This window comes from Pseudomonas sp. BF-RE-21, assembly GCF_019947305.1.
Taxonomy (GTDB): domain Bacteria; phylum Pseudomonadota; class Gammaproteobacteria; order Pseudomonadales; family Pseudomonadaceae; genus Aquipseudomonas; species Aquipseudomonas migulae.
The window spans coordinates 1-56,341 of record NZ_JAGYGF010000041.1; the positions used below are offsets into that span (position 1 = coordinate 1).

The window sequence follows — 56,341 nt, forward strand, 5'->3', positions numbered from 1 at the left end:
GTCGCCCCCTCGAGAGGCCGAGTGGAGGTTCTGCGCAGTGGGCAACCCGGCATGGATGCCGGGTTAGCCGCGCACGGCCAAGGATGGCCGATCGCGGCGGGCCCACGGAGCAGGACCGGAGCGAGGGCATGGCGAGCATTAGCGAGCCACCGAACGAAAGGGGCAAAAGCGCTTTGGTTACTTTGGGGCTTTTCCAAAGTGACTCGCCGTAAGGGCGAAACCAATAGCAGCCGTTACCCCAAGAATGGATATGCACCCAAACAAAAGCACACCAGCCCCCCTAAAAAACGAATCTTTTTATTGCCCGATATTTCCCTTTTCGCAGTCCCCGCGTAAGCACTAACCGATATAACGGTTATAACTGTCCGCCAGAAATATTTTAAAAACAGACCTTTACAGCGCGAATATGACACTACACTTCAACTCAAGCGGCTTGAACCGCTTACGGCGAGCCTGAGTCGATCCACCCGCTGCCAACGCTAAGTTCAGGACTCGCCGACCACTTCTTGTTCGAGGGTTTTATGGGTATCGCTGCCAGCGAACTGTGCCGTTATGTGATCCGTCCGACACTGATCTACCTGGGACGCCATAGCGCGACCGCCGAATCCCTGCTGCTGGGCATCGCCGCCAGTCAGTCAGCCCTTGGTTCCGCCCTGCATGACCGCCGTGGACACGGCTTGTACCGAATCGCCGAACCCCGCCACCAGGCACTCTGGGACCATTACCTGGCACTTGATCCGGAACGCGCGAGCCTGGTGCGCGGACTGGCCAGCCAGCATGCGTTCCTCAGCGGCCCACACCTCGAATTGACCGTAAACCTGCGTTACGCCACAGCCATCGCCTGGCTGCTGGTCGAAGAACAGAACACCCCCCTCCCCGAAGCAGACGACTTGCTGGGAATGGCCCGAATCTGGCGCCAGACCTTCCAGCCCCAAGGACGCCTGAGAGATTTCACCTACGCCTGGCAAACCTGTGTATCACCGTTGAATCAAGTCGCCTGCTGACCCCCTCGCTTAACAAGATCGCCCAACAGGTCGCGATTTTGGTCGGATTGTCCTACAAAACCGCTCTAAATCAAGCAATACAGCCTATAGCGCTGGGACGAAAATGTTGGTAATTTTCGCCCCGGTGATCACCAGGAGTTCTAATAATGAAAAAAGTAATGCTCAAAACCACCCTTAGCCTCGCCGTTGCCTTGGCATCCACCCAAATCTTCGCAAGTGGTTTTGCCCTCAACGAACAAAGCATCAGTGGGATGGGCACTGGTTTTGCCGGGCGATCTTCTGCTGCCGACGACGCATCCACCGTTTTTGGCAACCCTGCCGGTATGTCTCGCCTCAAGCGCGAACAAGTGACCGGTGGGGTTGCATTTATCGACGCGCACGCTGACATCAGCGATGCAAGCTCCCGCCCGAATAGTGGTACCAACAAAGGTGACATGGTCCCTTTCATGGGCGTACCCATGGGCTACTACGTAAAGCCAATCGATGACCAGTGGGCTGTCGGTTTCGGCGTCTACGCACCATTCGGCCTGGTGACCGACTACGAGAACGGCTTCGCCGGCAAATACTTCGGCAGCAAGAGCGAAGTCACGATCGTCACCCTGCAGCCAACTGTCAGCTACGCCTTCAACGACAAGGTGTCCATCGGTTTCGGTCCGACCATCAACCGCATCGACGGCAAGCTGGAATCGAACCTGTCGCTGAACCCGCAGGCAGCGGACGGTACCGTCAAGATCAAGGGTGACGACACCGCTATCGGCTACAACATCGGCATCATGGTTCAAGCCCTCGAAAGCACTCGCCTCGGCCTGACCTATCACTCGAAAGTGAAGTACAAGCTGGACGGTGACACCAAGGTCAACTACGGCGTACTCGCGGCGCTGGGCCAGAACCCGAACCAGAAGTTCGACGCTTCGCTGGACATCACCACGCCTGAGTCCGTGGACTTCTCGGTCACTCATCAGCTGGACGATAAGTGGACCCTCTACGCAGGCAGCACCTGGACTCGCTGGAGCCGCCTGAAAGAAATCACCGTCGAGAACGAAGGCGTTCCTGCCGCTCTGGCAGCGCGCGGCCTTCGCACGATCACTGAAGAGCAGAACTGGCACGACACCTGGGCTCACGCCATCGGTGCTTCCTATCAGCTGAACAAGCAATGGGTGCTGCGTACCGGTCTGTCCGTCGACCAGGCGCCGACCAACAACGAAAACCGTTCCCCGCGCATTCCGACTGGCGATCGCAAGATCTTCAGCCTGGGCGCTGGCTGGAGCCCGACCGACGACCTGACCATCGACGTAGCGTATTCGTACCTGCGCGAAGAGTCGGTCAAGGTCAACAACAGCAACGGTGCTCCTCGCAACCAGACCTACAACGCCAAGTATGAAAACTGGGCGAACGGTTTCGGCATTGGTGCGACCTACCGCTTCTGATGTGATTCACGGCGAGCCTGAACCCCTCGCCGCCTGAATCAAAAAAGCCCCGCGCTCTTTACAGAGGCGGGGCTTTTTAGTGGATGTCGATCAGGGTTGTGAAGCCAGGGCTTTTTCCACGGCGGCGATGAATTCTGGATCGTCAGGCGTGGTGAGGCTGGAGAAGTTGGCGATCACCTTGCCTTTGCGATCGACCACATACTTGTAGAAATTCCACTTCGGCGCATCGCTTTGGGCGGCAAGCACCTGGAACAGATGAATCGCATCATCACCGCGAACCTTCTGCGTCTCGGTCATAGTGAAGGTCACGCCGTAATTCACGTAGCAAACCTTGGCGGTTTCCGCACCATCCTTGGATTCCTGCTTGAAGTCATTGGAAGGCACACCGATCACCTCCAGCCCCTGCCCCTTGTAACGCTGATTCAGCGCCTCCAGGCTTTTGAACTGAGGGGCGAAACCGCAAAAGCTCGCGGTGTTGACCACCACCAGCGGTTTGCCGGCGAAGCGCTGGCACAGGTCGATCGTTTCCTTGGCCCGCAGCTTGGGCAACGAGCCTTGCAAAAGCTCAGGGCACTCGTCGGCCGCTTGAGCCAATCCGGTAAACGCCATGAGTAACGCGGGAACGGCAAACCAGCGCATCAGCATGTCCATGCATCCTTGAAAAGTCGTCTGCATTGAACTTACTCGCCCTCACATCGTGCTAGCAAGCGCCCATGCCCAATTGCATCAACGCCAGCCCGCCCTGATGCCAGCCCCACCACGCCAGGGCCAGCAGCAACAGGCCGCCCGCTGCCACGGCGATTCGTGGCCAGAGGCTGTTCATGTCGCGCTCATCCGGGTTTGCAGGCGCGCCACCGGCCGCTCACGCACTGGCCAATTCAAGGCAGCCGCCAACAGGCTCAAAAGAATCGCTACTTGCCAGATCAAGTCATAACTCCCGGTTCGGTCATACACCACCCCGCCCAACCAGCCCCCCAGGAACGATCCGAGCTGGTGGAACAGGAAAACGATCCCACCGAGCATGGACAGATTTCTTACGCCGAACAAGGTCGCCACAGTGCCGTTGGTCAACGGCACCGTCGACAGCCACAGGAAGCCCATGGCCATGCCAAACAGATACGCCGTGGTTGTCGTCACCGGCGCCCACAGAAACAGGACAATCACCACAGCCCGCAGCACATACAGACCGGTGAGCAAACGCGGCTTGGACATCCGCCCGCCGAGCCAGCCCGCTGTGTAAGTACCGAAGATGTTGAACAACCCGATCAGCGCCAGCACCGTCGTACCGACCGTGGCGGGCAAATGCTGATCCACCAGATACGCCGGCAAGTGCACGCCGATGAACACCACCTGGAAACCGCAGACAAAAAAGCCGAACGACAGCAGCCAGAATCCCGAATGGGAACAGGCTTCGCGCAAGGCTTCGGACAGGGTCTGCTCGTGACCGAGAACCGGCAACGGCTTGTCCTTGAGCATGCTCACCAGCGGCACGATCAGCGCGACCAACAGGCCCAGCGCCAGCAATGCCGCCGACCAGCCGAGCCAACCGATCAAACCCAGCGTGCCCGGTACCATCGCGAACTGGCCAAAAGAGCCGGCAGCGCTGGCGATGCCCATGCCCATGCTACGTTTCTCCGGGGGTACCACGCGGCCAACCACGCCCAGGATCACCGAAAATGAGGTGCCCGACAGCCCGATACCGATCAATAGTCCCGCGCTCAGCGACAGGGTTACCGCCGAATCGGACAAGCCCATGAACAGCAGGCCCATCGCGTAGAGCACGCCGCCGATCAGCACCACTTTCGCCGCGCCGAAGCGGTCGGCCAACGCGCCGGTAAAGGGCTGCGCCAAGCCCCAGATCAGGTTCTGCAAGGCGATGGCAAAGGCAAACGTCTCACGCCCCCAACCGAACTCGGCACTCATCGGCGCCAGAAACAGCCCGAAGCCGTGTCGCACGCCCAGAGACAACGCAAGGATCAGCGCACTCCCCACTAAAACCCAACCGCAAGTACGCCACATCGATGTCATTCTTATTCTCCGGTAGCGGGTATATACCCGCTTAAGATCGGAAAAACTGGCGTCAGGCCAGTTCGTCCAGCAGCTTCAGCAAAATTTCGCGTTTTTCGGCGCCCAGACGATCAACCAGTCGCTGCTGCGCCGCCTCCCAGGCCGGCAAGGCCGCTTTCAGGCGTTCAGCGCCGGCCTCGGTCAACCGGACGATGCGATTACGCATGTCTTCGCCCTCGACCAGCATGACCAGGCCGTCACCTTCCAATACCCGCAGATTGCGCCCGAGGGTGCTGCGGTCCAGGCCCATGGCTTCCGCCAGGGTGGAAATACTCGGTTCATTCAGACGCTGCAGATTGCACAACAAAGAATACTGGGCAACGTTGATTCCGAAGCCGTCGAGAGCGCCGTCGTAGTGCCTGCTGACGCCACGGGCGGCGCGACGCAGGTTGATGCATAAACATTGAGAGTCGAGCATGGTGCGTGTATATACCCGCGGTTGAATGAATGCAAATTTTTGATACAAAACCCTGTAGGAGCGAGGCTTGCCCGCGAAGAACGATAACTCGGTTTTTCTGTTAGACCGCGGGGCACTCTTCGCGGGCAAGTCGGATCGCCGCACCGCTCGCTCCTACAGGAACAGTGCAAGGCCAATCAGTAAAACCATCTCCAGCAATTCCAGCAACGCCCCCGCCGTATCGCCCGTGGTCCCGCCCAATCGCCGCAGCATCACCTGCCGCAACCAGACAAACACCAGCGCCGCCAACACCAACGCCACGACACCGCCGAGCCCTGCCATCAGCACACAAGCCAATGCACTGAGCGCCAGCACCTGCTTGCCAGCCAGACGCGGCAGATGATCGGCCAGCGCCTGCCCCAAGCCACCTGCCCGCACATACGGCGTAGTCAGGAACAGCCCGAGCAACGCAGCACGGCCAATCAACGGAACGATGATCAGGAAAACGCTTTGCTGCTGCTCAATCAATGCCAGCAACGCCGCGAACTTCAGCAGCAACACCAATACCAGCGTGACCACCGCTATCGGACCGCTGCGCGGGTCCTTCATGATCGTCAGCGTTCGCTCGCGATCGCCGAAACCACCGAGCCACGCATCAGCGCTATCAGCCAGGCCGTCGAGGTGCAACGCACCGCTGAGCAACACCCAAGCCGTCAACAGCAACGCCGCGTGCAGCAACAACGGCGCGCCCGACAACGCCCAGTTCAACGCCCACAAGATCCCGCCGAACAACAGCCCCACCAGCGGATAAAACAGCAGCGAGCGCCCCAGTTCCTGCGGCGCCGGCATGCCCGGCAGACGAATCGGCAGGCTGCTCAGAAATTGCAGGGCGATCCAGAACGGCAACATGATCAGATCGCTTCCTTGAGAATGACGCCGGGTTCGACGTTCAACGAAAACAGCGAACCATGGCCCACTTCAACGTTGAGCAACTGCTCGCGCGGCAATCCCCGCGCCTGCGCCAGCAACAAACGCATGACGCCGCCATGACTGATCAGCAACACACGCTCGCCCGCGCAGGCAACCTGCAAACGCCCGACCGCGGTCAGCACTCGCGTTGAAAAATCCTCGACCCGCTCACCCTGCGGCGGCGTAAACGAATAGGGATCGGCCCAGAACAAACCCAACGCCTCGGCATCCGTTTCCATCAGCGCCGCTGCGCTCTGCCCTTCCCAGGCACCGAAATGCAGTTCTTGCAGATCTTTTTCCAGCTGCACTGGCAAACCCAGTTGCGCCCCGAGTTCTTCGGCGAACCGCGCACAGCGTTGCAATGGCGAACTGACCAGACGATCCCATGGCCCCTGCGCGACCACCGCTGCGCGCATCTGCGCCCAGCCTGTGGCGGTCAGTGCATCGTCGAGGCTGCCGCGCAAACCGCCGCCCAGTTCGGTTTCGCCGTGACGCAACAGGTCCAGGCGCAAGGTCATGCCGGACGGTCCGCCACGGCGGCTTCGGCGAAGGTCGCCATTTGCCCGTGGAGGTCACACGCCAGGCGCAGCAACGGCACGGCCAACGCCGCGCCGCTGCCCTCGCCCAAGCGCAGACCGAGGTCCAGCAAGGGTTCGGCGTTCAGGGTTTCCAGCACATGGCGATGACCCGGCTCGGCACCGCGATGCCCGAACAACAGCCACTCGCGGCATTGCGGATTCAAGCGCACCGCCACCAATGCGGCGACGCTGCAAATGAACCCGTCCACCAGCACCGCGACGCCTTCCTGGGCACAGGCCAGATATGCGCCGACCAGTGCGGCGATTTCAAAACCACCGAGGTTGAACAGGGTTTGCAGTGCATCGCCACGCTGAGCGCTGTGCAAGGCCAAAGCGCGCTCGATGACCTGAGCCTTATGGCTGACACCCGCCGCGTTGAGGCCGGTGCCCGGCCCGGTCAAGTGCACCACCGGACAATCCAGCAAGGCGCAGGCCAATGCACTGGCCGCCGTGGTGTTGCCGATGCCCATCTCCCCGCCGATGAACAACTGCGCGCCCGCCGCAATGGCGCGCTGCACGCTGTCGCGACCGGCCTGCAAGGCGAGTTCACCCTGGGCTTGAGTCATGGCCGGGCCGTCGACAAAATTCGCGGTGCCGGCACCGATGTTCAAGTGGCGCACACCCGGCAGATTCAGCGACGGCGTGACCGTGCCGAGGTCGACCACTTCGAGCGACGCGCCGAGTTGGCGCGCCAACACACTGATCGCCGCCCCACCGTTGACGAAGTTGTGCAGCATCTGCCCGGTGACTTCCTGGGGAAACGCCGACACACCTTCGGCGACCACGCCATGGTCGCCGGCAAAAATCGCGATCCACAGCTGATCCAGGCTCGGCTTGACCTGCCCCTGCAATCCCGCCAACTGCACCGCCACCGACTCCAGCCGCCCAAGGGAACCGGCCGGTTTGGTCAGTTGCTGTTGCCGGGCTTCAGCCTGCTCGACGGCTTGGGCATCGATCGGCTTGCAGGGGTTCAGCCACCAGGATTGAGTCATAACGCAGTTCCTTTCAGAGTCAGGGGCAGGCCGGCGACGGTCAGGACGACTCGCTGACAGCGCTCGGCCAAAGCTTGATGCAGCCAACCGGCTTCATCGACGTAGCGGCGAGTCAATTCGCCCAGCGGTACGACACCCATTCCGGTCTCGTTGCTGACAAAAATGATTTCACCCGGCAGTTCGGCCAGGCAGTCCAGCAGGGCTTCGCGTTCGGCTGTCAGGCGCTCGGCGTCGTCGAGCATCAGCAGATTGGTCATCCACAGGGTCAGGCAATCCACCAACAGGCAACGCTTGGCACAGGCGGTTTCACGCAGGACGCGGGCCAGCTCAACCGGTTCTTCGATCAGCGCCCATTCGGCTGGACGACGGGCGCGGTGGTGGGCGACCCGCTCGCTCATTTCACCGTCCAGGGGTTGGCTGGTGGCGATGTAGGTCACCGGGAGCTGGCTGTCTGCTGCCAGTTTTTCGGCCAGGCGACTTTTGCCGGAACGGGCGCCGCCGAGGATCAGTTGCAGCATGGTTCATTCCTTCAAATAGGCGGTGCGGTCAATGGCCTCTTCGCGGGCAAGCCTCGCTCCTACGGGTTTGCGCGACTCTCGATCTTGTAGGAGCGAGGCTTGCCCGCGAAGGGGCCAGAACAGCCACCTCAAATCCCGCAGAGCTCACGCAACAGTCGGGTATCCAGATGCTTCTCCACCAAATCCGCCAACCGCTCGATATCTCGCTCACGCAACCCGTGGTAATCCACTTCCTGCACATCCTGCAAACCCGCCCAGCGCAACAGCGCACTGCACGCCGCCGGCGATTCAAACAGGCCATGCAGGTAGGTGCCGAAAATCTGCCCGTCGCCACTTTGCGCGCCATCGCAACGGCCATCGTCCAGCTGCACGGCGGCATTTTCCAATGCCGGGCCGGTGGTGACGCCGGCATGAATTTCGTAGCCGCTGACCGGCGCATCTTCCAGCGCCAGACGCCCGCGCACATTGCGCAACTGCTTTTCTTCTTCCAGTTGCGTTTCGAACGCCAACAACCCCAAACCGGCGCTGGAGCCCGGCGCACCTTCAAGGCCCAACGGATCGTGCACCTGCTCGCCGAGCATTTGCAGGCCGCCGCAAATACCCAGGACTTTTCCGCCGTAGCGCAGATGGCGGGCGATGGCGGTTTCCCAGCCGTTGGCGCGCAGATACGCAAGGTCGCTGCGCACGCTTTTCGAGCCAGGAAGAATGATCAGGTCGGCGGGCGGAATCGCCTGGCCGGGGCCGATGAATTGCAGGTCGACTTGCGGGTGCAGGCGCAGCGGATCGAAGTCGGTGTGGTTGCTGATGCGCGGTAACACCGGCACCACCACTTTGAGCACTTGATCGGCCTTGTCGGTCTGGCGCTGATCGATGCCGTCCTCGGCTTCCAGGTGCAGGTCCATCACGTACGGCAGAACGCCAATCACCGGTTTGCCGGTGCGTGCTTCCAGCCAGTCGAGGCCCGGCTGCAGCAGCGCAATGTCGCCGCGAAAACGGTTGATGATGAAGCCTTTGACCCGTGCCTGCTCGCTTGGCGACAGCAGTTCCAGGGTGCCTACCAGATGCGCGAACACCCCGCCGCGATTGATGTCGGCGATCAATACAACTGGGCAATCCACTGCCTCGGCGAACCCCATGTTGGCGATGTCGCCGGCGCGCAGATTGATCTCGGCCGGTGAGCCTGCTCCTTCGACCATGACCACTGGATACGCCGCGCTCAGTCGCGCATGGGAGGCCAGCACCGCTTGCATGGCGATGGCTTTGTAGTCGTGATAGGCGACCGCGTTCATGGTCGTGACGGCGCGCCCATGGATGATCACCTGAGCACCGGTGTCGCTGTTGGGTTTGAGCAATACCGGGTTCATGTCGGTATGCGGTTCGAGGTTGGCGGCTTGAGCCTGCACGGCTTGCGCGCGGCCGATCTCGCCACCGTCAGCAGTCACGGCGCTGTTGAGCGCCATGTTCTGCGGCTTGAACGGCACCACGCGCACGCCCTGCCGCGTGACCCAGCGACACAACGCCGTCACCAGCGTGCTTTTACCGGCGTCCGATGTAGTGCCTTGCACCATCAGCGTAGTCATCGGCTTTCCTTGGCGTAATCTGTAAACGCTTGCGCGAGACGGGTCCAGTCGGCTTCTTCGCCGGGCAGGCCGAAACGCAGGCTGCTGTTGTGGGTGAACAACCGCAGCAGAATGCCGCGCCGGGCCATGAACTCATGCAGCTCTTCGGCGCACTCGGTCACCAGCCATTGAAACAACGCGCAACCGCCCTGAGGTTTGAAGCCGTGTTCTTCAAGCAACAGCGCCAGCCGTTTGCTGGCTTCTTCGGTACGCAGACGTTGTCTGGCGTGGCCTTCGGCATCCTTCAGGCAGGCTTGCCCCAACACACGGGTCGGTCCGCTGACGGCCCAGGGGCCGACTTGTTCGGCGAGCAACTTGAGCAACTTGCGCTCCGCCAGTACGAAGCCCAAGCGCACCCCGGCCAGACCAAAAAACTTGCCGAAGGAACGCAGCACGATCAAGCCCACCATATGGGCACATGGCGCCAGACTCAGTTGCGGCGTGTTGTCCATGAACGCTTCGTCGACCACCAGCCAGCCGCCGCGCTGCGCCAGCCTGGAATGCCAGTCGAGCAGACGACTCGGGGTCAGGCTCAAGCCCGTCGGATTGTTCGGATTGACCACCACCAGCACATCGAGACTGTCGATGAAGAAGTCGACTTCCTGCTCCAGCACTTCTCGCACTATATAACCGTTGCGACGCCAAGCTTCGGCGTGCTCGGCGTAACACGGCGACAGCACGCCAACCTTGCCGTCCCGCCGCAAACGCGGCAGCAACTGGATCGCCATTTGCGAACCGGCCACCGGCAACACCTGCGCGGTGCCGTAATAATCACAGGCGGCCTGCTCCAGACCGTCATCGTTTTCCGGTAACCGCGCCCAGGCGCGCAACGGAATGTCCGGGACAGGAAACGGCCAGGGCGCGAGGCCGCTGGACAGGTCAAGCCAATCAGCTTCGGCGATACCGTATTCGAGCGCAGCCTTGCGTAACCGTCCACCGTGTTCAAGCATAGAATTCAGCTCCCACGCAGAGAATCAGCAGCCATAACCATACCCCGCGCTGGACCAATTGCCAGCCACGGTCAATGGAGTCGGCGTCCGCCGGCACGCCTTCGCCCAGCTGCGGACGCTGATGCAACTCGCCGTGATAAATCGCCGCCCCGCCCAACTCGACACCCAGCGCACCGGCTCCCGCAGCCATCACCGGCCCGGCGTTCGGGCTGTCCCAGGTCGGGCCCTGGGTGCGCCAGCATTTCAGTGCGAGTCGGGTTTTGCCCAGCAGCGCGTAGGTCAATGCCGCCAGCCGCGCCGGAATGTAGTTGAGCACGTCGTCGATTTTCGCCGCCGCCCAGCCAAACCGTTCGAAGCGTTCGTTGCGATAGCCCCACATCGCGTCCAGCGTATTGCTCAATCGGTAGAGCACCACGCCCGGCGCACCGGCCACGGCAAACCAGAACAGCGCAGCAAACACCGCGTCGCTGCCGTTCTCCAACACCGATTCGGTAGCGGCGCGGGCCACTTCGGTTTGATCCAGTTCGCTGGTCTGGCGACTGACCAGATAGCCAACGCGTGTGCGCGCCTCCTCCAGATCATCACTGCGCAGCGCCTTGGCGACCGGCTCGACGTGTTCACCGAGACTGCGCAGGCCGAGGGCGCAATAGAGCGCGAGAATTTCAACGATCCAGCCAACGTAAGGCGCCCAGGAAAGCGCCGTGGCCAGCAAGGTCAGCGGCAACACCGCAATCACCCATGCCGTGACGCCGTGACTGCGCCAGCCGCGCCCGCCACCATTGAAACGTTGCTCGATGCGGTCGGCAAAACGGCCGAACGCCACCAGCGGATGCCAGCGCTTGGGTTCACCCAGCAGCGCATCCAGCGCAACCGCGGCGACACTCAACAACGCCACACTCATTGACTCACTCCCCAATAATTTTCGTACAGCATTTCACTGAGCGGGCGCGCTTGCGCCCAGCCTTCGAGTACCAGCATCGGCGCCGGATAGAATTCCTTGACCGGGCCCAGGCAAAGAACAGCCATAGGCTTGGCCCCGGCGGGCAAACCCAGCAGGTCGGCCAGGGCTTGCGGCTCGAACAAAGAGACCCAGCCCATGCCGAGTCCTTCTGCACGGGACGCCAGCCACAGGTTCTGGATCGCGCAGGACAACGACGCCATGTCCATTTCCGGCAAGGTGCGACGGCCAAAGATGTGCCGCTCGCGATCGTCCATCAGCGCAGCGACCAGCACTTCGGCGCAGTCGTTGATGCCTTCGACTTTCAACTTCATGAATTCATCGGTGCGCTCGCCGAGGGCTTCGGCGGTGCGCATGCGCTCCTCTTCCACCAGCAACTGGATCTTGCCGCGCAAGGCCCGGTCACTGATGCGGATGAACCGCCAGGGCTGCATCAGGCCGACGCTTGGCGCCTGGTGCGCGGCGTCGAGCAGGCGCCGGAGCAACTCGGGTTCGACGGTGCCGCCGCTGAAGTGGCGCATGTCGCGGCGTTCGGCGATGGCTCGGTAGACCGCTTCGCGTTCGGCTTCCGAAAAGGCGTTGTCGGTCATGGCCTCATCGCTGGCAAGCCAGCTCCTACAGGGGTTAGGTGATCAACTGTAGGAGCTGGCTTGCCAGCGATGGCGGCCTCCCGGTCAGGCGCAAACAACGCGGCAATCGCGGTCGGATTCGACGGAAAATAAAAATGCACATAAGAAGCGGTCATCCGCCCCTCACGATAAACCGCCTCCGCCCCACGCCCGCCATTCGGACTCAGGCCACGAGCAATCGGCTCAAGCTCGGTGCTGGTCAGCGAGTGATGATAGGTATGCCCGCGCAGCGAACCTTCCGGCAAGTCAACCGCCTGCAACGCCAGCGCCGCCAATCGTTTCTGCATCACCGCATCACCGCTCAGCAAACCAACCAGCTCCGCCCGCGTGCCTTCGACATCGGTCAGCGAATCGAGCAAATACAACATGCCGCCACACTCGGCCAGCAAGGGTTTACCCGCCGCGTGATGAGCGCGGATGGCGTTGAGCATTTGAGTATTCCGAGACAGCGCCACATGGTGCAATTCCGGGTAGCCGCCCGGCAGATAGAGGCTGTCAGCCTCCGGCAATTGCGTGTCGCGGATCGGCGAGAAGAATGACAATTCGGCGCCCATGGCCCGGAGCAAATCCAGGCTCGCGCCGTAGGTGAAAGCGAACGCCTCATCACGGGCCACGGCGATTCGGACACCGGCCAGCAACGGCTCGGCGGCGATCACTTCTGGAGCGGCGAATTCCACAGGCGGCGGCAGCGTAACGTCGCAGCTGTTGGCCAGCGATTCGGCCGCCGCATCGAGGCGCAGGTCGAGGTCATTCAGCTCGCTGGCTTGCACCAGACCAAGATGCCGACTCGGCAGCTCGATCCCGGTTTCCCGGGACAACGCGCCGTACCAGCGCAAGCCTTCGGTCAGGCTGCCTTCGAGCAATTGCGCATGGCGCAAGGTGCCCACGCGGTTGGCCAGCACGCCGGCGAACGGCAAGTCCGGCTGATACTTCGCCAGCCCCAGCGCCAGCGCACCAAAGGTCTGCGCCATCGCCGTGCCGTCGATCACCCCGAGCACCGGCACACCAAAGTGCCGCGCCAGATCGGCGCTGGACGGCGTGCCGTCGAACAGGCCCATGACACCTTCGATCAGGATCAGATCCGCTTCACCGGCGGCTTCCCACAACAGTCGACGACTTTCCTGTTCGCCGACCATCCACATGTCCAGCTGATACACCGGCGCACCGCTGGCGCGCTCGAGAATCATCGGGTCGAGAAAGTCCGGGCCGCATTTGAACACGCGCACCTTGCGACCCTGATTGCGATGCAAACGGGCCAGCGCGGCGGTGACGGTGGTCTTGCCCTGACCGGAGGCCGGCGCGGCAATCAAGACCGCCGGGCAATGACGTGGTTGATTCACAGCTCGACGCCTTTTTGCGCTTTGATCCCGGCCTGAAAGGCGTGCTTGATGACACCCATTTCAGTGACCGTGTCAGCCAGCTCGATCATTTCCGGCTTGGCGCCGCGACCCGTGACGACAACGTGTTGCATCGGCGGACGCGCCTGCAAGTCGCTGAGCACCTGATCGAGGTCGAGGTAGCCGTGCTTGAGGGCGATGTTCAGTTCATCGAGCACCACCAGGCCGATCGACGGATCGCGCAACAGTTCGCGGGACACTTCCCACGCGGCTTCGGCGGCGGCGATGTCACGCTGGCGGTCCTGGGTTTCCCAGGTAAAGCCCTCGCCCATCACATGAAAACGCACCTGCTCCGGGAAGCGTCGGAAGAACAACTCTTCGCCCGTGCTGCTGCGCCCCTTGATGAACTGCACCACGCCGCACTGCATGCCGTGGCCCATCGAGCGGGCGAGCATGCCGAAGGCCGAGCTGCTTTTGCCCTTGCCATTGCCGGTCAGCACCAGCAGCAGGCCGCATTCATTCGGGGAATTGGCGATGCGTTCGTCGATCACGGCTTTTTTGCGCAGCATGCGCGCCAGATGGCGTTCGTCACGATCGGGAGTATCAGTCATGGGGGAGCTCTCCGTTGAGGCTGGATAACGGCGGGCAGGCACAAGAATAGACGGCAAGAAGCCTGGCATCGCCCACCGTGATGCCGCTGAATGGATCAGGCCGGTCTCCGGGCTCATGAGCGGCGTTTCGCCTGACTGCGCGCCTTCCCATATCGACATTCGACACAGTGGCTCAAGGCGCAGCCTTCACTCATTTACCGTTGCGGGGGCAGCGCCGGGATCGTGGTTGTTCATGAGTTGAACGAGCGCACACACCGGCTTCCCTGTTTCACTCTGTCGACCGACGCCACAGAGCACCTGAAACAAGCCGCGAAGGTTAGAGGGTTGGGGGTGGAGCGTCAATTAAAGCCGGGAGACCGCCGGGCGAATAACTGCCGTCGATCAATAAAATGACGCCAATCTTGTGCCACACTCCAAGCAGTGATATCAAAGCGCCACAACCTGACAACACAATAACAAGGGTGAGCCACATGCAAGGCATGACCATCAGCAATCCGAAGCTGGAATTCCTGCGCCCGGTGCTGGAGCGCTGGTTTGACTGTATCGACCGCTACAACGCGGTGCGCGGCGATAACGACACGCCTTACTGGTACGACGAAAAAGCCAACCTCGGCTTGCTCTCGGCTGCCGCGTGGATGGCGGAAATGGTCACGCTGCAGAACACACCCACCCGCAAACAAAACGAGGAAGGCGAACGCAACGCCCGCGCCGACCTGTTCATCGCCAGCAGCGAAGAACGCGCCTACCTCCAGGCCACGCAACGCTGGCCACGGGTCAACAGCTTGAACCTGACGCAGGCCCTGGCCGATATCACCAGCGACGCCAAGCGCATCAGCTACGCCAGCGACCTGAAACTCGGCTGCCTGTTCGTCGCCCCGCAAAAGGCCCAGCACGGCGCCACGCCGGAAGAACTCCAGGACATGGTCGACGACCTGCAAAAGGAACACAGCTGCGCGGTCGCCTGGTATTTCCCCTACGCCTACCGCAAGTTGCGCAACGAAGCGGGCAACTATCATCCCGGCATCGCCGTACTGTTCAAGGAAGCCCGCGGCTGACCGGTTGAACCATCGCGGGTTTGCACTTCTCTATTGATCAGGTCACTGCATTTATAGGGAAGATCAGCATGCACAAGCCCCTGCTCGTTCTCGTCATCGCCCTCACAGGAGGGCTCGCTGCCTGCAGCGAGACCTCCACCCTGCAAGTCTCCGACGGCACCGGCCCGTCCCCTCGACTGCCAGAACCGAACAAGACCCTGATCCCGACAGTCAACATCGCCCCGGCAATCGGCTGGCCGGACGGCGCGAAACCCACGGCAGCAGCGGGAACGCAAGTGGCGGCATTTGCTGAAAACCTCGATCACCCGCGCTGGCTGTACGTGCTGCCGAACGGTGACGTGCTCGTCGCCGAAACCAATGCGCCGCCCAAACCCGATGATGGCAAAGGCGTTAGAGGCTGGGTCATGAAGAAAGTCATGGGCCGCGCCGGTGCCGGCGTCCCAAGCCCGAACCGCATCACATTGCTGCGCGACAAAGACCACGACGGCATCGCCGAAACTCGCACGGTGTTTCTGGAAAACCTTAATTCGCCCTTCGGCATGACCCTGGTCGACAATGACCTGTATGTCGCCGACACGGACCGCTTGCTGCGATTTCACTACGAGGACGGCGCCACGACCATCAAGTCGCCGCCGATCAAAGTGGTTGATCTGCCGGGCGGCACGCTGAATCACCACTGGACCAAAAACGTGATCGCCAGCAAGGACGGCAGCAAGCTGTACGTCACGGTGGGTTCCAACAGCAACGTCGCCGAAAACGGCATGGATCAGGAAGAAGGTCGCGCGGCGATCTGGGAAGTGGATCGCGCCACCGGCAAGCATCGGATTTTCGCCTCGGGCCTGCGCAATCCCAACGGCATGGCCTGGGAACCGCGGAGCGGCGCGTTGTGGACGGCGGTCAACGAGCGGGATGAAATCGGCAGCGACCTGGTGCCGGACTACATCACCTCGGTCAAGGACGGCGGGTTCTATGGCTGGCCTTACAGCTACTACGGCCAGCACGTCGATATTCGCGTCGAGCCGCAAAACCCGGACCTGGTGGCCAAGGCCATTGCTCCGGACTACGCGGTCGGCCCGCATACCGCCTCACTGGGCCTGACGTTCGCTGAAGGCAACAGGCTGCCAGCGCAATTCAAGGAAGGCGTGTTCATTGGCCAGCATGGTTCATGGAACCGCAAGCCGCACAGTGGTTACAAAGTGATTTTCGTGCCGTTCAGTGCCGGCAAACCGAACGGAAGCCCGGTTGATGTGCTCACGGGCTTCCTCAATGACGAGGAAAAAGCCATGGGCCGGCCGGTGGGTGTGGTGATTGATCAGCAAGGTGATTTGCTGGTGGCGGATGATGTGGGGAATAAGGTGTGGCGGGTGTCGATAGCGAAGTAATCCCGCCATCTGTAGGAGCGAGGCTTGCCCGCGAAGGCGTTTTGCCTGACACACCGCTTCGCGGGCAAGCCTCGCTCCTACAGTTTGCGGCAGAGGGTTAAACCATCGCCCAGCGGCAACAACGACAGATCCACACGCGAGTCATCCTTCAAGGCGCGGTTGAGCGCCTGGATAGCACGAGTGTCTGCGCTTTCGGGATTCGGCTCCAACACCCGCCCGCTCCACAGGGTGTTATCGAACACCGCCAGACCACCGACGCGCAGCAGACGCAATGCGTGCTCCAGGTAGGCCGGATAGTTGGCCTTGTCGGCATCAATGAAAATCAAATCGAATTGACCGGGTTGATCCAGCCGAGCCAGGGTTTCCAGCGCGGGCGCCAGGCGCAGGTCAATTCGTTCGGCAACGCCCGCTTCCTTCCAGTAACGGAGCGCCGTGGCGTTGTAGTCGCCGGGGATATCACAGCAAATCAGCGAACCGTCATCCGGCAATGCCGCCGCCATGCACAACGCGCTGTAACCGGTGAAGGTGCCGACTTCCAGCAAACGCCTCGCGCCGGTGAGTTTCACCAGCAATGCGAGAAACTGCCCCTGCTCCGGCGCCACCTGCCAGCGCGCCATCGGCAGCGCCTGGGTTTCATCGCGCAAACGCTTGAGCAGCGGCGTTTCCCTCAGGGAAACGTCGAGCAGGTATTGATACAAGGAATCGTCGAGATTGAGTGTGCGGGCGGTCATGACGACCTCTGCGAACTAGGGGTTACGCGCCAAATGCTCGGGTTGCAGAACACGCTTGGCGCTCAGGTAAGCTTTCTGCCAATACGCTTTGGACAAGCTGTCGAGCTTCACCGTGCCGCCAGTGGCTGGTGCATGGACGAAACGGCCTTCGCCAACGTAGATCCCGGCATGGCTGACCTGGGAGCCGCCATTGGTGGCGAAGAAAACCAGGTCGCCGGTTTGCAAGCCTTCCTTGCCGACATTGGCTGCCTGCATGCTGATCATCTCGCGCGTGGTGCGTGGCAGGGAAATGCCCGTCACGTCACGGTAGACATAACCGATCAGGCCACTGCAATCGAACCCGGAATCTGGCGTATTGCCGCCCCAGCGATAAGGCGTGCCCACGAGGCCCAAGGCGCGAAACAACACGTCTTCCGCCTCAGGCGAAAAAGGTTGTGCGGAGCCGAAGACAATGGGTGCGCGAACCACCGGCGCAGGTGGCGGTGTGCGGCTGGCGCAGGCACTGAGCAGCGCTGCGAAGAACATGAGTGCGAGGCGGGCCGACATCGTCATAAGCAGAACATCCTGATCTGGCTGCGGCTTTTTCCACCGCAAAGGCAGAAAAGAAAACCGCCTGCGCAGGACGCAGGCGGTTTGCCATCAATAATAGATCAGGATTCTAGCGGGTACGCGGCAAACTTCAAGTAAGACTTTAAGTTCGCCTTACAAACTGTCCGCCTACTCTGTTGCAGAGAGGCCGTTGCCGCCACTGATGTGGCGACAGGCTGGACAATTACTTGCGTGCCGTGACCACGGTCGGGGCCATCGCGAGTGCGCGCTTGGCTTCGATGAAGGTTTTGCTCCAGTAGCTGTCGCCCAGGCTATCGACCCGGACACCACCGCTTTTGCGGCTGCTGGAGTGGATGAACTGGTTGTCACCCAGGTAGATCCCGGCGTGACTGACACGACCGCGGCGACCATTGGTGGCGAAGAACAGCAGATCGCCCGGCTTGAGCGCGCTACGGGAAACCAGTGGCGCGTCAACGTTGATCATTTCGCGAGTGGAACGCGGCAGGTTCATGCCGGCCTCTTCACGAAACAGGTAACCGATGAAGCCGCTGCAATCGAAGCCAGCCTCGGAGGTGCCGCCGAAACGGTAACGGGTACCGATCAGGGACATGCCACGCTCGAGGATGCTGTCGGCCAGAACCGGAAGCTGGTAGGACTTGCCGTCGGCGAAGTCTGCCAGTTCTTTATCGGTGGCCAGTTCTTCCTGGAAAAGAACGGAAGAAGATTGCGCGGTAACTGAATTTTTAACCTGCTGTTGTTGCTCTTGCTGGGACACTGGAGAGTGAGCAGCGCAACCGAACAACAGGGTGACGAGTGCGAGAGGCACGAGGGGTGCGAAGCGATTTAGCATGGGCACGACCGTGGCTGATAGTTGTAAAGAAGCCGAGACTATGCCCGCTATCAACCTCATTTGCAAATTCAATCGAACTTTATGTGACTTCTTGGTTTCGCGTTTACATCTAAGCGCTTAAGCCCCATTTAGACGCTCGCGCAGCCTGCCCCATGCAGGAAAGCGGATTTTGTGGCGCCTGAAATATGCCGCAACCCCTGAAAAACCTGGGCCTTACCAGCCCAACGTTTCTTTCAGGAACGGAATGGTCAGCTTGCGTTGAGCTTGAAGGGAGGCCTGATCGAGACGCTCAAGCAGCTCGAACAGCGCGCTCATGCTGCGAGTACCGCGAGTCAAAATAAAATGCCCGACTTCGTCGGTCAGGTGCAGGCCGCGACGGGATGCGCGCAGTTGCAAGGCACGCAATTTGTCTTCGTCGGACAGCGGACGCATCTGGAAGATCAGCGCCAGGGTCAGACGGGATTTCAGGTCCGCCAGCTTCACCGGCAATTCGCGCGGCGAGGTCGATGCTGCAATCAGCAAACGCCGACCGCTGTCACGCAGGCGATTGAACAGATGGAACAACGCCTCTTCCCAATCCGCGCGCCCGGCAACCGCTTGCAAGTCGTCGAGGCAGACCAGTTCGTATTGTTCGAGGTTGTCGAGGATTTCGATACCGCGATCCAGCAGCTCGGCCAACGGCAAGTACACCGCTGGCTCCCCCAACTGTTCAAAGCGCAGACAGGCCGCCTGCAGCAGATGCGTACGCCCTACCCCGTCCTTGCCCCAGAGATAAATCAGGCTTTCGGTCCAGCCGGCGTCGGCTTCGCAAAGCCGCTCGACATAGCCGAGTGCAGCGGCATTGGCGCCTGGGTAGTAATTGATAAAGGTAGCGTCATCACGCAGACGCACACCTAGGGGCAGCTGAATCGGTTTCATGCTGACTGAACAGTTCCAAAGGAACCGTTAGTGGCCTCTGTGTAAAGTTTGCGAAGTTTATACCCGTGACGCTGACCGCACAATGCGACAGACCATAAGCAAAATCAAAGGTTTGCGTTATCGCACCGGTTTTATGACTGTTTCTTTGGCGGCGCATGTGACAGCCACGCAAGGGATACGGGCCAGCCTGGCACTGAACCAGGCCGCCCGCGACGGGCTATCAACGAACCTTACAGCTCAGGTTCATCTACGCCACTGTAGATATCAGAATCTTTATACAAATCATGCACATGGCGCACCAGCACCATGATCACCGCCGCCACCGGGAGCGCCAGCAGCACGCCGGTAAAACCGAACAGTTCACCGCCTGCCAAAATCGCAAAGATCACCGCCACCGGATGCAGGCCGATCCGGTCGCCCACCAGCAACGGCGTCAGCACCATGCCTTCCAGCGCCTGGCCGACCATGAACACCGCAACGATGCCAATCATCGGGTACAGGTCGCCACCAAACTGGAACAGGCCGGCAATCAACGCCGCGCCAATCCCGATGACAAACCCCATGTACGGCACAATCGCCGCCAGACCGGCGATCATCCCGATCAGCAACCCCAGCTCGAGCCCTACCAGCATCAGGCCCGCCGAATAGATCACACCCAGCGCCACCATGACCAGCAGTTGCCCGCGTACGAACGCCCCCAGCACTTCATGGCATTCGCCGGCCAGAATCACGACGCGCTCTTCACGAGCGCGGGGCAACAGGCTGCGGATCCTGGCCATCATCACGTCCCAGTCCCGCAGCAGGTAAAAGCTCACCACCGGGATCAGCACCAGATTGGCCAGCCAACCGATCAACGCAAGGCCGGAAGCGGTCGCCTGACTCAACACCATGCCGACAATGTCGGTGGTCTGGCCCACGTGTTCGCTGATTGCCGCCTTGAGTTTGTCGAATTTCCAGAAGCCATCCGATAACCCGAACTTCGATTGCGCCCACGGCAATGCAGTGTGCTGCAACCAGTCGAGCATCTGTGGCGCCAGCTCATACAAGCGGAACAACTGCTTGGCGAGCATCGGCACCAGCACCAGCAGCAACGTGGTGAAAATCAAAGAGAACAACGCGAACACCGCCACCACGCCCCAGGTCCGCGAGAGCCCGGCCTTTTCCAGGCGATCCACCAGCGGGTCGAACAAGTAGGCCAACAACAGCGCCACCAGGAACGGCGTCAGAATCGGATGCAACAGCCAGATAAACGCGCAGAGCAGAACCACTCCACCCAACCAGAACCAACGCCGCGTATCGGCCATGTACCACTCCATATGCATCTATATAAAGAAAGAAAACCTTACCAACGGAAACGCAGTTGCGGCACCGGTGCAGGCGTTGGCGCAACAGCGGGCGCCGAACCCTGGACCACCGGCTGGACAGGCGCCGTCGGAGCCGGTGCCTCACCCGCCGGGACCTCCTGCAACTTCGCCAGCGACAACTGCGAGCGCAACTGCTCGGCGCTGCCATTGACCCGGTAGAGAATACGGTTCCCGTCAACACTTTGCAGACGCGCGCCAAACGGCTCAAGCAAACGCCCGAGCGTTGCATAGTGCTCCAGGTTCATGCCCTGCACTTCCAGCAATTGCTCACCCGAAGCACCTGGCTTGACCACAAACCGTGGCGCCAGACGCTGACTGACCGCCAGCAGCACCGCGTCAGCCACAGCGGCCTGATCCGCGCCCTGCACGCTGCCCGCCTCCTTCTGATCGCCCAGCCACAAATGCCATTTGGCCTGCCACTGACCGCCCTCTTCCCGGGCATGCACCGCCAGCAAGGCATCGGCGTTGTAACGCTCCGATGCACCGCGCAGTGGCGCTGCATCCGTACCTTCCAGATTCGGTGCAGTGGCGACCAATTGTTCACTCAAGTCCGCCAATGGCAGACGCAGCGGCAGACCACGATGTTGTGCGGCACGACGCAGCGGCGCAGCAGCGGCCTGACCATCACCGACCAGGCTCGAACCTTCGGCGGAATCATTCAACCACCAACCGAGGATCGACGGCCGGTTTGCCCCCCACAGCGACAGCCCTGCACGGCGCAACGCCTGTTCGGTCGAGGCCGGGTCGAAATCGACTTTCAGCACTTCCGGCGGGCCGGCGTCGAAGCCGTACTGACTGATGATCTGCTGCGGATCCTTGCGGACGGCCGCCAACCCCGGACTTTGCGCCGCCTTGGGATCGCCGGTCAGGCGCAACACCAGCGTGTCGAGCGCGCGCTGGGTGGCTTGATCGCGCTCTTCAGGCGCCTGACTGGTGACTGGCTCGCGCACCTGATAAAGGCCTTTTACGGTTTCAGCATGACTCGCCAGGCTGACCAGGGACAAACAACCCACAAACAATGATCTGAAAAAACGCATGGAGGATTCCTGACGACAAGAGCGGCTGGAACTGACCGCATGAAGACAATCGAGCAAGGCTGTGACCATCGCCCGACGCAAAACATTCACACGTCCCGGTTAAGTTTTTCGCACTGCCATAACGATAGACGGTTAATCGCGATACCTTATACAGCCAAGCGGGAGACGACCAACACGGGCAATTACGGTTTTTTTGTATCGATATGCCCCTGCTGTCGGCCTGAGGATGGCCGCTGCCCCTCAAGCCTGATAAAATCGCGCGCCTTCGCAGACCGGCAACAGCCGGGCACCCTGAAATTCGCGCAAGGCACATGCCCTTCGTTTGTTTCGGCGGTCCCACTGGACCCGGTCGTTACCCCTGAATCCCCCCTAAAGGCCTGGATCATGAGCAAGCAACCCTCCCTGAGCTACAAGGACGCCGGTGTAGACATCGACGCCGGTGAAGCATTGGTCGAACGCATCAAGAGCGTCGCCAAGCGCACTGCGCGCCCGGAAGTCATGGGCGGCCTGGGCGGTTTCGGCGCCCTCTGCGAAATCCCGGCCGGCTACAAGCAGCCTGTGCTGGTTTCCGGCACCGACGGCGTCGGCACCAAGCTGCGCCTGGCGCTGAACCTGAACAAACACGACAGCATCGGCATCGACCTGGTCGCCATGTGCGTGAACGACCTGGTGGTCTGCGGCGCCGAGCCGTTGTTCTTCCTCGACTACTACGCCACCGGCAAACTCAACGTCGAAACCGCGACCCAGGTCGTGACCGGTATCGGCGCAGGCTGCGAACTGTCCGGCTGCTCCCTGGTCGGCGGCGAAACCGCTGAAATGCCTGGCATGTACGAAGGCGAAGACTACGACCTGGCCGGTTTCTGCGTCGGCGTCGTAGAGAAGTCCGAAATCATCGACGGTTCGAAAGTCGCTGCCGGCGATGCCCTGCTCGCCCTGCCGTCTTCCGGCCCGCACTCCAACGGCTACTCGCTGATCCGCAAGATCATCGAAGTCTCCGGTGCCGACATCGAAAACATCCAGCTCGACGGCAAACCGCTGACCGACCTGCTGATGGCCCCGACCCGCATCTACGTGAAGCCGCTGTTGAAGCTGATCAAGGAAACCGGCGCGGTCAAAGCCATGGCCCACATCACCGGTGGCGGCCTGCTGGACAACATCCCGCGTGTACTGCCAAAAGGCGCTCAAGCGGTAGTTGACGTGGCAAGCTGGAACCGCCCTGCCGTGTTCGACTGGCTGCAAGAGAAAGGCAACGTCGACGAAAACGAAATGCACCGCGTACTGAACTGCGGCGTCGGCATGGTGATCTGCGTGGCTCAAGAGCACGTTGAAACCGCGCTGAACGTTCTGCGTGAAGCTGGCGAGCAGCCTTGGGTCATTGGTCAGATCGCTACTGCTGCCGAAGGCGCAACCCAGGTTGAACTGAAGAACCTCAAGGCTCATTAATGTCCGTCACCTGTGATGTGGTGGTGCTGCTGTCCGGCACCGGCAGTAACTTGCAGGCCTTGATCGACAGCACGCGGACCGGCGACAGCCCGGTCCGCATCGCTGCGGTGATTTCCAACCGTGCCGACGCCTACGGCCTGCAACGCGCCAGGGACGCGGGTATCGACACCCGCTCCCTGGATCACAAGGCTTTCGAAGGCCGCGAAGCCTTCGATGCCGCGCTGATCGAACTGATCGACGCTTTCAATCCCAAACTCGTGGTCCTGGCCGGTTTCATGCGCATCCTCAGCGCTGATTTCGTGCGCCACTACGCGGGTCGCCTGCTCAACATCCATCCCTCGCTGCTACCCAAATACAAAGGGTTACACACTCATCAGCGCGCGCTGGAGGCCGGCGATACTGAACACGGCTGTTCCGTGCACTTTGTCACCGAGGAACTCGATGGCGGACCACTGGTCGTACAGGCAGTAATACCGGTAGAGTTGCACGATTCGCCGCAGAGTCTGGCGCAGCGAGTTCATACCCAGGAACACCTGATCTACCCGATGGCCGTACGCTGGTTTGCAGAAGGTCGCTTATCACTCGGTGAACAAGGTGCTTTACTGGATGGCAAGTTACTCGCGGCCAGTGGCCACTTGATTCGAACCTAGGAGATTTTATGCGTCGCGCCCTGCTCTTCGCTTGCGCTCTGCTTGCCCTGCCTTTCGCGCAGGCTGCAGAACTTCAACCCTTCTCCGCCAGCTACACCGCCGACTGGAAGCAGCTGCCCATGAGCGGCACCGCCGAGCGCAGCCTGACCAAGGAAGCCAACGGCGTCTGGAAGCTCAGCTTCAAGGCATCGATGATGATTGCCAGCCTGACCGAAGAAAGCACCCTGACCCTGGACAAGGACACCCTGCTGCCACAGTCCTACCACTTTGAGCGCGGTGGCCTGGGCAAAGCCAAGAAGGCTGACCTGGATTTCGACTGGACCACCAAAATGGTCACCGGCACCGATCGCGGCGACGCGGTCAAGATCCCGCTCAACCGCGGCATGGTCGACAAATCCACTTACCAGTTGGCCCTGCAGCATGACGTGGCCGCCGGCAAGAAAAGCATGAGCTATCAGGTGGTCGATGATGGTGAAGTCGATACTTATGACTTCCGCGTGCTGGGCTCGGAAAAAGTCGACACCAAGGCTGGCCAGATCGACGCGATCAAGGTCGAGCGCGTGCGCGACCCGACACAAAGCAAGCGCATCACCGTGCTGTGGTTCGCCAAGGATTGGGATTACCTGCTGGTTCGCCTGCAACAGGTCGAAACCGACGGCAAGGAGTACAACATCATGCTCCTCGACGGCAAGGTCAACGGCAAGGCTGTCAAAGGCAGCTGATCCGCAGTGATACGAAAAAGCCCCGCAATTGCGGGGCTTTTTTTTGACATATAAAGGGAGGGTTAACCAGGTATCTCAGGTGGTCAGCCCGTAAAGCCAGGACGACCTACCACCAGAATCATGCACAGCCGTCACCCAACGACCGCAGGGCTGGACCACACAATCAACCGGATGTCCGGGATAATATCTGAAGCCCGACCATCCAAAATCGGTATCGATTGGTCCGCTGGGCAAGAATCGAGAACACACGAGTTCAGCTCCTCCAGACTCACCAATGACAAGCAATTTACCATCACTTTGCTCGCTAATTGAGTGCCATCTGCCAAGCAACCGCTGAGTTATTACTGGCTGCCCACCATTAAAACCCTGCTCTAGTTTGCCGTTCTTATCCAACCCCACCAGCAATGCCCCGATACCCGCATTTTGAGCATTGCCACCCACGCAACGGATGCGATCATCCTGCAAGAGCAGCATGTTAAAAAAGGCAAACTCTACCCCCTCTGCCGCAAAAAACGAAAACCCCTCGACTCCAAAAGTGGTGTCCAAGGCGCCGTCTGCTTTAAACCCCGCCACAAAGCTTTGGCCTGTCATATACCCTGCGACAATAATCCGGCCACTGCTCTGGACCGAAACCGCCCTCGAGAACATGGCGGAGGCAGCAGAGGGGATTTCGACTTTACCGTCGACGCCAAACGACGAATCCAGCTCTCCATTGGCCAACAGCCTGACCAGCACCGGACTATACTTGCCGCCTACCGAATAATGGCAGGTCACAATTATCTTGCCGTCCGGTTGCAAGCATCCACGGATACCATTCAAGAGAGTGTGCGAGTCAGGATACAAGCTGTGTATTTTTCGCCCGAAGACAAGATCCGGACTTCCACTGGAATTAACGCGAGTCAGGGCCAGCCGTGATTTACCCCCTTGGTCGGAGTTACCAATCAACAGGATTTTCCTGTCAGGTTGTAGCAATGCCGCTCCCAGGATAGAAGAACCCGCATCTTCAAAACGCCATTTCAGCACTCCTCCGGTGCCAAAGGTTTGGTCCAACACACCGTTTTTACTCACGCGGCATAGAAAGAAGTCGCCGCGCGTTAATGCTGGCGCTGTCATCGCCAGCGTCATCGACTCGCCTTCGTCCAAGAGTGACACCACTCTGCCTGTGCCCGCCGGTGCCTGAAATTTTCCGCCTGTGGCAAAAGAAGGGTCGAGCTCACCGCTCGCCGCCACACCGGGTGTATCGTTATGCGTCACCATTGCTTCTCTCCTTGAACTTGAAAAAGGGAACATCTTGCCTTGGGCAAGAGCGTGCATAACACCCATTGAGCTCCGCCCCATGCAGAAAGGATTGCGTCCCGTCGAGTTGATTCAAACACGCTCAACGAAGCCCGACTACTGTCATAAATGACAGTTACCCCCCCCCCCCCGCCAAGAGTTTGGAAGGAATCCAAAAGGGAATCCTTTTTCCCTACAGGGTTTTTTTTTTTCCAAGTCCTTTCCTTTTGCCCGGGCTTCCCCATGACAGTCACCGTCAATACCGTTTCCGCCGAAGGTTTTCGCCACAGCGTACAAATCGATGACCACGAACTCTTCGCCGATGTCCCGACATCGTCCGGTGGCGAAGGCTCGGCGCCTGAGCCGCACGACTATTTCGATGCAGCGCTCGGCGCATGCAAGGCCCTGACCCTGAAGCTCTACGCGAAGAAGAAAGGCATCCCGCTGACCGGCGTTGGCGTAGAGGTCAAGCGCGACAACAGCCAGGAGCAAAAAGGCAAATACGCCCTGCACGTCAAACTGACCCTCAAGGGCGTGCTCACCGACGCCCAGCGCGACGAACTGCATCGCGTGGCCGACCGCTGCCCAGTGCACAAGCTGATGACCACCAGCGAAGTCAGCATCGAAACCCACCTCTGCGAAGGCGCGTTCAGCCAATAGCGGCAAGGCTTGGGCAAGCGGGTTATGCTCCACGCGTCACCCGCTCAGCCTGGAATGCACCATGAACACTCCGCTCGTGATTCGCCCCCGCGCCGAAGATGTCGAAGGCCAACCGATTCTTCGCCCGTTGCCGTCAGCCAAATGCCGCAGCGTCGGGCCTTTTGTGTTTTTCGACCACATGCTGGAAACCCGTTATCCAGCGGGCAAAGGCATGAACATCCGTCAGCACCCGCACATCGGCCTGTCGACCCTTACCTACTTGTTCGAAGGAAAAATCCAGCACAAGGACAGCCTCGGTTCCGATCAGGTGGTGGAGGCCGGCGACGTCAGCTGGATGACCGCTGGCAGTGCCATTGCCCATGTCGAGCGCACGCCCGAAGCCCTGAAGGCCAGCGGTTTCACGATGCACGGTTTGCAGATCTGGCTGGCATCGCCCAAGGATCATGAGCAAGGCCCAGGGCACTACAGCCATCACCCGGCAGCCACGTTGCCGGTCAGCGATAACCTTGGCGTAAAGATCCGGATGATCGCCGGGTCAGGCTTTTGCCTGGAATCGCCGGTACCGGTGCTTTCTCCTACGCTGTACGCGGAATTGAACCTGCAAACAGCAACCACGCTGCTGATTCCCACCGAGCATGAAGAACGGGCGTTGTATGTGTTGAGCGGTGAGGCGCAGCTCGATGGCGAGCCGATAGAGCCGTATTCGCTAGTGGTGCTGCCCGCCGGAGAAGAAATGACGCTGTTCGCCGAGAGCGACTGTCATGCGGTGCTATTTGGCGGCGCGCCGCTGGATGGACCGCGACGGATCAACTGGAATTTTGTGTCGAGCGATCCGGCGGCTATCGACGAAGCGCGGCGACGCTGGGCGGCCGGGGATTGGCCGACGGTGCCGGGGGAAAGCGAGCGTATTGAGCTGCCTTGAGATTTGTGGCGTTATTGCCGCCGCCATCGCGAGCAGGCTCCTACAGGATCGGGTTCACAGCCAAAAAATTTCAGGTCATAAAAAAACCCGCCGAAGCGGGTTTTTTTACAACGTCGTTAAACCGACAGTTCAACCAGCAGCTTGTTGAGACGGCGCACATACGCGGCCGGGTCTTTCAAGCTGTCGCCGGCCGCCAGGGCCGCCTGATCGAAGAGAATGTGCGACAGATCGCCGAAGCGCTCGTCGCTCTGCTCGTTGTCGAGCTTCTCGATCAGCGGGTGCGCCGGGTTGAATTCGAAGATCGGCTTCGAGTCCGGAACCTTCTGACCGCTGGCTTCCAGAATCTGACGCATCTGCATGCCCAGGTCCTGCTCGCCGATGGCCAGAATCGCCGGGGAGTCGGTCAGACGATGGGAAACCCGCACTTCAGCCACGGATTCGCCAAGCGCAGTTTTCAGACGCTCAACCAGACCTTCTTTGGACTTGGCGACTTCTTCCGCGGCTTTCTTGTCTTCTTCCGAATCCAGGTTGCCCAGGTCGAGGTCACCGCGCGCCACGTCGACAAAGCTCTTGCCGTCGAAGTCGTTGAGGTAGCTCATCAGCCACTCGTCGATGCGGTCGGTCAGCAGCAGCACTTCGATGCCTTTCTTGCGGAAGACTTCCAGGTGCGGGCTGTTTTTGACTTGCGCGTAGGTTTCGCCGGTCAGGTAGTAAATCTTGTCCTGACCTTCCTTGGCGCGAGCCAGGTATTCGGCCAGACCCACAACCTGCTCGCCTTCTTCGCCCTGAGTGGACGCAAAACGCAGCAGGCCGGCGATTTTCTCTTTGTTGGCGAAGTCTTCTGCCGGGCCTTCTTTCATGACCTGACCGAAGTTTTTCCAGAAGCCTTTGTATTGCTCAGGCTCGTTCTTCGCCAGTTTTTCCAGCATGTCCAGCACGCGCTTGGTCAGCGCCGATTTCATGGAGTCGATGATCGGGTCTTTCTGCAGGATTTCCCGCGACACGTTCAGCGACAGGTCATTGGAATCGACCACGCCCTTGATGAAGCGCAGGTACAACGGCAGGAACGACTCGGCCTGGTCCATGACGAACACACGCTGCACGTACAGCTTCAGGCCTTTCGGCGCTTCACGCTGGTACAGGTCGAACGGAGCGCGGGTCGGCACGTAGAGCAGCGAGCTGTATTCGAGCTTGCCTTCGACCTTGTTGTGGCTCCAGCTCAGCGGGTTTTCGAAGTCGTGAGCGATGTGCTTGTAGAACTCCTGGTATTCCTCGTCCTTGATCTCGGTACGAGGACGGGTCCACAGGGCGCTGGCGCGGTTGACAGTTTCCCATTCAACAGCTGACTTCTCTTCGCCTTCAGCCGCTGCCACTTCTTTCGGCAACTCGATCGGCAAAGCGATGTGGTCGGAGTACTTCTTGATGATGTTGCGCAGACGCCAGCCATCGGCGAACTCGCCTTCACCGGACTTCAGGTGCAGGACGATGCGAGTACCACGATCGGCTTTCTCGACGGTGGCAACTTCGAAATTACCTTCGCCCTTCGACGACCAGTGCACGCCTTCGCTGGCAGCAGCACCGGCACGACGGCTGAACACGTCGACTTTGTCGGCGACGATGAAGGCAGAGTAGAAACCCACGCCGAACTGACCGATCAGGTGCGAATCCTTTTTCTGATCGCCCGTCAGGTGTTTCATGAAATCGGCGGTGCCGGATTTGGCGATGGTGCCCAGGTGGGTGATCGCATCTTCACGGCTCATGCCGATGCCGTTGTCTTCGAGGGTGACGGTTTTAGCGTCCTTGTCGAAGCTCACACGGATTTTCAGTTCGGCGCCACCTTCCAGCAACTCAGGCTTGGACAGGGCTTCGAAACGTAATTTGTCGACAGCGTCAGAGGCGTTCGAGATCAATTCACGAAGGAAGATTTCCTTGTTGGAATACAGCGAATGGATCATGAGGTGCAGCAGCTGCTTCACCTCGGTCTGGAAGCCCAGGGTTTCCTTTTGAGTTTCCACACTCATGGTCATCAAACTCCAATCAGATGGCAGTGGCCGCGACCTAGAGGGTCGGCGGCGGGTTGTCATCAAAGTTGGGGGCTCGGATCAGGATTTCAAGGGCTCATCGATTTTGAAGTGGGCGCGGGCCGTGGCGATGGGCTCGGATTCGGTGCTTTGCCAGGCGGTCACTGCCACGTTTGCGACACGCCGCCCCTGACGGCACACCTGGCAGCGCGCCCACGTATCGCGAAACTGTCCGGCGCGCAGGTAGTCGAGGGAAAAATCGATGATCTTCGGCACACCCGGCGAGCCGGTAAAAATCAGCAGGTGCAAGGCCGCGGACAGCTCCATGAAGCCAGCAATGACGCCGCCGTGAATCGCTGGCAGTAAAGGGTTACCAATGTTGTCCTTGTTCGCCGGCAGACGAAACAGCAGGTCATCCCCCACCCGCGAACACTCGACACCGATCAGTTTGGCGTAGGGAATCAGATGCAGCAGCGAGGCATAGTCGCCCTGCTCATGGGCCTGTTGCAGTTGTTCCTTGAAGTTGTCGGTCATTTCGCACCTCCGGCGATGGCGCCACCAAACCCTTTGGTGCCTTTGACGCCCTTGCCCATGCGCATGAACGTACCGACGACATGGGCGATGGGCTGCTCGGGATCGTCCTGATAAGCAAAGCCACGGGCGAAGATCACGTCGGTGGTGACCCGGTAGCACTGGGCAAAACCATAGACGTCCTTATGCGGTTCGGCGGCATGCATATAGTCGATGCGCAGGTCGAGGGTCGGGCAGACTTCGAATTCGGGCAACACGCAGAGTGTGGCCATGCCGCACGCGGTGTCCATCAGGGAGGTCAATGCCCCGCCATGGATCACGCCGGTTTGCGGATTGCCGACAATTTGCGGGCTGTACGGCAGGATGACCGTCAGTCCATCGCTGCTGGCGCTGTGAACGCGCAAACCAAGTACCTGGCAATGCCTGAGCGCCGAAAGGAATCGCGTCGCGCGCTCAAAAACGGGGTTTTCGGCCATGTGGTAAACACTCTTCTTAGTACTCGGAGATTGTATTAGGTGTATTCGTAAAAGTTCCCGCAGGAATAATCTTATATATCTGAACGAATTGAGGAACTTAACCCTGATGTCCACGCTCGAAAGGCCAGATAGATATTTTCCATAAGGAGAAACACCCCATGCGTAAGACTTTAGCTATTGCCTTGATGTTGACCGCTTCCCTCGGTCTCGCTGCCTGCGATAAAAAATCCGAGGACAAAGCTCAAGAAGCCGAGAAACATGCTGAGCAAGCTCAGCAAGACATGAGCAAAGCTCAGGATAAAGTGAACGACGCTGCGAAAGAAAACGCCGAAGCTGCCAAAGCTCAGGCTGAATCGGATGCAGCTGCAGCAAAAGAAGCACCTAAAAACTAAAACAGTTTTTAGCGTGATAAAGAAAACCCGCCAAGTGCGGGTTTTCTTTTGTCTGTCATTTTCCTTGTTAGAGCAAAATAGTTCTAAAAGTCGGACTAATCATCAATAGCAGCGAACACACTAACCCGACAAACCACACCAGACTCCGCTGCCAGGCCAGATCGCTCCAATAGCACACTAAGTAAATGACCCGCGTAATCACAAAGATGATTGCCAGCGTATCTATCAGCCACCCCGCCGTTTGCGTGGTGTGCGCCATCAACACCCCCACGGCAAACAATATAAACGCCTCAAAACAGTTCTGATGAGCTGCCACTGCGCGGGCGCCAAACCCTGTGAGTTGAGCCTGTTGCTGGCGCGGCAGATGATTGTCGTAACCGCCCTGCTCTTTCATGGCCCTGGCCACCGGCATGCGGGCCACATAGATCAGCAAGGCACTGATAAACACACACCAGAACGGAATACTCATCAAGCGGCCTCTCGGTTCGCCTCGGGCAATGGCGCCTCTGTAGGGGTATAGACCATCACGTCGAGAACGTCGGAATGAAACTCCCGGCGATACAGCACCAGCACCACGCCAGCGCTCATCAGCATGAACAACCAGGGGCTGACGAACCACGCCAGCATGGTCATGCCGAAGTAATAGGAACGCAGGCCGAAGTTGAACTGGTTGGCGGCCATGGAGATGACACGCGCCGCCCGTGCGGCAAAGGCTTTACGCTCCAGTTCGGAAACATGCCGCTCGCCGACCATGGGGGCCGACCCCACCAGAATCGCAGCGAAGTTGTACTGGCGCATGCACCAGCTGAACGTGAAGAACGCATACACAAACACCAGCGCCAGGCACAGCAACTTGATCTCCGACATGCCCTGGGAGGCCTGTTGCACCATCGGGATGTCCGCCAGCAACGACACCGCCCTTTCCGACGCACCGAGCACGGTGAGAATACCGGCCAGGATAATCAGTGTGCTGGAGGCGAAGAACGAAGCGTTGCGCTCCAGATTACCGATCACACTGGCATCGGCGATGCGGTTGTCACGCATCAGCATGCGCCGCATCCAGTCTTCGCGGTACAGGTGCAACACACTGGCCAGGCACGCGGTGTCGCGGCCCTTCCACGTCGCATAACGGGTGTAGCCGCCCCAGCAGATGACAAACCAGATGGCGGCGAGGATGTGGATCAGGTTGGCGTGGATGAACGACATGCAGGTCCTTGTGAGACGTTGGTTGAATCTGTAGGAGCGTAGCTTGCCCGCGAAGGCGGTGTACCTGTCGAAGATTAGGTCGAATGTTACCCCCTCTTCGCGGGCAAGCCTCGCTCCTACAGGTAGTGCTTCGACGTTAGCTGACAAAAAAAGACACTGCCTCACGCGCATAAAAAATGCCCCGTATCGATTGATACGGGGCATTTCCATGTTCGCTCAAGACCCGCGTATGGCAGGCCGTGATACGCCTTAAGCCAGCGCTTCTTCGCGCTTGCCCAGCATGCGATCGCAAACCACCGCAACCACCAGGGTCATGACCGACGGCACCAGCCACGCCAGGCCCTGCTCACTCAGCGGCAAATGCGCCAATTGCATCGGCATCCAGTCCGCCAGACCCGCGCCCTTGAGCGCGTCGATCAGGCCGAAGATGAACGACACCAACATCACCGGACCGACGATGCGGCCCTGCTCATGCCAGAAGTCCTTGCAGAAGCTCAGGGCGACCAGCGCGATGCACGGCGGGTAGATCGCGGTGAGGACCGGGATCGAGAACGCAATCAGCTTGGTGAGGCCCAGGTTGGACACCAGCAGGGAGAACGCGGCGAGGATGATGACCAAGGTCTTGTAGGACAGTGGCAGCACACGACTGAAGTATTCGGCACAGGCGCACGTCAGACCGACCGCTGTGACCAGGCAGGCCAACGAAATCAGCACGGCGAGGAAACCACTGCCCAAGGAACCGAATGTGTGTTGAACGTAGGCGTGCAACACCGCCGCGCCGTTGGTCGCACCGGCGGCCACTTCATGGCTGCCCGAACCGAGGCGAAACAGGCTGACGTACACCAGCGCCAGACCGACGCCGGCAATCAGCCCGGCAATGATCGCGTAACGGGTGATCAGCGCCGGAGAATCCACGCCACGGGAGCGGATGGCGTTGACGATAACGATGCCGAATACCAGCGCGCCCAGGGTATCCATGGTCAGGTAACCATTGATGAAGCCCTGGGAGAATGGCGCCGCGACATACTCGGGCGTCGCCACACCGATATCACCGGCCGGCAACGCGAACGCGGCGATGCCGAGGGCGGCCAGAGCGATAATCTTCAGCGGTGCGAGGAAACGTCCTACGGTGTCCAGCAAACGACCCGGGTAGAGCGAGATGAAGAACACCAGCAGGAAGTACACCGAGCTATAGAGGAACAGCGCCAGCGGGCTTTCGCCGGTCAGCGGCGCCAGGCCCACTTCGAACGATACGGTCGCGGTGCGCGGCGTCGCAAACAGCGGGCCAACGGCGAGGTAGCACGCAGCGGCCAGCAAGCCACCGGCGACTTTGCCGATCGGGCTGCTCAAGGCATCCATCGCGCCACCGACCTTGGCCAGGGCAACAACGGTGATCACCGGCAGACCGACCGCGGTGATCAGAAAGCCCAGCGCCGCCATCCAGACATGAGGCCCGGACTGCAAACCGACGATAGGCGGGAAGATGATGTTGCCAGCCCCGACGAACAGGGCAAACGTCATAAAACCAAGTGCCAGGATGTCCTGGCCTTTCAACACTTTCATTAAGGAAATACCACACTACTGAATCGGAATTTAGAGAGGGATTTCCCTTATGGGTGAGGGAAATGCTGTCGACCCGTATAGGACCGACCCTTTAGCGCGAAGCTTCCTTGTGGGATGCGGACGCAAAAATGGCGGCTAGCCTAACGAATTTGAGCGACAAACGCACTGTTAGAGGGCGAACTATCCGATCTGCGACATTTCCGTGTCGCGTTTTTGCATGTTAATGGTAGATGCCTGTAAGTACGCCTTCGCGGGCAAGCCTCGCTCCTACAGGTTCTTCGTCGATCACAAGTACGGCAAACGACGAAAAACCTGTAGGAGCGAGGCTTGCCCGCGAAGGGGTCGGCACCAACGATACAAACCCCGGAAACGACAAAGGCCACCCGAAGGTGGCCTTTGTTTGGTGAAGCGTCAGCTAAGCGCGAGGCTTACTTGACAGCCCAACCAGTCAGCTCGGCCAGGGCCTTGCCGATGTCTGCCAGCGAACGCACGGTTTTAACGCCCGCGTCTTGCAGTGCAGCGAACTTCTCGTCTGCAGTGCCTTTGCCGCCAGAGATGATTGCGCCAGCATGGCCCATGCGCTTGCCCGGAGGAGCAGTCACACCAGCGATGTAGGAAACAACCGGCTTGGTCACGTGTGCCTTGATGTAGGCAGCCGCTTCTTCTTCAGCCGAACCGCCGATCTCACCGATCATCACGATCGCTTCGGTCTTCGGGTCTTCCTGGAACAGCTTCAGGATGTCGATGAAGTTCGAACCCGGGATCGGGTCACCGCCGATGCCGACGCAAGTCGACTGACCGAAACCGGCGTCAGTAGTTTGCTTCACAGCTTCGTAGGTCAGGGTGCCGGAACGGGAAACGATACCGACCTTGCCTGGCAAGTGAATGTGACCTGGCATGATGCCGATCTTGCATTCGCCTGGAGTGATCACGCCTGGGCAGTTAGGGCCGATCAGGGTGATACCCAGCTCGTCGCACTTAACTTTAGCGTCCAGCATGTCCAGGGTAGGAATGCCTTCGGTGATGCAAACGATCAGCTTGATGCCGCCGAATGCTGCTTCCAGGATGGAGTCCTTGCAGAAAGGAGCTGGAACGTAGATCACGCTGGCGGTGGCGCCAGTGGCAGCTACAGCGTCTTTCACGGTGTTGAACACTGGCAGACCCAGGTGCTCGGTGCCGCCTTTACCAGGAGTTACACCACCAACCATCTTGGTGCCGTACTCGATGGCTTGCTGGGTGTGGAAACTACCTTGCGAACCGGTAATACCCTGGCAGATAACTTTGGTGTCTTTATTGATCAGGACGCTCATTATTTGCCCTCCGCAGCTTTAACGACTTGTTGAGCAGCGTCGGTCAGGCTGGTAGCAGCGATGATGTTCAAACCGCTTTCTGCCAGTACTTTAGCGCCCAGCTCAGCGTTGTTGCCTTCAAGGCGAACAACAACCGGGATTTTCACGCCGACTTCTTTCACAGCGCCGATGATGCCTTCGGCAATCATGTCGCAACGAACGATGCCGCCGAAGATGTTGACCAGTACTGCAGCGACGTTAGTGTCGGACAGGATGATCTTGAACGCTTCGGTAACGCGTTCTTTGGTAGCACCGCCGCCCACGTCGAGGAAGTTGGCTGGTTTGCCGCCATGCAGGTTGACGATGTCCATGGTACCCATGGCCAGGCCAGCACCGTTGACCATGCAACCGATGTTGCCTTCCAGCGCTACGTAGTTCAGTTCGAACTTGGCAGCGTGCGCTTCGCGCGGATCGTCTTGCGACGGATCGTGGAAAGTCTTCAGCTTAGGCTGACGGTACATGGCGTTGGCGTCGATGTTGATCTTGGCGTCGAGGCAATGCAGATCGCCGTCAGCCTTGATCACCAGCGGGTTCACTTCCAGCAGAGCCAGGTCGTGATCCTTGAACAGCTTGGCCAGACCTACGAAGATCTTGGCGAACTGAGCAACCTGCTTGCCTTCCAGACCCAGCTGGAATGCCAGCTCGCGACCCTGGAATGGCTGAGCGCCAACCAGTGGATCGATAGTGGCTTTCAGAATTTTTTCTGGAGTGTCGTGAGCGATTTTCTCGATGTCCACGCCACCTTCGGTGGAAGCCATGAACACGATGCGACGGCTCGAACGGTCAACGACAGCGCCCAGGTACAGCTCTTTAGCGATATCAGTGCACGATTCAACCAGGATCTTGGTGACTGGCTGACCATTGGCGTCAGTCTGGTAAGTCACCAGACGCTTGCCCAGCCACTGCTGTGCGAAGGCTTTGGCGTCTTCTTTGCTGCGAACCAGCTTAACGCCGCCCGCTTTACCGCGACCACCAGCGTGGACCTGGGCTTTGACAACCCACTCGGTGCCGCCGATTTTGTCGCAAGCTTCTGCTGCTGCTTCCGGGGTGTCTACCGCATAACCGGTGGAAACTGGCAGGCCGTATTCAGCGAACAGCTGCTTACCCTGATACTCGTGAAGATTCATGCTTATTACCGTCTTCGTTAGGTACTGCGCATTCGGTGCTGCACTTGTTCAAGTGCCGCACCACCTGTGACTGCTGCTTGCGTAGCCTTTCCGGATACCCGGTGCAGCCACGCAAGACTGCGTCCAGCGGATATTCCGCGGTGAGTCTTGCATGCAAGGCTCACGACGGGCCATACCGCCGTGGTTTCTTATTGTCTTAACGCTTCTTGCGGTTGGCGATGTGGATGGCGCCGCCATTCACAGCCAAAGCTGCTTCGTGCAAGGCTTCAGACAGGGTCGGATGGGAGAAAACCATCATGCCCAGGTCTTCAGCGCTGGTGCCGAATTCCATGCCGATCGCGCCCTGCTGAACCAGTTCTGCAGCGCTCGGGCCAATCACGTGGACGCCCAATACGCGGTCAGTCTTGGCATCGGCAATGACTTTCACGAAACCGCCGGTGTCGTTGGCTGCCATGGCACGGCCACTGGCTGCGAACGGGAAGGTGCCAACGTTAACTTCAACGCCTTCAGCCTTCAAGGTCTGCTCGGTTTTGCCGACCCATGCGATTTCCGGGTGAGTATAAATAACCGAAGGGATCAGGTCATAGTTGATTTGCGCTTTGTGGCCCTTGATGCGCTCAACCACCATGATGCCTTCTTCGGACGCCTTGTGCGCCAGCATCATGCCGCGAACCACGTCACCGATCGCGTAAACGCCCGGTACGCTGGTAGCGCACTGGTCGTCAACGAATACGAAACCGCGCTCGTCGATGGTCACACCGCTGTCGGCAGCCAACAGTTCGGTGGTCACTGGACGGCGACCAACGGCAACGATCAGCTTGTCAAAGGTGATGCTCTGTTCGCCGTTGGCGTCGGTGTAGTTCACAACGACTTCGTCGCCGTTCACTTTGGAACCGGTGACGCGAGCGCCCAGCTTGATGTCCAGACCTTGTTTGGTCAGGGTTTTGTAGGCTTCTTTGGAAACGGCGTCGTCAGCAGCCGGCAGGAACTTCTCCAGCGCTTCCAGAACAACCACTTCAGCGCCCAGGCGCGACCATACCGAACCCAGTTCCAGACCGATTACGCCAGCGCCGATAACGCCCAGACGCTTGGGTACGGATTGGAATTCCAGTGCGCCGGTCGAATCGACGATCACTTTCTGGTCAACCGGAGCCGGTGGAATGTCGATCGGACGCGAACCCGAAGCCAGAATCACGTTCTCGGCTTCGATGATTTCAACGCTGCCGTCTGGCTTGGTCAGTTCGACTTTCTTGCCGGCCAGCAGTTTGCCGTGGCCTTGCAGGGAAGTGACGCCGTTCGCCTTGAACAGGGTGGCAACGCCAGAGGTCAGGCCTTTGACGATGTTGGCTTTACGGCCAACCATTGCCGACACGTCCATGGTCACGCCAGCGTGATTGATACCGTGGATCGCGAAGCCTTCTTTGGCTTCCTTGTATTTCCAGGAGCTGTCCAGCAGCGCCTTGGATGGAATGCAACCGACGTTCAGGCAAGTACCGCCGAGGGCCAGTTTGCCTTCCTTGTCGGTGTATTTCTCGATGCAGGCAGTGGTGAGGCCCAGTTGCGCTGCTTTAATGGCAGCCACGTAACCGCCAGGGCCCGCGCCAATCACTACCACGTCGAATTTCTGAGTCATGTGTCATTCCTTCTCGAATCAAACCGGACGGCCCCTTATGGGGACCGTCGTGGGACGAAGCTGGTCATTACAGACGGGCCGCCATCCTGCACGGCCCATGCAACGAAATCAGATATCCAGCAGCAAACGAGCCGGGTCTTCCAGCAGGTTCTTGATGGTAACCAGGAAGGTCACAGCTTCTTTGCCATCGATCAGACGGTGATCGTAGGACAGAGCCAGGTACATCATCGGACGGATTACGACCTGACCGTTGATCGCCATAGGACGCTGCAGAATGTTGTGCATGCCCAGGATGGCCGCTTGCGGCGGGTTGACGATCGGAGTCGACATCATCGAACCGAAGGTACCACCGTTGGTGATGGTGAACGTACCGCCGGTCATTTCGTCCATCGACAGCTTGCCGTCGCGAGCCTTCTTGCCGAAGGTGGCGATGCCGCCTTCGATTTCAGCCAGGCTCATCAGTTCGGCGTTACGCAGAACCGGTACAACCAGGCCGCGGTCGCTGGAAACAGCAACGCCGACGTCAGCGTAGCCGTGGTAAACGATGTCGCCACCGTCGATCGATGCGTTGACAGCCGGGAAGCGTTTCAGCGCTTCGGTGGCAGCCTTGACGAAGAACGACATGAAGCCCAGGCGTACGCCGTTGTGGGACTTCTCGAACAGGTCCTTGTACTTCGAACGCAGGGCCATGACTTCGGTCATGTCGACTTCGTTGAAGGTGGTCAGCATCGCCATGTTCGACTGAGCTTCTACCAGGCGCTTGGCCACGGTAGCGCGAACGCGGGTCATCGGTACGCGCTTCTCGATGCGGTCGCCAGCGGCGAACACAGGAGCAGCACCAGCAGGAGCAGCAGCCTTGGCAGGCGCGGCAGCCGGAGCGGCTTTCTTGGCAGCAACGGCTGCAACCACGTCTTCCTTGGTCACACGACCGCCTTTGCCGGTGCCGGCAACGGAAGCGATGTTGATACCGTTTTCTTCAGCCAGCTTGCGAGCAGCCGGTGCAGCAACAGGATCGTCTTCGCCTTCGGCAGCTGGAGCAGCAGCCTGCGCAGCGGCCGGAGCAGCAGCGGCAGCCGGAGCAGCAGCAGCGCCGCCCGCTTCGATGGAGCCCAGGACTTCGTCGGACAGAACGGTGTCGCCTTCGTTCTTGACGATAGCGCCCAGCACGCCATCAGCAGTGGCCAACACTTCCAGCACAACCTTGTCGGTTTCGATATCGACGATCAGATCGTCACGCTTTACAGCGTCGCCCGGTTGCTTGTGCCAGGTGGCAACGGTGCCATCGGCAACCGATTCCGGGAAAGTGGGGGCTTTGATTTCGATAGCCATTATCTGTGAGTCCTTAAATTCGGTTTCAGGTGCGCGAAGGCGTTAAACAGTAAAGGCGTCTTGCAGCAGTTTTTCCTGCTGCTCAGCGTGCATCGATGCGTAACCGCATGCAGGTGCAGCAGAAGCCTCACGGCCCGCGTACTCAAGTACGAGAGACTTGTTGAGATTGCTGATGCTACGACGCATGTGGTGTTGGCTGCAGTACCACGCACCCTGGTTCATCGGCTCTTCCTGGCACCACACGGCATTTTTGACGTTGGAGTAAGGAGCCAGGACTTCTTTCAAGTCGTCCTCAGGGAATGGGTACAGTTGCTCGATACGCACGATGGCGATGTCATCACGACCTTCGGCACGGCGTTTTTCCAGCAGGTCGTAGTAGACCTTGCCGCTACACAGAACAACGCGCTCGACCTTTTTCGGGTCCAGTGCATCGATTTCCGGGATAACGGTCTGGAACGAACCTTCGGCCAGATCTTCCAGAGTCGAGATGGCCAGCTTGTGACGCAGCAGCGACTTCGGAGTCAGAACGATCAATGGCTTGCGCAGCGGGCGAATCACCTGACGACGCAGCAAGTGGTAGATCTGAGCCGGCGTAGTCGGTACGGCTACCTGAATGTTGTGCTCGGCGCACAGTTGCAGGTAACGCTCCAGACGAGCCGACGAGTGCTCCGGACCCTGACCTTCATAACCGTGCGGCAGCAGCATGGTCAGACCGCAGAGACGGCCCCACTTGTGCTCGCCACTGGTGATGAACTGGTCGATAACCACCTGGGCACCGTTGGCGAAGTCGCCGAACTGGGCTTCCCAGATCACCAGCGCTTCAGGCGTGGTGGTCGAATAACCGTACTCGAACGCCAGAACCGCTTCTTCGGACAGGAACGAATCGTACAGGTCGAAACGTGGCTGGCCGTTGTACAGGTTCTGCAACGGGATGTAGGTACCCGCGTCTTTCTGGTTGTGCAAGACAGCGTGACGGTGCGAGAACGTACCGCGACCGATGTCCTGACCCGTCATGCGAATCGGGTGACCTTCGAACGCCAGGGTCGCGTACGCCATGGTTTCGGCGTAACCCCAGTTGATCGGCAGGCCGCCGGCTTGCATCTTCTGACGGTCTTCGTAGATTTTCGAAACCTGGCGCTGAACCACGAAGCCTTCTGGAATTTCCAGCAGCTTGGCGGACAGTTCCTGCAAGGTCTTCAGATCGAAACGCGTGTCGTGACGTGCAGTCCAGGCGTGGCCCAGGTACGGACGCCAGTCCACGAACAACTCTTTGTTCGGCTCTTTGACCAGGCTTTTTACAACATGCAGACCGTTGTCCAGCGCGTTGCGGTATTCGTCGACTTTCGACTGAACACGCTCAACGTCCAGCACACCGCTCTGAGTCAGGCGATCGGCATACAGTTCACGGGTGGTGCGCTGTTTGGTGATCTGCTGGTACATCAGAGGCTGGGTGCCGCTAGGCTCGTCGGCCTCGTTGTGGCCGCGACGACGGTAGCAGACCAGGTCGATCACCACGTCACGCTTGAATTGCATGCGGTAGTCGATGGCCAGCTGGGTCACGAACAACACGGCTTCCGGATCATCACCATTCACATGGAGGATCGGCGCCTGGATCATCTTCGCAACGTCGGTCGCGTACTCGGTGGAACGCGAGTCCAGCGGGTTGCTGATGGTGAAACCGACCTGGTTGTTGATCACGATGTGCACGGTACCGCCGGTCTTGAAACCGCGGGTCTGCGACATCTGGAAGGTTTCCATCACCACGCCTTGACCGGCGAATGCCGCGTCACCGTGGATGGAGATCGGCAGAACCTTCTCACCGGTAGGGTCGTTACGACGATCCTGACGGGCGCGAACCGAGCCTTCGACCACTGGAGATACGATTTCCAGGTGGGACGGGTTGAACGCCATGGCCAGGTGAACTTCACCGCCGGCGGTCATCACGTTGGACGAGAAGCCCTGGTGGTATTTAACGTCACCGGAACCCAGCTCGACCTTCTTCTTGCCTTCGAACTCGTCGAACAGCTCACGCGGGTTCTTGCCGAAGGTGTTGACCAGCACGTTCAGACGACCACGGTGGGCCATGCCGATCACGATTTCCTTGGTGCCGTAGGAACCGGAACGCTGGATCAACTCGTCGAGCATCGGAATCAGGCTTTCGCCGCCTTCCAGACCGAAACGCTTGGTGCCAGGGTATTTGGTGCCCAGGTATTTTTCCAGGCCTTCACCGGCAGTGACGCGCTCGAGCAGGTGGCTCTTGATGTCGGCGGAGTACGTCGGACGACCACGCACGCTTTCCAGACGCTGCTGGAACCACTGGCGCTGCTCGGAATCGGTGATATGCGTGAATTCAGCGCCGATGGTGCGGCAATATGTCTGCTGCAACGCTTCGTGAATTTCGCGTAGGCTCGCCTCCTCTTTGCCGATGAACAGGTCGCCGGCACGGAAGGTCGTATCAAGATCGGCATTGGTCAAGCCGTAATGATTGATTGACAGGTCTGCAGGTGCAGGACGCTGCCACAGTCCCAGCGGGTCAAGCTGAGCTGCCTGGTGGCCACGCATACGGTAGGCCTGGATCAATCGCAGCACTTCAACTTGCTTCTTCTCGTGCTCACTGCTCACGCTGCCGGCGGAAACCGGTTGGGCGCGGCGCTGGTTCTTTGCCAGCAAGACGAAATGATCGCGAATTGTGGAGTGCGAAACATCGGTGGCAGAGTTGCCTTCGGTCGGCAACTTCTGAAAGTAGGTGCGCCACTCTTCTGGCACAGCGTTAGGGTCGTGCAGGTAGAGCTCATAAAGCTCTTCCACATAGGCAGCGTTACCTCCGGAAAGGTAGGCGCTGTTCCACATGCGCTGCATCACGCTTTCTTGCATGCTTGGTCACCCTCGGTTAGGGGAACACCATCGGCGTCGACACCGAGCAAACTTGCAGAAGTCCGAATGCAGCGACCAAAACAAGCCACTTAGGATCACGCTGATAGTCCGGGTACCAGCCCGGATGCCCCTGCTTGTCTCATTTCTTCAAAATAAGAGCGGCAGCTTTGTGAGCTGCTGCTCAGGTTAAAACTACGGCGCCGGTTGAAGCCTGCGCCGTAGCATCTACGGGTACAGCGGTCCTACGGGTACTGCTGAATCACACGCCGCTTTGCAGCAACATGTGACGTACGTGACCGATGGCCTTAGTCGGGTTCAGGCCTTTCGGACAAACGTTTACACAGTTCATGATCCCGCGGCAGCGGAATACGCTGAACGGGTCATCCAGCGCAGCCAGACGCTCGGATGTCTTGGTGTCGCGGCTGTCTGCCAGGAAGCGATACGCTTGCAGCAGAGCAGCTGGACCCAGGAACTTGTCCGGGTTCCACCAGAAGGACGGGCAAGAGGTCGAGCAGCAAGCGCACAGGATGCACTCGTACAGACCGTCGAGCTTTTCACGCTCTTCAGGGGACTGCAGACGCTCGATGGCCGGAGCCGGCGTGTCGTTCTGCAGGTATGGCTTAACCTTTTCGTATTGCTTGTAGAAGATGCTCATATCGACGACCAGGTCACGGATAACCGGCAAACCTGGCAGCGGACGAACGATCAGCTTGTTACCTTTTACGACAGAAGACAGCGGCGTGACGCATGCCAGAGCGTTTTTGCCGTTGATGTTCATGCCGTCGGAACCGCAAACGCCTTCACGGCAAGAGCGACGATAGGAGAAACCTTCGTCCTGCTCTTTGATCAGGGCCAGCACGTCCAGGACCATCAGGTCTTTACCACCGGTATCGACCTGGAATTCCTGCATGAACGGCGCGGCGTCCTGATCAGGGTTGTAGCGATAAACACTGACTTGCAACATGGCGGCCACCCTTAATAAGTCCGAATCTTAGGTTCAAAAGTCGGAACAGTCTTCGGCGAGAAGTTCACAGCACGCTTGGTCACGCGCTTGTCACCCGGGAAGTACAGGGTGTGGCACAGCCAGTTTTCGTCGTCGCGATCTTCGTAGTCTTCACGGGCGTGAGCGCCGCGGGACTCTTTGCGGATCTCTGCAGCGATGGCGGTGGCTTCGGCCACTTCCAGCAGGTTCTGCAGTTCCAGGGCTTCGATTCGAGCAGTGTTGAACGCCTGGCTCTTGTCGTTGATCTTGACGTTGGCGATACGGCCACGCAGATCAGCCAGCTGAGCAATACCCTTCTGCATGTATTCGCCGGTACGGAATACACCGAAGTAGTTCTGCATGCAGCTTTGCAGTTCTTTACGCAGGGTAGCGACGTCTTCGCCTTCGGTACGCGAGTTCAGGCCATCGAGACGTGCCAGGGCAGCGTCGATGTCGGACTGGCGTGGACGGGCGTAATCAACGCCTTCTTTCAGGGTCTGCTCCAGGAACAGACCGGCCGCACGGCCGAATACCACCAGGTCGAGCAGCGAGTTGCCGCCCAGACGGTTGGCACCGTGAACCGATACGCACGCCACTTCGCCTACTGCGAACAGACCAGGAATGATCTGGTCAACGCCGTCAGCGTCCTGAGTGATTGCCTGGCCATGAATGTTGGTGGCAACGCCGCCCATCATATAGTGGCAGGTTGGAACGACCGGAATCGGCGCCACGGCTGGATCGACGTGGGCGAAGGTCTTGGACAGTTCCATGATGCCTGGCAGACGGCTGTGCAGAACTTCTTCACCGAGGTGATCGAGTTTCAGCATTACGTGGTCGCCATCCGGACCGCAACCGTTGCCGGCGATGATTTCTTTAACCATCGAACGAGCAACAACGTCACGACCAGCAAGGTCTTTGGCGTTCGGAGCATAACGCTCCATGAAACGCTCGCCGTGCTTGTTGATCAGGTAACCGCCTTCACCGCGGCAACCTTCTGTAACCAGTACACCGGCGCCGGCGATGCCGGTCGGGTGGAACTGCCACATTTCAATGTCTTGTACCGGCACGCCAGCACGCAGAGCCATGCCGACGCCGTCACCGGTGTTGATCAGGGCATTGGTGGTGGACGAGTAGATACGGCCTGCACCGCCAGTCGCCAATACGGTCGCGTTAGCGCGAACGTAGGAGGTTTCACCGGTTTCGATGCAGATGACGATCATGCCGACAAAGGCACCGTCTTCGTTCTTGACCAGGTCGACGCCGTAGTATTCGTTGAGGAATACGGTGCCGGCCTTCAGGTTGGCCTGGTACAGGGTGTGCAGCAGTGCGTGACCGGTACGGTCGGCAGCGGCGCACGTACGTGCAGCCTGGCCACCTTTACCGAAGTCTTTCGACTGACCGCCGAACGGACGCTGGTAGATGCGGCCTTGTTCGGTGCGGGAGAACGGCAAGCCCATGTGCTCGAGCTCGAAGACCGCTTCCGGACCTACGGAACACATGTATTCGATAGCGTCCTGGTCACCGATGTAGTCGGAACCCTTGACGGTATCGTACATGTGCCAGCGCCAGTCATCGTTCGGATCAGCAGACGCGATGGCGCAGGTGATGCCACCCTGGGCGGATACGGTGTGCGAACGAGTCGGGAAAACCTTGGTGACAACGGCAGTCTTGTGACCGCCCTGTGCCAGCTGCAGAGCAGCGCGCATGCCAGCACCGCCGCCGCCAATGATGATGGCGTCGAACGAAAGCGTATTAACTGTAGTAGACATGAATCAGATACCCCAAAGAATCTGCACACCCCAGACGAAGTAAGCGAACATCGCAACGCCGCATACTGCCTGGAAGAGGAAACGTACAGTGGTCGCGGACTTGCCGAACGCCATTGGCGTCAGGTAGTCGGTCGCGATGGTCCACATGCCGACCCAGGCGTGAGCGCCGAGGGCAACGAGGGCCAGGAGACTGAAGATACGCATCCAGTTATTGGCGAACAGTTCATGCCATTGGGCGTAGCCGATGCCTGGGTTGGCAACGACGTATCCGATCAGGAAGATGAAGTAAGCCGCGAGAACGACCGCAGACACACGTTGCGCCATCCAGTCATAGAGGCCCGAACGCGACAGGTTCGTGACGTTAGTTACCATATCCAAACTCCTGCCAGAACGATTACCACCACGGAAACGGCGATAACGATTTTCGAGCCCAGCTTGCCGCCTTCCAGCGTCTCACCGATGCCCATGTCCATGATCAAATGGCGCACACCGGCTACCAAGTGATACAGCAGAGCGGACAGGATGCCCCAAATCACTAGCTTGGCTAGCGGACTGGTCAGACACGCTTTCACCTGACCGAAGCCTTCCTCGGAGCTCAGCGACTTGTCCAATGCGTAAAGCATGATGGCCAGGCTGACAAAGAGGATGACACCGGAGATACGGTGAAGAATGGACGTGTAAGCAGTGACTGGGAGTTTGATGGTCCTTAGGTCTAGGTTTACAGGTCGTTGGCTTTTCACGGCTTTTTTTTCACACTGAAGAGCCCCTAACAATCAGGGCAAAGTTGTTGGGGAGTGCACTGGTCAGGTAACCACCACCCAGGGATGCGACCCCCAATGAAAGCAAGCCCAAAAGCCCTTGGCGGTCGGTGGCCGAGTATAGACAGTTAGGCTACTAATGACAACGCGTTCACCTTCCCCTAATAGCGCATTGCACAAGTTGGATAAAAGGCGTAAATGGCAGTCAATTTCGAGGAAAAAGTCCGGTTAAAGCCTTCTGGAGCAAGACTTTAGGCAAATTGACATTCGAATTTATCTCACTATAGTGGTGCGGGCCCTGCGTGGGGGGTCTGTCTGATGATTTCAAGCATAAATAGGAGGCCACATGGCTGACAAAAAAGCGCAGTTGATCATCGAGGGCGCAGCCCCCGTCGAGCTGCCCATTTTAACCGGCACCGTTGGTCCCGATGTTATCGATGTTCGGGGCCTGACGGCCACGGGCCGTTTCACCTTTGACCCTGGTTTCATGTCGACCGCTTCCTGCGAGTCGAAGATCACCTATATCGACGGCGACAACGGCATTCTGCTGCACCGCGGCTACCCGATCGAACAGCTGGCTGAAAAGTCGGACTACCTGGAAACCTGCTATCTGCTGCTCAACGGCGAACTGCCGACCGCAGAACAGAAGGCCCAGTTCGTCAGCACCGTGAAGAACCACACCATGGTTCACGAGCAGTTGAAGACCTTCTTCAACGGCTTCCGTCGCGACGCCCACCCGATGGCCGTCATGTGCGGCGTAGTCGGCGCTCTCTCGGCCTTCTACCACGACTCCCTGGACATCAATAACCCGCAGCATCGCGAAATTTCCGCGATCCGCCTGGTTGCCAAGATGCCGACCCTGGCAGCGATGGTTTACAAGTACTCCATGGGCCAACCCATGATGTACCCGCGCAACGACCTGACGTACGCGGAAAACTTCCTGCACATGATGTTCAACACCCCGTGCGAGATCAAACCGATCAGCCCGGTACTCGCCAAGGCCATGGACCGGATTTTCATCCTCCATGCCGACCACGAGCAGAACGCATCGACCTCAACCGTACGCCTGGCCGGCTCTTCGGGTGCCAACCCGTTCGCCTGTATCGCCGCCGGCATCGCTGCACTGTGGGGCCCTGCCCACGGCGGCGCGAACGAGGCTGTTCTGACCATGCTTGACGAGATTGGCGATGTGTCGAACATCGACAAGTTCATCGCCAAGGCCAAGGACAAGAACGATCCGTTCAAGTTGATGGGCTTCGGTCACCGGGTTTACAAAAACCGCGACCCACGCGCCACCGTGATGAAGAAGACTTGCGACGAAGTGCTGAAGGAACTGGGCATCCAGAACGATCCGCAACTCGAACTGGCCATGCGCCTGGAAGAGATCGCCCTGACCGACCCGTACTTCATCGAGCGCTCGCTGTACCCGAACGTCGACTTCTACTCGGGGATCATCCTCAAGGCGATCGGCATTCCAACCAGCATGTTCACCGTGATCTTCGCTCTGGCGCGGACTGTCGGCTGGATCTCCCACTGGAAAGAAATGCTCTCCAGCCCGTACAAAATTGGCCGTCCGCGCCAGTTGTACACCGGCTACGAGTCGCGTGACATCACCAAGCTGGAAGACCGCAAGTAAGATCTTTCTTGCGATAGCGTGTTGAGTTGTACCGGGAACGGCCTCTATTTATATAGAGGCCGTTTTTGTTTGTGGTGCCTCAGCGGCCTTAGGGCCGACTGACTCTTTGGCTGTGTACATATCCGTTTCTGCGGTAACGGCCGCTGGCGGTTTCGCTCTTACAGCGAGTCACTTGGAAGAGCCCCAAGTAACCAAAGGCTCTTGCCCCTTTCGTTCGGTGCCTCGCTGTGGCTCGGCATCCCCTCGCTCCGGCCCTGCTCCGTGGGCCCGCCGCCATCGGCCATCCATGGCCGGGGGCGGCTAACCCGGCATCCATGCCGGGTTGCCCACTGCGCAGAACCTCCACTCAGCCTCTCGAGGGGGCGTGTACCGCCAAAGCCACCGAGGCGGCCTGGTAGCCGACCTGGCTCTTTGGATGCCCGCGCGGTCCTTCTTGGCTGCGTTCACTCATTCCGGACCTGTACACCGATCCCCTGTAGGAGCCAGCTTGCTGGCGATAGCGTCCGCTCAGCCAATAAATATGTTGGATGACACACCGCCATCGCCAGCAAGCCAGCTCCTACACGAGATGGGGTTCACACGGTCAAAATTGTAGGAGCTGGCTTGCCAGCGATGGACGTCAACGATGGCGCGGATTGTCTGGATGAGCGCGCTGTCCGGGCGTTTTTCGCGAGCAAGCTCGCTCCTACAGAGGGAACTCACTCCGGTCGTTGATTTTGATTTTGCTGTTGCTTTGGCTTCTGACCTTGATCCACCCGCCCCTTCGGGAGGCTGAGTAGAGGTGTTCATCCGGGGATTGGCGCGCAGCGCCGTTCGACGCAGTCGAACTCATCGCATGTAGGTGCCAGCGAAGCCAACCGGAGGGCGATGCCCCCGGATGAATGCCGGAGCGAAGGAACGCCGAGCCTTAGCGAGGGGCCGGACGCTCGGGGCGAGCCTTTTTTGCTTACTTTTTTTGGCGTTTGAAAAAAAGTGAGTCGCCGTAAGGGCGAAACCGCCAGCAGCCGTTACCGCAGCAATGGATATGTACTCGACCAACAAAAAACAGGCCGACCGACCGATAACCGCCCAATAAAAAATGCCCCGATCTCTCGACCAGGGCATTTCTGTTCAACACAAATTACACAGACAAACTCAAAGCCTTAGTGCGAAACCGCCCCACTCGCCCCCAGCCCAGTCTGCGAACGAACAAACTGCGGGAAGAACAGCGCCCGCTCATTATCCGCAGCAGTCGACTTGTCAGTAATCGAGAAGAACCAGATCCCCACAAACGCAATGGCCATGGAGAACAGCGCCGGGTATTCATACGGGAAGACCGCCTTCTCGTGACCCAGGATCTGCACCCAGATGGTTGGCCCCAGCACCATCAAACCAACAGCACTGACCAGACCCAGCCAGCCGCCGATCATCGCACCGCGCGTGGTCAGCTTCTTCCAGTACATCGAAAGCAGCAGCACCGGGAAGTTACAGCTCGCCGCGATGGAGAACGCCAGGCCCACCATGAACGCAATGTTCTGCTTCTCGAACAGAATACCCAGACCGATCGCCAGCACCGCCAGGGCGATGGTGGTGATTTTCGAGACGCGAATCTCGTCCTTCTCGTTGGCCTTGCCTTTCTTGATCACGCTGGCATACAGGTCGTGAGACACCGCCGAAGCACCGGCCAGGGTCAGACCGGCAACCACTGCCAGAATGGTCGCGAACGCTACCGCCGAGATGAAGCCCAGGAAGATACTGCCACCGACCGCGTTGGCCAGGTGCACCGCCGCCATGTTGTTGCCGCCCAACAGCGCGCCAGCCGCATCTTTGAAGGCCGGGTTGGTGCTGACCAGCAGGATCGCGCCGAAGCCGATGATGAAGGTCAGGATGTAGAAGTAACCAATGAAGCCGGTTGCATACAGCACGCTCTTGCGGGCTTCTTTTGCGTCACTCACGGTGAAGAAGCGCATCAGGATGTGTGGCAGGCCAGCGGTACCGAACATCAGAGCCAGACCCAGGGAAAACGCGGAGATCGGGTCTTTCACCAGACCGCCCGGGCTCATGATCGCCTCACCTTTAGGGTGAACCTTGATCGCCTCGGAGAACAGCGCACTGAAGTCGAAGTTGACGTGCTTCATCACCATCAGCGCCATGAACGAGGCACCGGACAGCAACAGCACAGCCTTGATGATTTGCACCCAAGTGGTCGCCAGCATGCCGCCGAACAGCACGTACATGCACATCAGGATACCGACCAGGATCACCGCAACGTGATAGTCGAGACCGAACAGCAGCTGGATCAGCTTGCCGGCACCAACCATTTGCGCGATCAGGTAGAACGCCACTACCACCAGCGAACCGCAAGCGGACAGCGAACGGATCTGGGTTTGCCCGAGGCGGTAGGACGCCACGTCGGCAAAGGTGTATTTACCCAGGTTACGCAGACGCTCGGCGATCAGGAACAGAATGATCGGCCAGCCCACCAGGAAGCCGATCGAGTAGATCAGGCCGTCGTAGCCGGAGGTGAACACCAGCGCGGAAATACCCAGGAAGGACGCCGCGGACATGTAGTCGCCGGCAATCGCCAGACCGTTCTGGAAACCGGTGATCTTGCCGCCCGCCGCATAGTAGTCGGCCGCCGAGTTGTTTTTCTTGGAGGCCCAGTAAGTGATGTACAACGTTGCGCCGACGAACGCCACGAACATCAGAATCGCGGCCATGTTCAGGGGTTGTTTCTGTACGGCGCCGGTCAGGGCGTCAGCCGCCCAGGCGCCAGGTGCGAAAGCTGCGATGCTCAATAGAGCCATTAGACGCCGGATCATTGCTGAGCCTCCTTGAGAATCGCATTGTTCAGGTCGTCGAATTCGCCATTGGCGCGTCGAACGTAGATCCCGGTCAGGATGAAGGCCGAGACAATCAGCCCGACACCGATCGGTATGCCCCAGGTTATCGATGACTCAGGGCTGATTTTCGCGCCCAGAATATGCGGCCCGTAAGCGATCAACAGGATGAATCCGGAGTAGAGACCAAGCATGATCGCCGAAAGAATCCAGGCGAACCTTTCTCGCTTACTAACCAGCTCCTTGAAGCGCGGGCTGTTTTGAATCGAGAGGTAAATGCTGTCGTTCATTGTTTTTATCCTCGCAGCACAGATTATTGTTGGAACGGTATCCACTCTATGCGGCTGCGGGGCAGGTTCCAGACGACCTTAGTATTAGAGCGACATGACAGAATCGCCATTTGTAGGAGCCAGCTTGCTGGCGATGGCGATCTTTCTGACGCCATCGCCAGCAAGCTGGCTCCTACAGAAAGCAAAAAGCCCCTTGGCTGTTATGCCAAGGGGCCTTGAGAAGTGCTGACCAGAAACGTCAGCTCAAATCATTTGGTCCAGTCTGCAACGCGCTCCGGGTGCTTGGCGACCCAATCCTTCGCAGCGGCTTCAGGCTTGGCACCGTCCTGAATCGCCAGCATGACTTCGCCGATTTCGTCTTTCGACGCCCACTGGAAGTTCTTCAGGAACTTGGCCACTTCCGGCGCTTTGGTTGCCAGTTCTTTGCTGCCGATGCTGTTCACGGTTTCAGCCGCGCCATAAACGCCTTTCGGGTCTTCCAGGAAGCGCAGTTTCCACTTGGCGAACATCCAGTGCGGCACCCAACCGGTGACGGCAATGGATTCGTTTTTCTTCTCGGCACGGGTCAGCTCGGCAATCATGCCGGCGCCGGAACTGGCCTTGAGTTGGTAACCGGTCAGGTCGTAGTCCTTGATTGCCTGCTCGGTCTTGAGCATCACACCTGAACCGGCGTCGATGCCGACAATACGTTTTTTGAAGCTGTCGTCGGTTTTCAGGTCATCGAGGGTTTTAGCTTTCACGTACTCCGGCACGATCAAGCCGATTTTTGCATCCTTGAAGTTCGGGCCGTAGTCGACGACCTGATCCTTGTTCTTGGTCCAGTATTCGCCGTGAGTCACCGGCAGCCAGGCGGACAGCATGGCGTCGAGTTTGCCTGTGGCCACACCCTGCCACATGATCCCGGTGGCGACGGCTTGCAGCTTCACGTCATAACCCAGTTTCTGCTTGATCACTTCGGCCGCCACGTGGGTGGTCGCGACGCTGTCGGACCAGCCGTCAACGTAACCGATGCTCAGGGTTTTGCTCTCGGCATTGGCCATCGTGGAGCCAATCGCAAGTACCAGTGCGGCACCCGCGCCTAAAAGTCGTCGCATCTTCATCGTTACTTCCCCGAAAGTGCTGCGCTCGACGGATGCCGAGTCGCGTCAACGTATTGTTATGGTGCACTGCGCGCCCATCACGCCTCACCGCAAACTCGTACGATCATCAGCGCGTTTTATTAATGAGAACACTGACGCATCGATAATCAACCTGACGCCAACCTGAACCTGTGCTGTCAGCGACCTCAAGGCATCGAGAAACGACATCAGAACGCCATTAATTACGAGCACCTGAAAGGCCTCGGGCGATCCGCCCGAACTTTGCATGTCAAAATTATGCGAGCCACCAAGCGCGGGACAAATGCGGGTAACATGCGCGGCTTTGCTCCCAGACGGCCTGACCATGCCCGCGACATCACGCTTTCCTTTTTTCGCTTACCTTTTCGCCTGCCTGCTGGGGCTCTTTGCTCTCGGCGGTTTTTGGTACGGCCTCGGCAAACCGGTGATTCTGCCGGACGTGGCCAGCGCGACGCACAAACTGCAATGCGCCTCCTACACCCCGTTCGACAAGGACCAATCGCCGTTCGATCAGCCGTTCAAGTTGCGCCCCGAGCGCATGGACGCCGACCTCGCGCTGTTGGCCACCCGCTTCGAATGCATTCGCACCTATTCCATGACCGGCCTTGAAGCCTTGCCCGACCTGGCGCGCAAACATGGTCTGAAGTTGATGATCGGTGCGTGGGTGAACAGCAACCCGGTGGACACCGAGAAAGAAGTCGACCTGCTGATCGCCTCGGCCAACGCCAACCCGGATGTGGTCACGTCGGTGATCGTCGGCAACGAAGCCCTGTTGCGCAAGGAAGTCACCGGTGCGCAATTGGCCAGGCTGATCAACAAGGTCAAAAGCCAGGTCAAGCAGCCTGTCACTTATGCCGACGTCTGGGAGTTCTGGCTCAAACACCCGGAAATTGCCCCGGCGGTGGACTTCCTGACCATTCACCTGCTGCCGTATTGGGAAGACGATCCGTCGAACATCGACGCCGCGCTGCAACATGTTCGCGAAGTGCGTCAAGTGTTCGGCAACAAATTCGCACCCAAGGACGTGATGATTGGTGAAACCGGCTGGCCGAGCGAGGGCCGTCAACGCGAAACCGCGCTGCCGAGCCGGGTCAATGAGGCCAAGTTCATTCGTAGCTTTGTGATCATGGCCGAGCAGGAAGGCTGGCACTACAACCTGATCGAAGCGTTCGACCAACCCTGGAAACGCGCCAGCGAAGGGGCCGTTGGTGGTTACTGGGGCCTGTTTGACGCCGACCGTCAGGACAAGGGCGTGCTGGCCGGTCCGGTGTCCAACGTACCGTACTGGTCGCAATGGCTGGCGGTGGGCGGGATGATTTTCCTCGGCACGCTGATCCTTGGCGGTCGTGTACGCAGTACCCGCTCTGCGCTGGTGCTACCGCTGCTCGGCGCTTTGGCGGCCTGTTCGATTGGCGCCTGGGGCGATCTGGCACGCGTCACCACCCGATTTACCAGTGAATGGTTGTGGGTCGCGTTGCTGACGGCTTTGAACCTGTTGGTACTGGTGCATGCAGCGCTGACACTGAGTGACCGCAGCGGCTGGCGTCAACGGGCCTTCAATGTGCTGGAGCGCCAGGCCGGCTGGTTGCTGGCAACAGCAGGTTTTGCAGCGGCGGTGATGATGCTGGAACTGGTGTTCGATCCGCGTTATCGCAGCTTTCCGAGCGTAGCTTTCATCCTGCCCGCACTGGTTTATCTGTGCCGGCCGGTGAGCGTGCCACGTCGTGAAATCGCGCTTCTGACCTTCATCATCGGTGCCGGCATTGCGCCGCAGCTGTATCGCGAAGGTTTGCAGAATCAGCAGGCCTGGGGCTGGGCGCTGGTGAGTGTGTTGATGGTGGCGGCGTTGTGGCGCTGTTTGCGGGTTCGCAAGGGCTGATGGCCCCATCGCCAGCAAGCTGGCTCCTACAGGATTTGTGATCGCCACAGATTCATTGTAGGAGCCGGCTTGCCGGCGATTCGATACATCAGGCGCCGCGAGACGCCCGGACCAGACGCAGCCCTGCAATCACCACCGCAAACACAGCCATCGTCGTGTTGTACAACGCCAACGCCGGAAACCCGAACACCAACGCCAACACCGCCAACCACCACCCTGCCCGCCCCGGCAACACGAAGCCGATCACGGCGGCGGCCACTGCCGCCCAACCCAACACCTGGAAATGAATCATCAGGCCCAGGTTCGAACGGACCAGGCATTCCCAGCGGCTCGCCTCGTCCACGCAGAGGCCGACCCATTGCGCATCCTCCATGAAGCCATACCGCGCGCCATAACTGGCGGCCAGCCATAAAGGCAGCAAAACAAGCAGCAGAATTACCGGTAAACGGCGGGACATGAAGCACTCCAATCAGCGAAAAACGGCGGCCAGCTTAATCCCCCGGCAGCCTGACGCAAGCCTTAACAACAGTTAACTGGGCACTCAATCACTGCAAAGTGTATCGTCCAGCTACTATTACTCTGAAATTTGGCCTGATTGGTGTCGATACATGGCACTTTGGCGCAACCCCCGTGGTCATAGCCTGCGAACTTCATTCGGCACCTTTCTATAAGGGATCCAGTCATGCTCCGTTCCTTGCGCTTCGCCGCCCTGTTTAGCGGCCTTATCTTGAGTGCGTCCGCACTGGCGGTCGATATCGACGCCGCCAGTTATGGCTATCCCTTGACCAACCCGTTCGAGGCGACCATCGCCACGACGCCACCGGACCTGCGTCCGGAGTTGCCGCTTGACGATGACATCGACCAGGAAACCCGCACCGTCACACTGCGCCCGGAGCGCGAGTTCGAACTGCCGGACAACTTCTGGCCGGTGAAGAAGCTGACCTACCGCATCGCCACCCAGGATAAAGCCGCCCCACTGATCTTCCTGATCGCCGGCACCGGTGCGCGCTATGACAGCAGCCTTAACGAATACCTGAAAAAGCTCTACTACAAGGCGGGTTACCACGTGGTGCAACTGTCGTCGCCTACCAGCTTCGACTTCATGAGCGCCGCTTCACGCTTTGCCACACCCGGCATCACCAAGGATGACGCCGAAGACATGTACCGGGTGATGCAGGCCGTGCGGGCACAAAACCCGAAAGTGGCCGTCACCGATTACTACCTGACCGGCTACAGCCTGGGGGCGCTGGATGCGGCATTTGTCGCGCATCTGGATGAAACCCGCCGCAGCTTCAACTTCAAGAAAGTCTTGCTGCTGAACCCGCCGGTGAACCTCTACACCTCGATCACCAATCTCGACAAGCTGGTTCAGACAGAGGTCAAGGGCATCACCAACACCACCACGTTCTATGAACTGGTACTGAACAAACTGACCCGCTACTTCCAGCAGAAAGGCTACATCGACCTCAACGACGCCCTGCTCTACGACTTCCAGCAGTCCAAGCAGCACCTGACCAACGAACAGATGGCCATGCTGATCGGCACGTCGTTCCGCTTCTCGGCGGCCGACATCGCTTTCACCTCGGACCTGATCAACCGTCGCGGCCTGATCACTCCGCCGAAAACGCCCATCACCGAAGGCACCAGCCTCACGCCATACCTCAAGCGTGCGCTGCAGTGCGACTTCGACTGCTACATCACCGAACAAGTGATCCCGATGTGGCGCGCGCGCACTGACGGCGGCAGCCTGCTGCAACTGATCGACCAGGTCAGCCTGTATGCCCTGAAGGATTACCTGCACGACAGCCCGAAAATCGCGGTCATGCACAACGCTGACGACGTGATCCTAGGCCCCGGTGACCTCGGTTTCCTGCGCAAGACCTTCGGTGATCGCTTGACTGTTTATCCACTGGGCGGCCACTGCGGCAACCTTAACTATCGCGTCAACAGCGACGCCATGCTGGAGTTCTTCCGTGGCTAAATACCTCCTGCTTATCGCAGCGTTACTCTGTGCAGGCGTCGCCAATGCCGACAACAGCAAAGCCAACGCCCCGGTGGTCGTCGACAGTGACGGCTTCAAGGAGCCACTGAGCAAACTCAAGTTCAACCCAGGCCTGGACCAGCGCGAATTCGAGCGCTCGACACTCAGCGCGCTGGCCGTCTACGACCCGCTGGAAGAGTGGAACCGCCGGGTGTACCACTTCAATTACCGCTTCGACCAATGGGTGTTCCTGCCGGTGGTCGACGGGTATCGCTACATCACGCCAAGCTTCCTGCGCACCGGGGTCAGCAACTTCTTCAACAACCTCGGCGACGTACCGAACCTGCTCAACAGCTTGTTGCAGTTCAAGGGCCAGCGTTCGATGGAAACCACTGCGCGCCTGCTGCTCAACACCACCATCGGCATCGCCGGTCTGTGGGACCCGGCCACCGCCATGGGCCTGCCGCGCCAGAGCGAAGACTTCGGCCAGACGCTCGGTTTCTACGGCGTACCGGGCGGCGCCTACTTCGTGCTGCCGATCCTCGGCCCGTCCAACATCCGCGACACCGGCGGCCTGGCCGTGGACTTCACCGCCGAGTCGGCGATCAACTTCCTGAACGTCTCCGAAGTCAGTTCCAACCACCCTGAAGTGTGGGCCCTGCGCAGCATCGACAAGCGCCACCAGACCAGCTTCCGCTACGGCCAGCTGAACTCGCCATTCGAATACGAAAAGGTGCGTTACGTGTACACCGAGTCGCGCAAGTTGCAGATTGCCGAGTAATTCATCGGCAACAAAAAAAGGCCATTCGATGTGAATCGAATGGCCTTTTTCATGCCTGTCGCAATTCAACAGTAGGAGCTGGCTTGCCAGCGATGGCGTCCGAAAGGACTGTATCGGGCTTGAAATCCCATCGCCGGCAAGCCGGCTCCTACAGGTTCAGCGTTTGACTGCCCGCCAGATCTTGCTGACAACCATCACACCCGCCAACACCAC

At 59.3% G+C, this 56,341-nt stretch carries 54 protein-coding genes and 1 riboswitch; of the genes, 14 read left to right on the top strand and 40 right to left on the bottom strand.

Annotated elements, in window-relative coordinates; genetic code table 11:
- Positions 1-521: 521 nt before the first annotated feature.
- Together KGB25_RS22035 and KGB25_RS22040 are read left to right on the top strand one after the other, a co-directional pair.
- Positions 522-1,004, top strand: a complete 483-nt coding sequence (locus KGB25_RS22035; protein WP_008033583.1) for a hypothetical protein — start codon at positions 522-524, stop codon at positions 1,002-1,004.
- A 146-nt stretch (positions 1,005-1,150) separates the two neighbouring features.
- Entirely contained in the window at positions 1,151-2,431 is a 1,281-nt protein-coding gene (locus KGB25_RS22040) for an OmpP1/FadL family transporter (protein WP_008039174.1), read from the top strand.
- A 90-nt stretch (positions 2,432-2,521) separates the two neighbouring features.
- Here the strand turns inward: KGB25_RS22040 and KGB25_RS22045 are convergent, their stop codons facing one another.
- The 14 genes from KGB25_RS22045 to cobO all read right to left on the bottom strand — a co-directional run bounded on the left by KGB25_RS22045 (position 2,522) and on the right by cobO (position 14,056).
- The gene (locus tag KGB25_RS22045; protein WP_404943247.1) at positions 2,522-3,070 is read right to left on the bottom strand and encodes a glutathione peroxidase; all 549 of its coding nucleotides are present in this window, start codon (positions 3,068-3,070) and stop codon (positions 2,522-2,524) included.
- Positions 3,071-3,131: 61 nt separating this feature from the next.
- On the bottom strand, positions 3,132-3,254 hold the full coding sequence (locus KGB25_RS30420) for a hypothetical protein (protein ID WP_008033574.1): 123 nt from the start codon (positions 3,252-3,254) through the stop codon (positions 3,132-3,134).
- Positions 3,251-4,459 (bottom strand): MFS transporter, encoded by a 1,209-nt coding sequence (locus tag KGB25_RS22050; RefSeq protein WP_008033572.1) that lies wholly within the window; start codon positions 4,457-4,459, stop codon positions 3,251-3,253. The genes KGB25_RS30420 and KGB25_RS22050 overlap by 4 nt, the downstream gene beginning before the upstream one ends.
- A gap of 52 nt (positions 4,460-4,511) precedes the next feature.
- Positions 4,512-4,916, bottom strand: a complete 405-nt coding sequence (locus KGB25_RS22055) for a MarR family winged helix-turn-helix transcriptional regulator (RefSeq protein WP_008033571.1) — start codon at positions 4,914-4,916, stop codon at positions 4,512-4,514.
- A 153-nt stretch (positions 4,917-5,069) separates the two neighbouring features.
- Positions 5,070-5,804 carry an adenosylcobinamide-GDP ribazoletransferase gene (locus KGB25_RS22060; RefSeq protein WP_223436642.1) on the bottom strand — a complete coding sequence of 245 codons (735 nt, stop codon included), beginning with the start codon at positions 5,802-5,804 and terminating at the stop codon, positions 5,070-5,072.
- Positions 5,805-5,806: 2 nt separating this feature from the next.
- Positions 5,807-6,382 carry an alpha-ribazole phosphatase family protein gene (gene cobC, locus KGB25_RS22065; protein WP_223436644.1) on the bottom strand — a complete coding sequence of 192 codons (576 nt, stop codon included), beginning with the start codon at positions 6,380-6,382 and terminating at the stop codon, positions 5,807-5,809.
- Positions 6,379-7,434: a nicotinate-nucleotide--dimethylbenzimidazole phosphoribosyltransferase gene (gene cobT / locus KGB25_RS22070; RefSeq protein WP_223436646.1), complete on the bottom strand. Its 1,056-nt coding sequence runs from the start codon at positions 7,432-7,434 to the stop codon at positions 6,379-6,381. The genes cobC and cobT overlap by 4 nt, the downstream gene beginning before the upstream one ends.
- Entirely contained in the window at positions 7,431-7,952 is a 522-nt protein-coding gene (gene cobU / locus KGB25_RS22075) for a bifunctional adenosylcobinamide kinase/adenosylcobinamide-phosphate guanylyltransferase (RefSeq protein WP_223436648.1), read from the bottom strand. Before cobU ends, cobT begins: the two co-directional genes overlap by 4 nt.
- Before the next feature lie 128 nt (positions 7,953-8,080).
- The gene (locus KGB25_RS22080; protein ID WP_223436650.1) at positions 8,081-9,532 is read right to left on the bottom strand and encodes a cobyric acid synthase; all 1,452 of its coding nucleotides are present in this window, start codon (positions 9,530-9,532) and stop codon (positions 8,081-8,083) included.
- Complete coding sequence (gene cobD / locus KGB25_RS22085) at positions 9,529-10,521, bottom strand: threonine-phosphate decarboxylase CobD (protein ID WP_223436652.1); 993 nt, start codon at positions 10,519-10,521, stop codon at positions 9,529-9,531. The genes KGB25_RS22080 and cobD overlap by 4 nt, the downstream gene beginning before the upstream one ends.
- Positions 10,514-11,422, bottom strand: a complete 909-nt coding sequence (gene cbiB, locus KGB25_RS22090; RefSeq protein WP_223436653.1) for an adenosylcobinamide-phosphate synthase CbiB — start codon at positions 11,420-11,422, stop codon at positions 10,514-10,516. The genes cobD and cbiB overlap by 8 nt, the downstream gene beginning before the upstream one ends.
- The gene (gene bluB, locus KGB25_RS22095) at positions 11,419-12,069 is read right to left on the bottom strand and encodes a 5,6-dimethylbenzimidazole synthase (protein ID WP_223436656.1); all 651 of its coding nucleotides are present in this window, start codon (positions 12,067-12,069) and stop codon (positions 11,419-11,421) included. The genes cbiB and bluB overlap by 4 nt, the downstream gene beginning before the upstream one ends.
- Positions 12,066-13,448 (bottom strand): cobyrinate a,c-diamide synthase, encoded by a 1,383-nt coding sequence (locus tag KGB25_RS22100; RefSeq protein WP_223436658.1) that lies wholly within the window; start codon positions 13,446-13,448, stop codon positions 12,066-12,068. The genes bluB and KGB25_RS22100 overlap by 4 nt, the downstream gene beginning before the upstream one ends.
- Positions 13,445-14,056 (bottom strand): cob(I)yrinic acid a,c-diamide adenosyltransferase, encoded by a 612-nt coding sequence (cobO, locus tag KGB25_RS22105; RefSeq protein ID WP_008033559.1) that lies wholly within the window; start codon positions 14,054-14,056, stop codon positions 13,445-13,447. Before cobO ends, KGB25_RS22100 begins: the two co-directional genes overlap by 4 nt.
- Positions 14,057-14,136: 80 nt before the next feature.
- Positions 14,137-14,372: riboswitch (cobalamin riboswitch) on the bottom strand.
- Positions 14,373-14,526: 154 nt separating this feature from the next.
- On the opposite strand from cobO, the gene KGB25_RS22110 reads away from it, so the two are divergent.
- Both KGB25_RS22110 and KGB25_RS22115 read left to right on the top strand, forming a co-directional pair.
- Entirely contained in the window at positions 14,527-15,111 is a 585-nt protein-coding gene (locus tag KGB25_RS22110; protein ID WP_008033558.1) for a hypothetical protein, read from the top strand.
- Between the two features lie 68 nt (positions 15,112-15,179).
- Positions 15,180-16,493, top strand: a complete 1,314-nt coding sequence (locus KGB25_RS22115; RefSeq protein ID WP_223436661.1) for a PQQ-dependent sugar dehydrogenase — start codon at positions 15,180-15,182, stop codon at positions 16,491-16,493.
- 77 nt (positions 16,494-16,570) lie between these two features.
- Here KGB25_RS22115 and KGB25_RS22120 read toward each other — a convergent pair whose 3' ends face one another.
- The 6 genes from KGB25_RS22120 to KGB25_RS22145 all read right to left on the bottom strand — a co-directional run bounded on the left by KGB25_RS22120 (position 16,571) and on the right by KGB25_RS22145 (position 21,942).
- Entirely contained in the window at positions 16,571-17,224 is a 654-nt protein-coding gene (locus KGB25_RS22120; RefSeq protein ID WP_223436663.1) for a class I SAM-dependent methyltransferase, read from the bottom strand.
- Between the two features lie 15 nt (positions 17,225-17,239).
- Positions 17,240-17,776 carry a C40 family peptidase gene (locus KGB25_RS22125; protein WP_008033547.1) on the bottom strand — a complete coding sequence of 179 codons (537 nt, stop codon included), beginning with the start codon at positions 17,774-17,776 and terminating at the stop codon, positions 17,240-17,242.
- Positions 17,777-17,996: 220 nt separating this feature from the next.
- On the bottom strand, positions 17,997-18,623 hold the full coding sequence (locus KGB25_RS22130; RefSeq protein ID WP_008033546.1) for a C40 family peptidase: 627 nt from the start codon (positions 18,621-18,623) through the stop codon (positions 17,997-17,999).
- A 213-nt stretch (positions 18,624-18,836) separates the two neighbouring features.
- On the bottom strand, positions 18,837-19,541 hold the full coding sequence (gene hda, locus KGB25_RS22135; protein ID WP_008033543.1) for a DnaA regulatory inactivator Hda: 705 nt from the start codon (positions 19,539-19,541) through the stop codon (positions 18,837-18,839).
- Positions 19,542-19,771: 230 nt separating this feature from the next.
- Entirely contained in the window at positions 19,772-20,845 is a 1,074-nt protein-coding gene (locus KGB25_RS22140) for an AI-2E family transporter (protein ID WP_223436666.1), read from the bottom strand.
- 38 nt (positions 20,846-20,883) lie between these two features.
- Entirely contained in the window at positions 20,884-21,942 is a 1,059-nt protein-coding gene (locus KGB25_RS22145) for a DUF2066 domain-containing protein (protein WP_223436669.1), read from the bottom strand.
- Positions 21,943-22,326: 384 nt separating this feature from the next.
- On the opposite strand from KGB25_RS22145, the gene purM reads away from it, so the two are divergent.
- Genes purM through KGB25_RS22160 form a run of 3 tightly spaced genes read left to right on the top strand, consistent with a single transcriptional unit; the run spans position 22,327 to position 24,757 of the window.
- The gene (gene purM, locus KGB25_RS22150; RefSeq protein ID WP_008039218.1) at positions 22,327-23,385 is read left to right on the top strand and encodes a phosphoribosylformylglycinamidine cyclo-ligase; all 1,059 of its coding nucleotides are present in this window, start codon (positions 22,327-22,329) and stop codon (positions 23,383-23,385) included.
- On the top strand, positions 23,385-24,035 hold the full coding sequence (gene purN / locus KGB25_RS22155; RefSeq protein WP_008039219.1) for a phosphoribosylglycinamide formyltransferase: 651 nt from the start codon (positions 23,385-23,387) through the stop codon (positions 24,033-24,035). Before purM ends, purN begins: the two co-directional genes overlap by 1 nt.
- An 8-nt stretch (positions 24,036-24,043) precedes the next feature.
- Entirely contained in the window at positions 24,044-24,757 is a 714-nt protein-coding gene (locus tag KGB25_RS22160) for a DUF3108 domain-containing protein (RefSeq protein ID WP_008039220.1), read from the top strand.
- Between the two features lie 75 nt (positions 24,758-24,832).
- Here the strand turns inward: KGB25_RS22160 and KGB25_RS22165 are convergent, their stop codons facing one another.
- The gene (locus KGB25_RS22165) at positions 24,833-26,014 is read right to left on the bottom strand and encodes a hypothetical protein (RefSeq protein ID WP_223436672.1); all 1,182 of its coding nucleotides are present in this window, start codon (positions 26,012-26,014) and stop codon (positions 24,833-24,835) included.
- 261 nt (positions 26,015-26,275) lie between these two features.
- Here KGB25_RS22165 and KGB25_RS22170 point away from each other — a divergent pair, with 261 nt between their 5' ends.
- Complete coding sequence (locus KGB25_RS22170; RefSeq protein WP_207285350.1) at positions 26,276-26,692, top strand: OsmC family protein; 417 nt, start codon at positions 26,276-26,278, stop codon at positions 26,690-26,692.
- A gap of 61 nt (positions 26,693-26,753) precedes the next feature.
- Positions 26,754-27,614: a pirin family protein gene (locus KGB25_RS22175; RefSeq protein ID WP_223436675.1), complete on the top strand. Its 861-nt coding sequence runs from the start codon at positions 26,754-26,756 to the stop codon at positions 27,612-27,614.
- A 116-nt stretch (positions 27,615-27,730) separates the two neighbouring features.
- Here the strand turns inward: KGB25_RS22175 and htpG are convergent, their stop codons facing one another.
- The 3 genes from htpG to KGB25_RS22190 form a co-directional block, all read right to left on the bottom strand.
- Positions 27,731-29,635 (bottom strand): molecular chaperone HtpG, encoded by a 1,905-nt coding sequence (gene htpG / locus KGB25_RS22180; RefSeq protein ID WP_223436677.1) that lies wholly within the window; start codon positions 29,633-29,635, stop codon positions 27,731-27,733.
- A gap of 81 nt (positions 29,636-29,716) precedes the next feature.
- Entirely contained in the window at positions 29,717-30,169 is a 453-nt protein-coding gene (locus tag KGB25_RS22185) for a PaaI family thioesterase (protein ID WP_008039225.1), read from the bottom strand.
- Positions 30,166-30,642 carry a PaaI family thioesterase gene (locus KGB25_RS22190; protein WP_008032683.1) on the bottom strand — a complete coding sequence of 159 codons (477 nt, stop codon included), beginning with the start codon at positions 30,640-30,642 and terminating at the stop codon, positions 30,166-30,168. The genes KGB25_RS22185 and KGB25_RS22190 overlap by 4 nt, the downstream gene beginning before the upstream one ends.
- 158 nt (positions 30,643-30,800) lie before the next feature.
- Between KGB25_RS22190 and KGB25_RS22195 the strand changes: the two genes are divergently transcribed.
- Positions 30,801-31,034: a hypothetical protein gene (locus KGB25_RS22195; RefSeq protein ID WP_008032682.1), complete on the top strand. Its 234-nt coding sequence runs from the start codon at positions 30,801-30,803 to the stop codon at positions 31,032-31,034.
- 67 nt (positions 31,035-31,101) lie between these two features.
- On the opposite strand, the gene KGB25_RS22200 is transcribed toward KGB25_RS22195, so the two are convergent.
- From KGB25_RS22200 to sdhC, 12 genes are all read right to left on the bottom strand, one after another.
- Entirely contained in the window at positions 31,102-31,503 is a 402-nt protein-coding gene (locus KGB25_RS22200) for an MAPEG family protein (RefSeq protein ID WP_008039237.1), read from the bottom strand.
- The gene (locus KGB25_RS22205) at positions 31,503-32,240 is read right to left on the bottom strand and encodes a DUF599 domain-containing protein (protein WP_008032675.1); all 738 of its coding nucleotides are present in this window, start codon (positions 32,238-32,240) and stop codon (positions 31,503-31,505) included. Before KGB25_RS22205 ends, KGB25_RS22200 begins: the two co-directional genes overlap by 1 nt.
- A 249-nt stretch (positions 32,241-32,489) precedes the next feature.
- Positions 32,490-33,803, bottom strand: a complete 1,314-nt coding sequence (gene brnQ, locus KGB25_RS22210; protein ID WP_223436679.1) for a branched-chain amino acid transport system II carrier protein — start codon at positions 33,801-33,803, stop codon at positions 32,490-32,492.
- Between the two features lie 428 nt (positions 33,804-34,231).
- Positions 34,232-35,113 carry a succinate--CoA ligase subunit alpha gene (gene sucD / locus KGB25_RS22215; RefSeq protein WP_008032672.1) on the bottom strand — a complete coding sequence of 294 codons (882 nt, stop codon included), beginning with the start codon at positions 35,111-35,113 and terminating at the stop codon, positions 34,232-34,234.
- Positions 35,113-36,279 carry an ADP-forming succinate--CoA ligase subunit beta gene (gene sucC / locus KGB25_RS22220; protein ID WP_007898980.1) on the bottom strand — a complete coding sequence of 389 codons (1,167 nt, stop codon included), beginning with the start codon at positions 36,277-36,279 and terminating at the stop codon, positions 35,113-35,115. The genes sucD and sucC overlap by 1 nt, the downstream gene beginning before the upstream one ends.
- A gap of 196 nt (positions 36,280-36,475) precedes the next feature.
- On the bottom strand, positions 36,476-37,912 hold the full coding sequence (gene lpdA / locus KGB25_RS22225; RefSeq protein WP_008032670.1) for a dihydrolipoyl dehydrogenase: 1,437 nt from the start codon (positions 37,910-37,912) through the stop codon (positions 36,476-36,478).
- A gap of 108 nt (positions 37,913-38,020) precedes the next feature.
- On the bottom strand, positions 38,021-39,241 hold the full coding sequence (odhB, locus tag KGB25_RS22230) for a 2-oxoglutarate dehydrogenase complex dihydrolipoyllysine-residue succinyltransferase (RefSeq protein WP_008032669.1): 1,221 nt from the start codon (positions 39,239-39,241) through the stop codon (positions 38,021-38,023).
- A 42-nt stretch (positions 39,242-39,283) separates the two neighbouring features.
- Positions 39,284-42,115, bottom strand: a complete 2,832-nt coding sequence (locus KGB25_RS22235; RefSeq protein WP_223436681.1) for a 2-oxoglutarate dehydrogenase E1 component — start codon at positions 42,113-42,115, stop codon at positions 39,284-39,286.
- A gap of 259 nt (positions 42,116-42,374) precedes the next feature.
- Positions 42,375-43,079: a succinate dehydrogenase iron-sulfur subunit gene (locus tag KGB25_RS22240; RefSeq protein ID WP_008032664.1), complete on the bottom strand. Its 705-nt coding sequence runs from the start codon at positions 43,077-43,079 to the stop codon at positions 42,375-42,377.
- A gap of 11 nt (positions 43,080-43,090) precedes the next feature.
- On the bottom strand, positions 43,091-44,866 hold the full coding sequence (gene sdhA / locus KGB25_RS22245; RefSeq protein ID WP_008032662.1) for a succinate dehydrogenase flavoprotein subunit: 1,776 nt from the start codon (positions 44,864-44,866) through the stop codon (positions 43,091-43,093).
- A gap of 3 nt (positions 44,867-44,869) precedes the next feature.
- The gene (gene sdhD, locus KGB25_RS22250) at positions 44,870-45,238 is read right to left on the bottom strand and encodes a succinate dehydrogenase, hydrophobic membrane anchor protein (protein WP_008032661.1); all 369 of its coding nucleotides are present in this window, start codon (positions 45,236-45,238) and stop codon (positions 44,870-44,872) included.
- Positions 45,232-45,606 carry a succinate dehydrogenase, cytochrome b556 subunit gene (sdhC, locus tag KGB25_RS22255; RefSeq protein ID WP_017127965.1) on the bottom strand — a complete coding sequence of 125 codons (375 nt, stop codon included), beginning with the start codon at positions 45,604-45,606 and terminating at the stop codon, positions 45,232-45,234. The genes sdhD and sdhC overlap by 7 nt, the downstream gene beginning before the upstream one ends.
- Before the next feature lie 364 nt (positions 45,607-45,970).
- On the opposite strand from sdhC, the gene gltA reads away from it, so the two are divergent.
- Complete coding sequence (gene gltA, locus KGB25_RS22260) at positions 45,971-47,260, top strand: citrate synthase (RefSeq protein ID WP_008032658.1); 1,290 nt, start codon at positions 45,971-45,973, stop codon at positions 47,258-47,260.
- Between the two features lie 1,142 nt (positions 47,261-48,402).
- On the opposite strand, the gene KGB25_RS22265 is transcribed toward gltA, so the two are convergent.
- From KGB25_RS22265 to KGB25_RS22275, 3 genes are all read right to left on the bottom strand, one after another.
- Positions 48,403-50,061 carry a cation acetate symporter gene (locus KGB25_RS22265; RefSeq protein WP_008026758.1) on the bottom strand — a complete coding sequence of 553 codons (1,659 nt, stop codon included), beginning with the start codon at positions 50,059-50,061 and terminating at the stop codon, positions 48,403-48,405.
- Positions 50,058-50,369 carry a DUF485 domain-containing protein gene (locus KGB25_RS22270; RefSeq protein WP_008026759.1) on the bottom strand — a complete coding sequence of 104 codons (312 nt, stop codon included), beginning with the start codon at positions 50,367-50,369 and terminating at the stop codon, positions 50,058-50,060. Before KGB25_RS22270 ends, KGB25_RS22265 begins: the two co-directional genes overlap by 4 nt.
- A gap of 248 nt (positions 50,370-50,617) precedes the next feature.
- Complete coding sequence (locus tag KGB25_RS22275; RefSeq protein ID WP_008039894.1) at positions 50,618-51,469, bottom strand: glycine betaine ABC transporter substrate-binding protein; 852 nt, start codon at positions 51,467-51,469, stop codon at positions 50,618-50,620.
- A 301-nt stretch (positions 51,470-51,770) separates the two neighbouring features.
- On the opposite strand from KGB25_RS22275, the gene KGB25_RS22280 reads away from it, so the two are divergent.
- The gene (locus KGB25_RS22280) at positions 51,771-53,366 is read left to right on the top strand and encodes a beta (1-6) glucans synthase (RefSeq protein ID WP_223436683.1); all 1,596 of its coding nucleotides are present in this window, start codon (positions 51,771-51,773) and stop codon (positions 53,364-53,366) included.
- 88 nt (positions 53,367-53,454) lie between these two features.
- Here KGB25_RS22280 and KGB25_RS22285 read toward each other — a convergent pair whose 3' ends face one another.
- Complete coding sequence (locus KGB25_RS22285; RefSeq protein ID WP_223436685.1) at positions 53,455-53,823, bottom strand: hypothetical protein; 369 nt, start codon at positions 53,821-53,823, stop codon at positions 53,455-53,457.
- Positions 53,824-54,048: 225 nt separating this feature from the next.
- Between KGB25_RS22285 and KGB25_RS22290 the strand changes: the two genes are divergently transcribed.
- Together KGB25_RS22290 and KGB25_RS22295 are read left to right on the top strand one after the other, a co-directional pair.
- Positions 54,049-55,347 carry a serine/threonine protein kinase gene (locus tag KGB25_RS22290; RefSeq protein ID WP_223436687.1) on the top strand — a complete coding sequence of 433 codons (1,299 nt, stop codon included), beginning with the start codon at positions 54,049-54,051 and terminating at the stop codon, positions 55,345-55,347.
- The gene (locus KGB25_RS22295; RefSeq protein ID WP_008039888.1) at positions 55,340-56,128 is read left to right on the top strand and encodes a VacJ family lipoprotein; all 789 of its coding nucleotides are present in this window, start codon (positions 55,340-55,342) and stop codon (positions 56,126-56,128) included. Before KGB25_RS22290 ends, KGB25_RS22295 begins: the two co-directional genes overlap by 8 nt.
- The last annotated feature ends 213 nt before the right edge of the window (positions 56,129-56,341 follow it).

What these genes read in the sequence shown, in the direction of transcription:
- KGB25_RS22200 (WP_008039237.1), bottom strand. Translation starts at nt 31,503, where the DNA reads ATGAGTATTCCGTTCTGGTGTGTGTTTATCAGTGCCTTGCTGATCTAT.
- KGB25_RS22290 (WP_223436687.1), top strand. Translation starts at nt 54,049, where the DNA reads ATGCTCCGTTCCTTGCGCTTCGCCGCCCTGTTTAGCGGCCTTATCTTG.
- purM (WP_008039218.1), top strand. Translation starts at nt 22,327, where the DNA reads ATGAGCAAGCAACCCTCCCTGAGCTACAAGGACGCCGGTGTAGACATC.
- KGB25_RS22185 (WP_008039225.1), bottom strand. Translation starts at nt 30,169, where the DNA reads ATGACCGACAACTTCAAGGAACAACTGCAACAGGCCCATGAGCAGGGC.
- KGB25_RS22145 (WP_223436669.1), bottom strand. Translation starts at nt 21,942, where the DNA reads ATGCGTTTTTTCAGATCATTGTTTGTGGGTTGTTTGTCCCTGGTCAGC.
- sdhA (WP_008032662.1), bottom strand. Translation starts at nt 44,866, where the DNA reads ATGTCTACTACAGTTAATACGCTTTCGTTCGACGCCATCATCATTGGC.
- sdhD (WP_008032661.1), bottom strand. Translation starts at nt 45,238, where the DNA reads ATGGTAACTAACGTCACGAACCTGTCGCGTTCGGGCCTCTATGACTGG.
- KGB25_RS22265 (WP_008026758.1), bottom strand. Translation starts at nt 50,061, where the DNA reads ATGATCCGGCGTCTAATGGCTCTATTGAGCATCGCAGCTTTCGCACCT.
- cobC (WP_223436644.1), bottom strand. Translation starts at nt 6,382, where the DNA reads ATGACCTTGCGCCTGGACCTGTTGCGTCACGGCGAAACCGAACTGGGC.
- KGB25_RS22050 (WP_008033572.1), bottom strand. Translation starts at nt 4,459, where the DNA reads ATGACATCGATGTGGCGTACTTGCGGTTGGGTTTTAGTGGGGAGTGCG.
- KGB25_RS22235 (WP_223436681.1), bottom strand. Translation starts at nt 42,115, where the DNA reads ATGCAAGAAAGCGTGATGCAGCGCATGTGGAACAGCGCCTACCTTTCC.
- KGB25_RS22285 (WP_223436685.1), bottom strand. Translation starts at nt 53,823, where the DNA reads ATGTCCCGCCGTTTACCGGTAATTCTGCTGCTTGTTTTGCTGCCTTTA.
- KGB25_RS22115 (WP_223436661.1), top strand. Translation starts at nt 15,180, where the DNA reads ATGCACAAGCCCCTGCTCGTTCTCGTCATCGCCCTCACAGGAGGGCTC.
- KGB25_RS22160 (WP_008039220.1), top strand. Translation starts at nt 24,044, where the DNA reads ATGCGTCGCGCCCTGCTCTTCGCTTGCGCTCTGCTTGCCCTGCCTTTC.
- cobT (WP_223436646.1), bottom strand. Translation starts at nt 7,434, where the DNA reads ATGACTCAATCCTGGTGGCTGAACCCCTGCAAGCCGATCGATGCCCAA.
- KGB25_RS22190 (WP_008032683.1), bottom strand. Translation starts at nt 30,642, where the DNA reads ATGGCCGAAAACCCCGTTTTTGAGCGCGCGACGCGATTCCTTTCGGCG.
- KGB25_RS30420 (WP_008033574.1), bottom strand. Translation starts at nt 3,254, where the DNA reads ATGAACAGCCTCTGGCCACGAATCGCCGTGGCAGCGGGCGGCCTGTTG.
- brnQ (WP_223436679.1), bottom strand. Translation starts at nt 33,803, where the DNA reads ATGAAAGTGTTGAAAGGCCAGGACATCCTGGCACTTGGTTTTATGACG.
- cbiB (WP_223436653.1), bottom strand. Translation starts at nt 11,422, where the DNA reads ATGAGTGTGGCGTTGTTGAGTGTCGCCGCGGTTGCGCTGGATGCGCTG.
- KGB25_RS22035 (WP_008033583.1), top strand. Translation starts at nt 522, where the DNA reads ATGGGTATCGCTGCCAGCGAACTGTGCCGTTATGTGATCCGTCCGACA.
- KGB25_RS22060 (WP_223436642.1), bottom strand. Translation starts at nt 5,804, where the DNA reads ATGTTGCCGTTCTGGATCGCCCTGCAATTTCTGAGCAGCCTGCCGATT.
- cobU (WP_223436648.1), bottom strand. Translation starts at nt 7,952, where the DNA reads ATGCTGCAACTGATCCTCGGCGGCGCCCGTTCCGGCAAAAGTCGCCTG.
- gltA (WP_008032658.1), top strand. Translation starts at nt 45,971, where the DNA reads ATGGCTGACAAAAAAGCGCAGTTGATCATCGAGGGCGCAGCCCCCGTC.
- KGB25_RS22240 (WP_008032664.1), bottom strand. Translation starts at nt 43,079, where the DNA reads ATGTTGCAAGTCAGTGTTTATCGCTACAACCCTGATCAGGACGCCGCG.
- bluB (WP_223436656.1), bottom strand. Translation starts at nt 12,069, where the DNA reads ATGACCGACAACGCCTTTTCGGAAGCCGAACGCGAAGCGGTCTACCGA.
- KGB25_RS22055 (WP_008033571.1), bottom strand. Translation starts at nt 4,916, where the DNA reads ATGCTCGACTCTCAATGTTTATGCATCAACCTGCGTCGCGCCGCCCGT.
- KGB25_RS22170 (WP_207285350.1), top strand. Translation starts at nt 26,276, where the DNA reads ATGACAGTCACCGTCAATACCGTTTCCGCCGAAGGTTTTCGCCACAGC.
- KGB25_RS22205 (WP_008032675.1), bottom strand. Translation starts at nt 32,240, where the DNA reads ATGTCGTTCATCCACGCCAACCTGATCCACATCCTCGCCGCCATCTGG.
- cobD (WP_223436652.1), bottom strand. Translation starts at nt 10,521, where the DNA reads ATGCTTGAACACGGTGGACGGTTACGCAAGGCTGCGCTCGAATACGGT.
- lpdA (WP_008032670.1), bottom strand. Translation starts at nt 37,912, where the DNA reads ATGACTCAGAAATTCGACGTGGTAGTGATTGGCGCGGGCCCTGGCGGT.
- sucD (WP_008032672.1), bottom strand. Translation starts at nt 35,113, where the DNA reads ATGAGCGTCCTGATCAATAAAGACACCAAAGTTATCTGCCAGGGTATT.
- odhB (WP_008032669.1), bottom strand. Translation starts at nt 39,241, where the DNA reads ATGGCTATCGAAATCAAAGCCCCCACTTTCCCGGAATCGGTTGCCGAT.
- KGB25_RS22275 (WP_008039894.1), bottom strand. Translation starts at nt 51,469, where the DNA reads ATGAAGATGCGACGACTTTTAGGCGCGGGTGCCGCACTGGTACTTGCG.
- hda (WP_008033543.1), bottom strand. Translation starts at nt 19,541, where the DNA reads ATGAAACCGATTCAGCTGCCCCTAGGTGTGCGTCTGCGTGATGACGCT.
- htpG (WP_223436677.1), bottom strand. Translation starts at nt 29,635, where the DNA reads ATGAGTGTGGAAACTCAAAAGGAAACCCTGGGCTTCCAGACCGAGGTG.
- KGB25_RS22125 (WP_008033547.1), bottom strand. Translation starts at nt 17,776, where the DNA reads ATGACGATGTCGGCCCGCCTCGCACTCATGTTCTTCGCAGCGCTGCTC.
- KGB25_RS22110 (WP_008033558.1), top strand. Translation starts at nt 14,527, where the DNA reads ATGCAAGGCATGACCATCAGCAATCCGAAGCTGGAATTCCTGCGCCCG.
- KGB25_RS22120 (WP_223436663.1), bottom strand. Translation starts at nt 17,224, where the DNA reads ATGACCGCCCGCACACTCAATCTCGACGATTCCTTGTATCAATACCTG.
- KGB25_RS22270 (WP_008026759.1), bottom strand. Translation starts at nt 50,369, where the DNA reads ATGAACGACAGCATTTACCTCTCGATTCAAAACAGCCCGCGCTTCAAG.
- cobO (WP_008033559.1), bottom strand. Translation starts at nt 14,056, where the DNA reads ATGACTGATACTCCCGATCGTGACGAACGCCATCTGGCGCGCATGCTG.
- KGB25_RS22080 (WP_223436650.1), bottom strand. Translation starts at nt 9,532, where the DNA reads ATGACTACGCTGATGGTGCAAGGCACTACATCGGACGCCGGTAAAAGC.
- KGB25_RS22165 (WP_223436672.1), bottom strand. Translation starts at nt 26,014, where the DNA reads ATGGTGACGCATAACGATACACCCGGTGTGGCGGCGAGCGGTGAGCTC.
- purN (WP_008039219.1), top strand. Translation starts at nt 23,385, where the DNA reads ATGTCCGTCACCTGTGATGTGGTGGTGCTGCTGTCCGGCACCGGCAGT.
- KGB25_RS22175 (WP_223436675.1), top strand. Translation starts at nt 26,754, where the DNA reads ATGAACACTCCGCTCGTGATTCGCCCCCGCGCCGAAGATGTCGAAGGC.
- KGB25_RS22130 (WP_008033546.1), bottom strand. Translation starts at nt 18,623, where the DNA reads ATGCTAAATCGCTTCGCACCCCTCGTGCCTCTCGCACTCGTCACCCTG.
- KGB25_RS22280 (WP_223436683.1), top strand. Translation starts at nt 51,771, where the DNA reads ATGCGGGTAACATGCGCGGCTTTGCTCCCAGACGGCCTGACCATGCCC.
- sucC (WP_007898980.1), bottom strand. Translation starts at nt 36,279, where the DNA reads ATGAATCTTCACGAGTATCAGGGTAAGCAGCTGTTCGCTGAATACGGC.
- KGB25_RS22045 (WP_404943247.1), bottom strand. Translation starts at nt 3,070, where the DNA reads ATGCGCTGGTTTGCCGTTCCCGCGTTACTCATGGCGTTTACCGGATTG.
- KGB25_RS22040 (WP_008039174.1), top strand. Translation starts at nt 1,151, where the DNA reads ATGAAAAAAGTAATGCTCAAAACCACCCTTAGCCTCGCCGTTGCCTTG.
- KGB25_RS22195 (WP_008032682.1), top strand. Translation starts at nt 30,801, where the DNA reads ATGCGTAAGACTTTAGCTATTGCCTTGATGTTGACCGCTTCCCTCGGT.
- KGB25_RS22140 (WP_223436666.1), bottom strand. Translation starts at nt 20,845, where the DNA reads ATGGCCGATACGCGGCGTTGGTTCTGGTTGGGTGGAGTGGTTCTGCTC.